The sequence below is a fragment of the Deltaproteobacteria bacterium genome, assembly GCA_029858205.1.
Classification (GTDB): domain Bacteria; phylum Desulfobacterota; class GWC2-55-46; order GWC2-55-46; family DRQE01; genus JAOUFM01.
Map to the genome: position 1 here is coordinate 1 of JAOUFM010000009.1, position 57671 is coordinate 57671.

Below are 57671 nucleotides of genomic sequence, written 5' to 3' on the forward strand. Positions count from 1 at the left end.
CGAGTTCTTTTACCGTATAGCTCTTGCCTTGGAACTCGAGCCTTTCTCCGGCGCTTCTTTCGGATGCAAGGAGCCTTAGCTCTCCCACCGGGAACTTTCTCTCGGCAAGAATCGAGAGCATTTCCTGGCCAACAACGCCGGTAGCGCCAACGACTGCCACGTTATATGTTTTCTTCTTTCCCACTGATGTTGCCTCTCCCTGTGAATTAGTATATGTTGCCGGAAAAAACCGTTACAATATAATAGGATACACTTAGAAGAGGTAGGTTTTCAACTGATTTTTATTATAAATAGCAGGATACGGGAAACGGCAGCCACCACATCACTTCCAATCACGCAACGCTTCGTACATAACATAGCATAACGGAGCAGCTACCAACAGCCCCCACACCAGTGTCTGCCAGGGAAAAAAATCATACCCCTGGATATAAACGAAATGAAGCATGGGTTCTGTCATCCAGATAGCGGCGATGACACAAAACAACAGAACCACGGCAGCTGTTTTAATGATTTTCTTCATACAGGTAAAACAGGCCGACACTGAGCTTACGGGCCCAACAAGCCGCCTGCTGCCTTATTTTACCGGCCCGGAAGAGACAGGCTTAACCTTGCCCGACATGGCGTCTTTTAGAAAGTTAACCATGTCGCCGTTATTTTTTCTTCTTTTAGCGATGTCCAATGGTGTTTCGCCGTACTTGTTTTTTGCATTCACATCCGCACCATTTACTATCAGTAATTTGACAATATTTTTACGCCCCTCATTAGCAGCAACATGCAGCGGTGTTCTGCCGAACAGCATAACAGCATTTACATCTGCACCTCTACTTATCAGCAATTCAACAACGTCTTTATGCCCCTCTTTAGCAGCAGCATGCACCGGGGTTTCGCCAAAAATTCCCCTGCCGTTTACATCAGCGCCCTTACTTAATAATAATCCGGCAACTTCTTTATGCCCCCCTGCGGCAGCATAATGCAACGGCATACGGCTGTTCTCATCCTTTGCATTCACATCCGCACCAGCCTTTAAAAGCGCCTCGACCTTTGCCTTGTCTCCAGCCCTGGCAGCGTCATGAATCTCGCCGGCAAATGACTCCCGTGCCGTCAGGGCAAGAACAACGACAGCAGCAAGCATTATACCAATGAAGTGTTTTTTCATAACGGGTTCCTCCGTAACACAGTAAAAAAACCGCAAGTCTGTCCCGTACTTGATACGGGGCGGGAATGATAGACAAGAGAGACGAGATTGCTTCGGCCTGCGGGCTCGCAATGACAGATTCCACAACCACCACACAAGCCGCCAGGAAAGTTTTACCTAAACATAAACCCGCGGGCCTGTCCTGAACTTGATTCAGGATTGGCCGTTGGGCGAGGCGCGCGGGGATATTTTCATACCTATATAGGCCGCCAGGAAAGTTTTACCTAAACATAAACCCGCAAGTTGGCAGTTAGGCGAGGCGCGCGGGGATTTTCGACCGCAGGCGTATCACGTCAGATACGTCGAGGATCGAAAATTCACGCGCAACGAAGCATCACGGCCAAATCGCGGGTTTCATCAAATCTACTTCTTCGTTACCTTCGCGTCCTCGATGATAACGGCATAAAAATACCCGCCGCCAAAGTCCTTATCAGCCGCAAGCGTGCCTGTCACTGTTACAGTGTCGCCTGTATTCACATTCTCTGCGCCGTCGGTCGTGGCGGTCAGGTCGTTCGTACCCGGCTTGCCGGTGCCGTCCTGCACGTGCACCCACGTCTTGCCCATTATGCCGCGGCTTATCTTCGCAACCTTGCCCGTTACCGTAACAGTAGTCTTATTTAGCTTTGCCTTGTTGGCATAGGCCTCTTCTACCGTAATGCCCTTTTTCGAAGGCTTTGCCGCTGCCTTATCCGAAGTGGCCGCCGGTTTGGCAGCCGCAGGCTTTGTCTCCGCCGCCTTTTCCCCTGCAACAGAAACTCCGGTTACCGCAAACACAAACGCTGCTATGACCGCAAAAAACATGGATACTCTCATCTTTGTTGTTCCTCCTGTAGTAAAGTGTGGGACGGTTAAGCGTAACATACGGGCAAAACATAGTCCATATTTATCAAATAGCAGGCCGCAAGGCGGCACTCTGCGCCCCACTAAAGGTCACAGGGCGTTACGGCAATATATTCGCGGCGCGCCTTTTCAAGCGGAAGCTCGGCGGCCTCAAAATCAAAACGCTCAGGCTCGTTTACCCAAGGCGCGTCGTAATCATCATACTGTATGTAATTTCTGCTCTCACTTATGCTAAAGGCCTTCACGAGCTCAAGCGCCTTGGAATCCACAATCTTATAGGTGAGATACACTCTCCTGTGCGTCTCGGTCATACGCCTACCTTTCAAGGCACCATCTTCTTCAATGAACGTGCCATTAAGAGTAAAGTCGGAATAGACAACCTTGAGCATACCGTCTTCATAGGTGACATAGTAGCCATCGTTCCATATATCACTCCACCCGGCATGCCCGCTTGCGCTGCACCGCCAAAAAAGTATCATATCAGGACTGCCCTTTACAAACACCTTATGCCCATACACCGTGTGGCTGCCGTTCCCGCCACTTATGCTGTTCCAGGTAACAAAAATAATATCGGGGTTGCCGTGCAACAAATAAGCTTTAGAATCCATCACTCCGTAATACATATTGTCGCCCTCAGGGCCTTTCTCGTCATAATACTGCCTGCCTATCTCGACCTTATCCCCGCCCTTGAGCGTTATGCCTGCGATGTAACTCTCACCTTCCTGCATATCCCCTTCCTTACGCCACTTTCTATACCACATATCGAACTTAAGCTCCGATGAAGGCTCTTCTGCATAAGAACCTCTCCATGGACGATAATGCTCGAAAGAAAATTCGAACTGCTTATTCTTGCCATCGGACCAGAGCCCCTTCATTATGCGTCCGTCCCATATCCCTTCAAATGTCCCGGAGTACTTACCGCCGGGTTTGCCGAACTCCTTGATGCGCACAAGGCCTTCCCTATCCACAGTGCCGCGCACGGGTATTTCCTTGCCAACGCTGGTATAATAATAAACACCGGTGAGATCGCTACCGTTAATTCCAAGTTTCATACGTATATCGTACTTACCGTCTATCTTGCCGGAAAACAAATGCCTATTTTCATCTATATCCAGGTACTCAGGATACTTGGCATAAAAGGCCCTGCTTTTCCTGCTCACTTCAAGATAAGAGGTGTCATAGGTCTCGAGGAGCAGCAAAACCCCTTTAAAAAGCTCGGCCTCGGTGCCGTCTATGGTGCGCCTTACCCAAAACTTGCCCTCAGGCCTCCAATCCAAAAGACTGGACAACCGTTTGTGCGCCACAAGCGGCTTATTCTGTCCCTTTAAATCGGCAAGCAGAAGCTTATAATCCGGGTTGGAGACAAGCCATTCATGGGACTCGTAATACTTGCGCACATCCTCCCTAAGATTCACATCATAATTGAACTGTGTCGCCCGCCTGAAGACTGGGTTCTTTGCCGCCGGAACGAAGTTCTTTCTAAGCCAAACGACAAAATCCTTATTATAATGGCGAAAGTCGTCTTCCGGGGCAAGTTTCATCCCATCCGGGTTCGGCTTTGGCACGAACATCGGCATACCGGCAAAATTTTCCATGTCAGGAATAAATTTCTTAAAATAACAGGACAAACCCTTTGCGCTCGCCAGATTACGAACGCCGTTAATCATGCAAACCTTATCCCCGCGCATTTCCTTCCACATCCTGACGGCGATTCCGTCCGACCCTCCGCTAAAAGTAGTGTCGGCCAGGACATATCCGGCAAAACACAGGCAAAACACGACCGTAGCGGCCAGGATATTCCAAATCATCGTTTTTCTCGTCATGATGAGAACACCTCCGTTTTGTCGTGCAACGGTAAATTCGATTTTAAAGAAGTCTTTTCTGGTGCGACGAAGGCGCGGCAGGCTTGGATGCCTCGGCGACATCGGTCTTCTCATCCGTTCCCGAAATGGGCATCTCCCCTGCCGAGGCAACCGAGGAGATAAGCTTGTCGTTCATGCGCTCGAGCCGCTTTTGCGCCTCTTCGTGCTTGCCTCTGGCATTCGATATGTGCTTACCGACTATCTCGAAGTCGTCGGCGAACTTGGCAAAGTCGTTCTTTAGGGATTCGATGTGCTGCAGTATTGCCTGCGCCCGTTTGCCGACCTCGAGCCCTCTGAGGCCAAAAAGTATGGTCTGCAGATACGCGTAGAAACTGTTTGGGGATACGGGAATGACGCGCTTACCAAAGGCGTACTGCGCAATCGAGCCCTCGCCGCTTGCCTCTTCCTTTATAATCGTCTCGTAGTAGACATTCTCGGCAGGCACGTACATGAGGGCGAAGTTAAAGGTGCCCTCATCCGGGAGGATGTAGTTTAGCGCAATCTCGTCGATGCGCTTTTTTACGTCCTTTACAAATACTTTTCGCGCGGCCTGTTTGTCCTTATCGTTCTCGGCCTCGACCATCTTCTTGAAATTTTCGAGCGGGAACTTAGAGTCAACGGACACAATGCCGCTGCTCATCTTGACTATCGCGTCAACGCGCGCGCCGGTGCGAAAGGTATGCTGCAGAGCGAAGTTCTCCTTTGGAAGTATCTGAGAGAGAAGGTCTCCGAGGAAGAACTCCCCAAGCTCTCCCCTTAGCTTCGGCGCCCGGAGAATTTCCTGCAGGCTCGCGATGTCTTTACCCACCTCGAAGACCTGTTCCGTGGCCTTACCAAGCGCGCCAAGCGATTGCTTCACTTCGCCAACAACCCTGGCTGCGTTGTCCATCCTGTCGTTTATCTGCCCTGTGGAAGATTGTATCTGCGTTGTTACCTTGGAGAGTTGGTCGTTTACCTGCGCGGTAATGCGCGAGAGCTGGTCGTTGACGAGTGTGGTCTGCTTAAAAAACGAGTCGCTAAGCTCTTTTCTTAGCGACTCGTTCTCTGCCTTTAGCGATTCAACTGCCTTTAGCGACTCTGCCGCTGTCGTGTCGTCCTTTTTCCTCAGCACCGCCACCAAAACAGCGATGACGGCCGCGAACATCAGGATAAGAAGAACGATTACGGCATTTTCCATCTAAGCCCTTCTTTCCCTAAACTCGCGAGCCTGGTGCACGAATGCCTCAAGCCTTGTCTTGGCGTTCGTGTCCTCTATGCCCTCGTAAACCATGTTCAGGTACGGGATGTTGTTGTTATCTTCCTTGACCTTCTTGAGTAACCCGTTCACTACCGTTCCGGGCATGCAGGTAAAGGGCATGACGTTCACAATACCGCTTGCGCCGTTACGGATATAGTCCATGACCTTGCCGACACTAAGTGTTGTTTCACCCTCGAACGAGTCGTGCACATACGGCGAGGCAAGCTCGAGTATCTCGCCTGTCCTCGGCTCATGGCCGTGCCTTAAATCTCCGTTAAAAGCTCCGAGGAGCTTATCCTCGAACCTGTGCTGGAAGTAATCGTTAAAGATGGTCTTAAAGTAGTTAGAGTAGCTCTTTAAGTTCCAGTTCTTTCTCTTGGAAACGAAGTTCTCGTAATATATCCACTCTGCAACCGGCGGCAGCATGACCTCGGCGCCCATGCCCTCGAGCGTGGTTATGAGGTTCTCGTTACTAAAGCGGTTGCACCTTACGTATATCTCTCCGACAACTCCGACAAGCGGCCTCTTACCTACATCGTCTGTCACCGCTATGGCGTTGAATGCGTCCTTTGCGGCCTTGAGCTCCTCTACCGGCAGCCTCTTTGCCTCTATTGCCTTGCATACCTTGTTGAGTTGTTCCCAGTAAACCTTATCGGTCTCGCCCTTATTTTTCTCGTATGGACGGACTTCCCTGAGCTTCTTCTCGAGTATGTCTATGGCAACGATACCCCACCAGCCAAGCTTGGGGAAATCGCTTGCAACAACGCCGAGTTCCTTATAGAACTTTTCATCCTGATCGGGCGCGAATATCGGCACATCCTGGTACCCGAGCTCATCGAGTATCATTCGCTGATAGCGGTTATACTGCCCGAAACGGCACGGGCCGTTCCCTGACGGCATGAAGAACGCGGTCTTGTCCGGCTCAAAGCCCTTGGCTGTGACGAACTTCACCATGTCTCCGGTTGTAAGGATTGCGGGGTAGCATTCTCTTCCGGAGGTATAGCGGCGTCCAAGCTTCAAGGACTCCTCATCCGGCATGGGCATGACGATTGCGTCTATGCCGCAGGCCCTGAATGCCGCCGCAAGCCCGTGCGCGCCGTCCGACATGTTCGGGATGTAGAGCCTTTTGCTGATACCGGTTCTCTTTACGGCATCGGCCTTGTCCTCGACCTTGCCAACTCTGTTTTTTACGTTCCTAAGGCTGTCGAGATATGCCTCGCACCTTGTGATAGCGCCCGCGTCAGCTGAGTGCTCGTCTATCTCGAGCTGCAAAAACGGCTTACCGCCGCCGGCGTCTTTATAAAAATGCGTTATGAACGAATCCGGGCCGCAGCCGAAGTTCGTTATATATACGGAGAAGAGCCTTGGGTCTTCCCTTAGAAGCTTCGCTACCGCAAGAATCCTCTGCCCGCTCTTCCAGTACATGTCCTCGGCAAGCACGTCGTCAACTGCCTCGTCAACAGGGAGCATGTCAAACGGGATAGCGAGCGTGCCCAGGTCGGCAAGGCGCTGCGGCAGCTCCAGGTTTATTCCGGGGTCAACGGTATTATATGTCCTACCGACTATTACGAGTGCCGTGTCGGTCGGATTAAGAGAAGCTATGGCCTCTTTACCGCGTTCAACCATCATGCGCCTGAACTCGGACTGCGCGGCAAATGCGGCGTCAAGGGCCGAGTCCATCTCCGAGCGCGACCTGCCAAGCTCATCGCACATCACGTGGAACTCTTTACGCAGGTTTTGCATGCTCTGGTTAAAGTGAATGACCGGCATGAGCACGGAAACGCCGTCCTTCGCAAAGTCGAATGCGGCCTTGGAGAGATACGGCATGCTCTGGACGTAGGGGCAAAGCACGGTGTGCGTCTGCCCGGGCTTTGCCGGGGCCATGTTGACGACACTTGGAAGGAATATCTTTTTTACGCCCTTACTTATAAGCTCGTGCACGTGCCCGTGAGAGACCTTTACCGGAAAACACGTCTCCGTGACAACGCGCTCGACACCTTCCTTTATGATGTCCTTGTTGGTCGGAGAAGAAAGACGCATCCTGTAGCCAAGCTCGTTAAAGAACGCCTTCCAGAACGGGTAGAACTCATACATCATGAGGATGCGCGGCACTCCGATAACAGGGGCGCTCTCGGGAAGGGTCTTCCCCTTATATGCCGAGAAGAGGAACTTCTCTCTTTCCTTGAACAGGTCCGGGAGCTTGTTCTTTCCCTGCTCCTTTCTCTGCACGTCGTACTTTTCGCACCTGCCGCCGTAATAAAGGGGATCCTCGCCCTCCATCATGACCTTTCTTACCTCGCAGATATTGGCGCAGTCGCGGCACTCGAAGCTCTCGAGCTTGTAGCTCTTCCTGCCCGAGTCAAAGCCCTTGAACTTGGTCTTCGCGTTTGCCGGAATTTCGCGAAGCGCAAGGATTGCTACCCCTATGGCGCCGGTGACGTCGTGGTGCTCGGGCACGTTTATCTTCTTACCCGTGACCTTCTCGAAGGCCGAGACAACGGCCAAGTTCGCCGCAGTGCCGCCCTGGAAAAATATCTTGTCGCCTATACGCCTATCACCTACAACCCTGTTAAGGTAGTTATGAACGATTGAATACGCAAGCCCCGCTACCAGGCCGCCCTTCTCTACACCTTTTTGCTGGTAGTGCACCATGTCGGTCTCTATAAAGACCGTGCACCTGTCTCCCATCGGCGGAGGCGTGGTGTTGGCTATGGCAAGGGAGCTGAACTCGCCCTTTATGCTGATGCCAAGCCTCTCGGCCTGTTCTTCGAGGAAGCTTCCCGTTCCTGCGGCGCAGACCTTATTCATCTCGAAGTCAACGACAACGCCGTCCTTAAGAGCTATGTACTTCGAATCCTGTCCGCCTATCTCGAATATGGTATCCACATCCGGGTCTATGGCAGCGGCTGCAATGGCCTGGGCCGTTATCTCGTTACGGATGATATCTGCGCCGACGATGTCGCCTGTAAGGTAGCGCCCGGAGCCCGTTGTGCCAACGCCTATGACGTTTACAGCGTGTCCGCATTCGTCGCCCACCTCGTTTAGGCCCTGCCTCACGGCCTCGAGCGGACGGCCAGCTGTCTTCAAATAGCGCTTGGTAATAAGTCGCATCTCTTTGTCTATAAGAATGACGTTCGTGCTCGTAGAGCCGACGTCTATGCCAAGATACGCATCCACTTTCTTGGTTGCATCGAGCCGGTACCCGGTAGAGGACACATGGAGAGAAGGATGATGCGCCGGTGTGTAGAGCTGGTCAAGGGAGCGGTCCTGCTTTCTGCCGCTCTTCATGTACTGCTTTAGCCCGTCTACGCCCTTGAACTCCCCTATGCCCTTGTTCTTCTCGATTGCGTTGAACACGGCTCCGAGCGCGCCCATGGAGGAAAAATGCTCGGGAACGATATAATCGGCGTCATCCAACTCAAGGACGTCCTTAAAGGCCTTTCTAACGCCCGGGTTTGCGGCAACGCCGCCCTGGAACGCCACGGGGCGCTTGAAGTCCTTGCCCTTGCCGATTGTAGCCTTGAAGTTTCTGGCAACTGCGTAGCAGAGGCCAGCTACTATATCGTAGTCCGGCGTTGCCTTCTGCTGAAGATGTATCATGTCGCTCTTTGCAAACACGCTGCAACGCCCCGCAACACGCGGCGGGTTCTTGCTCTTTAGCGCAAGGTGGCCGAATTCCTCTATGGTGAGGTTTAAGCGTATGGCCTGCTGGTCAAGGAAGCTACCTGTGCCTGCGGCGCAAACCGAGTTCATCTGGAAGTCCTCTATCCTTACCCTCTCGCCATCCTCTTCAAGAAGGATGAGCTTTGCGTCCTGTCCGCCCATCTCGATGACGGTCTTCACTTCCGGGTGATAGTGTTCGGTAGCCTTTGCCTGGGCAATGACCTCGTTGGTGAATACCGCGCCAAGAAACGGGGCAATGAGCTTGCCTCCGGTGCCGGTAGCTGCAACGAGCTTTATCCTGTCCATGCCGTAGTGGCGTATTATTGTTTCGAGCACATCAAGGGCGGTCTCGAGCGGCTCGCCCTGGGTGCGCGTATAGTGGTTCTCTAAAATATTTCTGTGCTCGTCCAAAACGACCGTATTGGCGCTTACCGAACCAACGTCGATTCCGACGTATACGGGATGCTGTGGCTTCAAAATAAACCTCCGCTGATGGTTTTATATGAAAAAACTCTATTTACGCTATTTCGATTTTTTTATAATAATCCCTCCCGGGGATGTTCGTGCGGGAAGGAGCGACAAAGGGCCCCATAGTTTGAATATATATTATTATTGATTTTTTCCTGATTGTCAACTGCAACACTTAAAAAGACCGACAATTCGTGGCACTATTTTTAAAATTCCCGACACCGGACAAACGTATATAAAACAAAAAACAAAGGCCCGGGGTTGCCCCCGGGCCTTTGTAAACTGCCTGATACCTTGATTATAGACCCTTGATATAGGTCGTGAGTGCGTCGAGGTCAGCGTCGTTAAGATCGAACTTCGGCATTGCCATGGAGAAGTTTGCAAACTTCTTGTCAGCGCCTGCGCGACCGTTCTTTATTACTGCCTTTACTGCTGCTGCATCGCCCTTTACAAAAGCAGTGCCCTTAAGAGCCGGGGCCATCGCACCGCCCTCGCCTGCGGCACCGTGGCACATCTTGCATTTTGCAGCATAGGTGCCTGCTCCGTCCGCCATTGCCTGTCCTGCGAACGCGAATACCATCGCGAAAGCAGCCAAAAGCATTATCTTACGCATATTATTTTTCTTCCTCCTTTTTTTGAGATAAATTATTGGTACTGCCTGCTACATTTCAAATTCTACATGCTAACGGCCTTATATGTCAAGAACTTTGTTGCCATAACTCTGTGCAAACAAAAAAACCACACAAAAACAAGGGGATAAAAAACCTCCTGAATGTGCCAGACAACATGCCTCGTGCCTGCCAAACACCCTGCCGAAAAAATACAGTATACAGAGGAAACACTCATCCAAAGCCGAAAAACCACCGAAATCCCAAACATGACCAATATCATAGTTTTAAGATTGCAAGGGTGCTATACTTTGTTATACTATAAGGATAAAATCTCTAAGGAGGAAAGAGTGTCATGATAAAGGACCAGATAGAAGAAGCCCTTAACAACATAAGGCCGGCGCTCCAGGCAGACGGCGGAGATATCGAGCTCGTTGACGTTGACGAGGAAAAAGGTATTGTACGCGTAAGGCTCCAGGGCGCTTGCTCCGGATGCCCGAGCGCGCAGGTAACGCTTGCCATGGGTGTTGAGAGGGCCATAAAGGAAAAAGTGCCGTCCATAAAAGAGGTTCTTTCGGTCTGATAAAGGCCGTTTGAAGCGTTTCGCTTTAAGGGCGGCGTAAAGCCGCCCTTAAAGCATAAATACGGACAAGCAGAAAACAAGACTCGAATGTCGTATAAGATAACCGGCGACTGCACTACATGCGGCGCATGCCTTCCCGAGTGCCCCGAGGGCGCGATAAGCGAAGGCAGCCCGTATATCATAGACCCGAAACTCTGCACCGAGTGCGGCGCCTGCGCCGCTGTCTGCCCGGCAGACGCGTGCAAGGTGGACATATAAAAAGCAAAGGAGATTAGACAAGAAATGAGCAAAGTAACCATCTGGTTCATACGCTTCGCAATGCTTTACTTCGCAGCCGCAATGGTAATCGGCATAGTAATGACGATTAGCGGCCCCGTGTACCCGCTTATGCAAATCCACACGCACCTTAACCTTCTTGGATGGATGACGATGATGATATACGGCGTCGGTTACCACATACTGCCGCGTTTTAGCGGCGCTCCTCTCTGGAGCGACAGGCTCTCTGCTGCGCAGCTCTGGCTATCGAACATCGGCATCCTCGGCATGGTGGCGGGCTGGGTAATACTTGCAAAGGGCGGCAGCTTCGTCGTACTTCACGTCTTTTCCATACTAGAAGGCGTGTCGGTAGCAATGTTCGTCGTGAATATGTTCCTTACAATCAAGCCGGCACCTGCGCCGGTGAAGAAATAAGGAGCTAAATCGTCATGATAAAGAAAACTTTTTTCACGGCAATACTAGCCACTTCGATATTCTCCTTTGGCAGCGTGGAAGCGGCTGACAACGCGGCCCTCAAAAAAGAAATGCAGCTCTTGGACGCGGCATACAAAAACCTCGTCAACGCCGTCGTGTTAAACGACGCAGCATCCATAGAAGAACCGTTCCACGAGGTGCATGCGGCAAAGGCGGCAACCGAGAAGGCTCTTGAAAACGGCGAAATAAAGCTCCCGAAGAACACATCGAAGATAAAGCTCTTCAAGGAACTGGACGAAAGTTTCCACCTCGAAATAGAGTCCCTTCTTGATGCGGCAAAGGCAAAGAACGAAATAAAGATAAGAGATTCGGCAAAGAGGCTGCTTGACGGATGCGTCAAGTGCCATTCTATATTCAGAAAATAGGCTGGCCGCTGAAAAAGCATAACTAACCAGGAGGTATCGCCATGTCCGAACAGAAAATCACAAAGCAGATGAGCATCGGCGAGGTGCTCGCAAAGTACCCGAAGACCGAGGAAGTATTCAAAAAGCATTTCGGCATGGGCTGCTTCACCTGCCCGGGCGCGAAGACCGAGGACATAGCCTTCGGCTCCACCATGCACGGCAAGGACGCAGACGAGATAGTAAAAGAACTAAACGAAGTTGCAAACGCGGGCTAAGATGATAACAAAGGACCAGACCGTAAACGACGTCATCAGGGACCACCCGAAGACCATAGGCGTGTTTACGCGTTTCAACATAGACTCATGCTGCGGCGGGGCGGTCTCCATTGAGGCCGCCGCCAAGCGCGACGGCGCGGACCTTGGCGCCCTAATGCAAGCGCTCGAAGACGCGGCAAAATAACCAACACTTACCGATTGCGTTTAACGCCGGCATAGCCCGGCGTTGGCCAAGTACTCCAAAAAACAGGCAGGAGGCTTATCGTGGCTGACACAAAAATCACACAGGGCGCAGTACTCGAGGCCCTCTCCAGGGTCATGGACCCGGAATTGAATAAAGACCTCGTCACCATGAACATGATACGCGACGTAAAGATAGACGGCGCATCGGTCTCCTTTAGCCTTGTCCTCACCACACATGCCTGTCCTCTTAAAAAGGAGCTCGAAAGCTCGGCCAGAGAGGCGGTAGAAAAAATAGCAGGCGTAAAAGAAGTGAAAATCAACGTCACTGCCAACGTGCCCGAGGCAAAGAAACTTCCGGGTAAGGAAGCAATCGATGGCGTTAAAAACACCATCGCGGTCGCAAGCGGCAAGGGAGGCGTTGGTAAGTCCACTGTGTCGGTAAACCTCGCTCTCTCGCTTGCGAAGACTGGGGCAAAGGTCGGGCTCCTCGACATCGACCTCTACGGCCCGAGCATCCCGATGATGATGGGCATACACGAGGACCTAACCACCAACGAGAATAAGCAGCTCATCCCGGTCATAAAGGAAGGGCTTAAACTCATGAGCGTCGGTTTCATGCTTGATGAAGAAACCCCTCTTATATGGAGAGGCCCTCTTGTGATGCAGCTCGTGCAGCAGTTTTTAAGAGGCGTTGAATGGGGCTCGCTCGACTACCTCGTAATCGATTTGCCGCCAGGCACCGGGGACGCGCAACTAACACTTGTCCAGACCATACCGCTAACCGGAGCGGTCATCGTAACAACGCCGCAGGACGTGGCACTTATAGACGCAAGGCGCGCAATCAAGATGTTTCAGCAGGTGAACGTGCCAATCCTTGGCATAGTGGAGAACATGTCGAGCTTTTGCTGCCCGCACTGCGGCAAGACTACCGAAATATTTAGCCACGGCGGCGGAGAGAAGACAAGTTCGAGATACGAGGTGGACTTCCTGGGAAACCTTCCCATAGACTTGAAAATCCGCGAAGGCGGTGACTCCGGAAAGCCCGTAACGATAGCGCACCCTGACTCTGCCGAGGCAAAGGCATTCGACGCAATAGCTTGCAAGGTGGCCGCAAAGATAAGTGTCGTGGATCTGCAGGAAGCTTAAGCAACGGATTAGCCGGCCTCTACAGCCGGGGCTAATCCGTAAAATACGGTTCCTCAACACCTGTTACGATAAAATTTTTATCGTAATGCACCTTTAAAATACCCCTGTACGGTATCAAACCTCCCATTACGGTAAACATCGCCGAAGAACACCCGCCCAGCCACTTGCGATACCTTTCAGTGTTACCATGCAACTCGGCAAGCTGAAAATCCGTCCTGCTTTTTGTGCCCCCGTCATACACGCTTACGGCATCACCGCCCTTTTTAAGCATGCTCATGCACCTGGCCTCGGACTTGGCGTCACTGTAAACCCATATGCCTGACAATCCCGTTGGCATGGCCTTCTCAAGAAAGACTGCCGACGACACCACCTCGTCAAGCCTGTCGCCTGTCTTTATCGAAGCCTTCAAGTCTTCGGTTCTCCACTGCGTTTTCTTGACCTGATAAGCCACCAGACCGATGCCTACCGCAACCAACAGCAACACCGACACGCCTATAACCCAGATAAACTTCAACACAATGCCCCTGGTCATACACTACTCCCTGGAAGCCACCCAAACCCACTCACCCCCTGCCGCGAAGCGTCAGGAGCATTTGCCTTATCTCTCCGATATTCGAGCCGTATAGCCGTATATCCTGGGGCACGCCGGGAATATCTGTAACAAGCCAGAGCCGTCTCGATGAACTATAGGGCCTTGTAAGCGGTTTCTCTAACATATCGTAAGGGATAAAATAGCGCTGAAAAATGGCCCTCACCTCGAGGCCGTCCTTATATAGAAGCACCCTGAAAAACGGCCATGCCTCGCCAAAAAGGAATATCTTGCCGCCGGTGTTCCAAGCCCTTACAAGCTCCCTGCCTTTTTCAAATGATGAGGGCCTATGGTTGAACACCAACTGAAGGACGAAAAAGCAGAGCAACAGAGGGCCTGCTGCAAATGCAACACCTATGACCCCGGCATCCATAAACCATGCAAAAAGGAGGCCTGCCACAAGGGCGCCAACAAGCAGCATATCGGAGGTGAGCTTCGGATTGTACGGGAACGTGCTTTCATGGTACCTGACAGTGCCGGAAGCCTGGGCATTGGCATTTGCAACTCCGAGCCTGGCCCTATCTATGTAGGCAAGCCACAGGTAATTGGACACGAGAAATGCCGTGAGAAAAACAGACAAAATGACCCAGAAAACAGGAAACGATGCGAGCATTGTGCCGAACTTTCCGAGCAGCCCGGCATAGCCGAAATAGGCAAACACTATGCAATCGGCGCATATCTCGATGACAAACAACACAACCGCTATCTCGGCCATGCGTTTGCCAAAGGAGGTCCCCTTCGAAGCGCTCCTGCCGGCCAGCAAACAGAAGCAGCCGACCATGCTCGCAACAGCGACATAACCGTAAATATACCAATACCCGAGATGCGAGCCCCCTTTCATGTAGGACGGAAAGAGATCTGCAACCACGAGCCCGAAGACAGCCACCCATATGGCGCTCATGAAGTGCTCAACGGCCAGCACGCGCACGCTGTCGCGAACGCGACTCATATCTGGCCTTGCATGATACAGCGCGCTTATCGCAGGAAAAAATTCCATTAAATAATCCAACCTACCCGGATGTTTTAATATAACCGGCTTCGAGACACTGCGTGGCGAGGAAACCCGACATGACGAGCGCCGGCCATACGCGTCCCGCGTACGCGCTTAGCATAACACTACAGAAGGACTTGGGCAAAGAAAATCCGCGACTTCAAAAAAGCGCATGCAGTATTATTTCTATGGCCGGACAGCCTCTTCCTCAAAAATAAAAGGCCGCCAAAAGGCGGCGCGCTTTTATCGTATGTATAGCACCGGACACTTTCTACTCTGTCTTTGTCACTTTTTTAAGCTCATCTGCAACAGCCCCGTGCTCCCTCATAACAGCCGCATCAAGGGCAGTGTTGCCGAACTTATCTTTGATATTGGGATCAGCGCCCTTGTCCAGAAGGAACTTCACGACCTCGACACTTCCGCTCCCCGCAGCGCTCATAAGGGGCGTCCAACCCTGGATGTCCTTTTTATTTACATCCGCGCCCTTTTCCGCAAGGTACTTGACTATATCGAGATTACCCTCGCCCGCGGCCCACATAAGCGGCGTATCACCGTAACTGTCGGTCTCGTCTATGTTTATGCCGCCCTCGACAAGAGCCTTCACCTCGCCGATATCCCCGGCCTTGGCTGCCTCGACAAGCTTGTGTACGTGCTTATCGTCGGCTGCGCCTGAAACGGAAACCGGCATCAGCGAAAAAACAGCTATAATGGCGAATGCGGCTAAAATACTTTTGGCCATGGAAGCAATCCCTCCTTTTGGGCACAGGAAATCTCCATTGATTTTACCATATTACGCCGCTATTACAAGGCCAAACTTAATAAAAACCGCATATACTTGACAACCGGGCCGCGCTGCCCTTACAATTAGAGGACAAAACACCCATGACATCGCGCGCACCATTAAAAATCAAATCGCTTTTGCTTTTAACTGCCACAGCGCTATTCTCTGCATGCATAATAGCCGTGGCGCCAGAGCCGCTTAAGGCAGAGGACACGCCGTCCAAGACCTTCACCTTCACGGTTACGAAGAAACTGCCAAGGTACACGGTTGTCGTTAAATTCAGGAGCGAGGGCCCTGCCACCCGCCCAATCCTTGCCCCTGATTCTCTCGATATATACAGGGCCGGCGCATCGAAGCCCGTGCAGAGCTACCACGAAGTAAGCCTCGATATGAGGGCCGTATCCCCGGAAACAAAGGCAGATGAGATATTTGGAACTTACGACATAAACTTCGACGGGTATAACGACCTCTATTACGCTTCGTCGTTTGGCACGCCGGAAAATAACACAGTCATATTCTGGATATTCAAGCCGCGTAAAGGCAAGTTCGTGCGCGACGAGAACTTCGAACTCACAAATTACAGCGTTGACAGAAAGCTTAGGCGCATAACCGAGACATGGCATATCGGCACTGACCCATACGCCTACCAAAAGGTTGTGAGCGAAGTTCGGGGGCGGCGCCCTATTACGCTCTTTGAGGAAACTCAGGAATGGGTGGCTGAAAAGGACAGCGGGTACTACCTAAGGATTATCAGCAGAAAAATCGGGAAAAAGCTCGTGCCGCAAAGCAGCAGAAAATTCTCGAGAATGGAACTCGAAGAAGAAAAAAGCAAACAGGTCAAATAGGCGCGCCCTACTGCCTTGCCGCGCCTATTATATCGGATAAGCGCCCGATATTCTTTAAGCGCATAAACTCCTTAATCTCGCCTAGCACCTTCTCTGCCGCGTCAGGTGTAACGAAGTTAGCGGTGCCTACCTGCACGCACGAGGCCCCTGCCATAATGAACTCAAGGGCATCGCGCCCCGTGACTATGCCGCCTATGCCGACTATCGGAAGCTTCGTAGCGGATGCTGCCTCATAGACCATCCTAACCGCAACCGGGCGAATAGCAGGCCCGGAGAGCCCGCCTACTTTATTTGCGAGCACGGGCCTTCTTTTATCAACGTCTATGACCATGCCGGTTATTGTGTTTATGAGCGATATCGAGTCCGTGCCAGCGTCCTCGACCGCCCTGACCATTGCCTTTATATCCGTCACGTTTGGCGATAGCTTGGTCATAACGTGAAGCTTTGTTTTGCTTCTCACGGCCCGCACAACGGAGGCTGCCTCATTCTGGTCTGTGCCAAACCCTATGCCGCCCTTTTTAACATTCGGGCACGATATATTTATCTCAAGCCCTGCCACACCTGAAACGCCGTCCAAGCGGCCGGCAAGCTCAGCGTACTCGTCAACGGTTTCGCCGAATATGTTGGCAAAAATAGCGGTCTTGTATTTCCTGAGCTTGGGAAGTTTTTCCCTTATGAACACATCCACGCCGACGTTTTGAAGCCCGATGGCGTTTAGCATGCCGGAAGGCGTTTCTATCGTGCGGGGCGCGGGGTTACCCTCCCTTGGCCTTAGCGAAAGACCTTTTGTAAAGATACCGCCAAGCTTCGAAAGGTTCACATACGGCGCGAACTCAAGGCCGTAGCCAAAGGTGCCGGAAGCCGTTGTCACGGGATTAGAAAGAGTAAGAGCGCCGAGCTTTACCGAGAGGTCAAGTTTGCTCATCTAAACGACCCCCAATCTATGTCATTTGCATCGAACACCGGGCCGTCGGAACAGACCATCTTATATAACGCGTTATCAGGGCTCTTCTCGTGCTTTATGGTCTTGACAGCGCACCCGAGGCACACGCCTATACCGCAGCACATCCCTGCCTCTAAAGAGACAAGGCACTTAACGCCACGCTCTTTTGCAACGGCTGAAACCGCCTTTAACATGCCCATCGGGCCACAGGCGTAGATGACAGAGCCTTCGGAAAGTTTTTTTTCAAGGAGCGCGGTTACGCGGCCTTTGGCTCCAACGCTTCCGTCCTCCGTTGAAATAAATGTCTTTGCATTAAGGCCCTTGAAGAGCGACGCAATCTTTGCATCTGCCTTTGTCCTCGCGCCAAAAAGAAAGAGCGGGGTACCGCGCTTCTTAGCTATCTCCTTGGTTAAGAGATAGAACGGCGCAGCCCCTATTCCACCTGCCACCATAACAAGCTTCGAAGGGTCTTTTACAGCTGGAAAAGGTTTGCCAAGGGGCCCCATGACATCTACACCATCGCCCTTCACCATGTCCCGCATTATGGCAGTGCCCTTGCCGACAACCTTGTATAGAAGCTCGACGACACTGCCACCCTCAGAGTCGTAAACGCTAAACGGCCGCCTTAGAAGCGGATCAAGCCCTTCTGAGACACGGAGCATCACGAACTGCCCGGGCTTTATATTCAGCTTTTTCGCGCCTTCCATGCGAAGCCTTATAAGGCGGAAATCGCCGGAGACCTGCGTATTTTTCTCAACTACCGATTTCGGCATTTCTTCTCTCTTATTCGTCGTCCGGCCTTAGCGAGAACGCGGGTTCAAGCTCTTTTTTCATCACTATCGCGTCCTCGTCGCCGTAGTAAAGTTTTCTCTCGTACTCTTTCTCGAACCCGAAGCTTTCGTAAAGCGCTATTGCCGCGCCGTTGGATCTTCTGACCTCGAGCCTCACAACTGCCGCAAAGCGCTCCTCCATGAAACCGAGTATAAAACCAAGCAGCCGTCTGGCCAGCCCCCTTCTTCGCTCGTCCTTTTCCACCGCGAAGTCGAGTATATGGGCCTCGTCGGCGACTATCCATATCACTGCGTAGGCGCAGACCTTTTCAACCCCGCCCTCGGGCGTGCACTTTACGACAAACGAATACGAAAGGGGGTTCTTTAGTTCCTTAAGGAAAAGCGCTCTTGACCACGGCCTCGCAAACGAATACGCCTCTATACGGACAACCTCGTCAATGTCGGCCGCGTCCATGGGCAGTATCTTTAGCGCCGTATCAATATGCCTTCTCGTGGCAGTCACCGCAAATTACCGGTACCGGCGTCACTTCATATTGGTAGCCATGATAATGTGCCATGGGTCCACCTTTTTCAGCGTAGATATGCTATCCACCTTCAACCCTGCCTTGGTGAGGAACTCATCCATGCAAAGATCCGACCTCCAGCCGATGCGCTTACATATCGGCCTTATAATCTTTTGCAGCCCCGCGACCATCGGGTTACGGCTCTTAAAGTGGTTCACGATAACGACCTTGCCGCCCTTTTTGCACACGCGGCGGACCTCGCTCATCATCGCTGCGGGGTCGGGGACAACACTTACGACATGGGAGATAAACACGTTATCGAAGCTGTTATCCTCGAAGCTTAGCCTCATCGCGTCCATCTCGAGAAGCGTTATATGCGAGAGCCCGAGTTCCTTGACCTTCTTCCCGGCAACACGCAGCATCTCGGAGGAAAGGTCTATGCCGACCACCTCTGAGAACGCCGGATAAAGCGGCAGCGAAAGCCCCGTGCCAACGCCCAAGTCAAGTATGCGCTCGCCTTCCTTTATATGCATTCCTGATATGGCATGGCGTATGCGCGGGTAGAAAAGGCGCTTAAAGAGCGCGTCGTAGATCTTGGAGTAAGCCGCGTAGATCTTCTTTACGGACTCCGTCTCCATTACCGGACGGTTATGCCTTACGTCGGATGTCTTTAACGAAGAAGACCTTGTCATCGTTATCCCTGAAAAAATCCTTTAGTCTTGCAGCTTCTTCGAACCCGCAGGCCTCGTAAAACTTCCTTGCGGCAGTGTAAGCATCTGTTCCGGAAGTCTCGGCAACCATCATCCGGCAGCCGTCGCTTACAAGCTTTTCCTCGACCACCTCCACAAGCCGCCTCGCGGCCCCTGTGCGCCTCGCATCCGGACTGACAAGCACCCAGTATATGTCGGCTACCCTATCGGCAAGCGATGCCGGGCCGTAACAGATAAAACCAACGGCCTTAGCGCCGATTTCCGCGACCATGTAGAAATAATCGCGTTGAGCCTTATCATTCAAATATATATCAAAAAGTTCGAGCGCACAATCCTTTTCTTCCCTGTTAAGATTGGCGCAGCCGTCTATTATGCAGGCTATGGCGCTTCTGTCGGATTTACCAGCGGCCCTGATACGGCACCCTGCGGCGCTCTCGGCGTTCATGGCTGCCTCTATGCCCCGTAGCGCGACAGCGCGGTCTTGACGATATTGTCTACCAGAGCCGGATAATCCCAGCCCTGGGCCCTTGCGGCCCTGGCAAACCCGGCATCCCTGGATATATCCGGGTTGGGGTTTACTTCGAGCACTCTTAAAAGGCCGTCGGTGCCAAGCCTCATGTCCACCCTCGCATAGTCGCGGCACATGAGCGCCTTAAAGGCCGCAAGCGCCACGGTCTCGAGCTTGCCTTTCAACTCAGCGTCCACATTGGCCGGACAAACCGGCGCGGTCCGTATATAAAGGGGGCTTGTTTCTATCCATTTGGCTTCATAAGAAATAATCTTTGGCAGCCCTGCAGGGTACCCGGTATAATCTATCTCGGAAGGCGGCAGCACCCTTGCGTTATCGCCGGGACCCATGACAGAGACGTTAAACTCCCTGCCCTCGATATATTCCTCTATAAGCGCTGCCTGGTGATGCTCCTTTATGACATGCGCTATCCTTGCCCTTAGCTCCGCTTCGTTTTTAACAACCGAGGTAACATCTATGCCAATGCTGGCGTCCTCCCTTAAAGGCTTCACTATCATCGGAAATTTCATATGCAAAGGCACGGCCTCGCCTTCGCTTGCAGCGATATAATAAGCGGCAGTCGGCACGTTCCTGCTTCTTAGTATATCCTTGGCAATCCCTTTGTTAAGGGCAACGGCAAGGGTAAACGGCGCGTTCCCGGTGTACTTAAGGTCGTAGAGCTCGTAGAGCGCTGCGATGTTCATCTCATAGCTGCTTATGCCGAAGGCAGCCTCGCATACGTTAAAGATTATATCCTGGCCAAACGACGTTATCTCCCTTACAAACACATCGAAGACATCGCGTCTTAAAGGAACGACCCTTGCATCATGCCCCTTCTCGTTTAACGAAGCGGCGATATCCCTAACACTCTCATCGATGCTCCCGAACTCGACCTCTTTTCCACCGACGGTCATCTTATCGGAGCCGTCGTCGTTGAAGGTTACGAGCACCTTTTTTCCGCTCATATGCCGTACCTCTTCCTTGCGGCGTCTACGACACCGCAAACAAGCGCCGAGAAGTCCATGCCGGAGGCCCTCGCGGCCTTTGGAAAGCACGAGTTCTGCTCAGGGTTCGGAAGGATTCCGGGAAGAGGGTTAAGCTCTATGACATTGGCAATGCCGTTTACATCGAGGCGCATGTCTATCCTGCACCAGTCCTTGACGTCAAGGGAGTTGAAGGCCCTCTTTGCCGTATCCTCTATCATCCTTTGCGTCCCGGCGTCGAGCTTTGCCGGGCATTCGAAAATCTTTAGCGGAGCCTCGGGGGTATCATATATCCACTTGGCCTCGTACGAATAAATGGGGTTTGCGCCTGCCGGAAGTGTCGAGTAGTCTATCTCAACGATTGGCAGCACCTTTAACGTATCGCCGTTGCCCATAAGAGCAACCGTGAACTCTCTACCAGGTAAAAACTCCTCCACTATCGCAGCCTGGCGGTAAAGGGCAGTTATCTCGGCTATCTTTGCCTCGAGCGCTGATTTGTCCTTTACAAGACAGTCGTTCTTGACGCCTTTGCTCGAGCCTTCGTACAGAGGCTTTGCTATCAACGGAAAATTCAAGGAAGCCGGGATATCTGACTTGGAGGAGGCTATAAAGTAGCGCGCGTTCGGCACGCCTGCGGCAGTAAGCGCCTCTTTTGCCCGCGCCTTGTTAAGACATAACCCAAGCGTAAGAGGGCCGGAGCCGGTGTACGCAATGCCAAGCATCTCGAGTATTGCCGGTATCTGGCTCTCTCTACTCTCGCCCGAGAGCCCTTCGGCCATGTTGAAGACGAGTTCGGGAGAAAAGGCCCTAAATTTTTCGTAAGCGTCTTTATCGGCCTCGATTAGCCCGACGGTGTCGTGCTTTTTAAGAAGCCCGTCCCTTACGCTTTCGATGGTAGACATGTCGTCCCATTCGGCGTAATGGTCCTCAGGAAGATTTGCCTTGTCTTCGTTGCCCTTCCTGACGTTATAGGTAAGCGCGAGTTTCATCGGAAAAGATGGTATGAGCCAAAACAAAGGCCGGAGGCCCGGCCGCACGGCGCGGCCTCCGGCAACAGATTCCCAGAGACTTCTAGAAAAGCAGCACCGCCGCCGCCAGCACCGTTGTATACGTGCCGTCGCTCTTAACTATCGCGGACTGCGTTATGTTGGTCGTGTGGACTATCTTGTCGCTTATCTTATATATTTCCTTTTTCTCGTCCCAGCCAAGGTTCTCATCGAGCTCGATGCCGAGAGTGGAGGCAAGCATCGCGGCCGCGAGGTCTTCGGCGTAATCGCCTGCTATGCTGTCGGTCTGTCCGTAGGCATGGTGCTCGCTCAAATAACCGTAGAGCTTTCTATCGGTCGGTATGGCGACCCCGACGGAAGCGGCCATGAGTCTTCTCGGCTCGTTATTGGTAAGGCGGCTAAGCACGCAAAACGTCACCTGCCCTGGAGAAAGATGCTTTATTCCCTGGCTCTTCGGAAGACGCTTGCAATTGGGGGGGAATATGCTGGATACCTGGACGAGGTTGCATTTCTCTATGCCCGCATCCCTTAGCGCGAGCTCGAATGAATGCAGCTCCTCCTTGTGGACGCCGACACCTTTGGTAAAGAACATCTTCTTTGGAACGTAGGGCATGGCAGTTACTCCTTCGTAGTGTTATTTTCCTTTTCCTCTGTCCTCGCGCCTGTTGACGTACCCCATTATCTTGTACACCAGCTTGGCTGCGAGAAAGTCGGGAGCGATAATACCCGGTATGGGACAAAGCTCCACAACGTCGAACCCTACGACCTTCTTCTTCGATATGACGGCTGAGAGCGTCTCTACCACATCGTACCAGAAGAGCCCTCCGGGCTCGGGCGTCCCCGTGGCGGCCATTATGGCCGGGTCGAAGACGTCGAGGTCTATTGTAATAAAAATCTCGTCCGTAAGTCCACTAATAATCTCATCTACGGGCATTTTTTTTCTGATGTCTCTGGCATAGAAGGTTTTCACCCTTGGGCTCTTTTTCCTCGAGTCCTTCTCTAAAAACTCTGCCTCCTCCTCACTAAGGCTCCTTATGCCTACCTGCACTATTGGGCATATCTCGGATATGCGCCTTGCGACACACGCGTGGTTGGACTTGCTGTCCTCGTAGGCATCGCGCATATCGGCGTGCGCGTCGAACTGAAGCACCGAGAGGTTCTTATACTTCTTCTTTAGCGCGGCGGCCAGCCCAAACGATATGCTGTGCTCTCCGCCAAGCATCACCGGGATGCGGCCATCTCTTATTATCTTCTCGGAGGCAATCCTTACGCGCTCGACCATCTCTTTTGGCCCGGTGGTCGTAGGAGCGAGGAACTCACGCGTCTCTATGCCGGCCTTCCATGGCTCGCACCCAAGCTCGTCGTCGTAGAGTTCCATATGCGTCGATGCCTCGATTATCGCGGAAGGGCCGTTACGCGCTCCTGCAACGTAGGACGTCGTCATATCGTAAGGCACCGAAAGAACAGCGTACCTCGGCTTCCTTACCGGGCTCTCTATGCCTCCAAAAACGTTTTTCAAAAGAGTATCCGTGCTCACCTATCCCTCCAGTATCGTCTGCTTCATGTCCCTGTATTTGTTATACACCCTTGTCTTGAACCTGTGTGGCACGTTGCCGCCGTTATTTACCCTGTAGGCCACGCGCGTAGGGCCGTTATTATAAGCGGCCATGGCCACCTCCGTGTCGTCGAATTTATCCCTTAGCAAAGACAGGTAGTAGACGCCGAGCCTTACGTTGGTATACGGATCATAGAGGGTCTTCTCGCCTTCGAAGTCTATGTCGAGCTTTGCGGCAAGGTCGCTGCCAATATCCGACCTAAGCTGCATCAGCCCGACCGCCCCTTTGGACGACCTGGACCAGTTATAATACTTACTCTCGGTCTCCATCAGCGCGAGGACCAGTATCGGGTCTAACCCGCGCTCCATGCTCTCCTCGAATATAAAGTCCGCGAGCCTCATCTCCTCGTGGAACGTAAGCCCGGTTGTGCTGTCAAGAAGCGACTTTCTTATGAACGCCTTTTCCAGATTATCATCAGGAATCCTTACGGCTCGCGACGAAGATACGGAAATAAGAATAAGCAAACATACCACGCAAAGAACGAATGTAGCTTTTCCTGCTTTCATCGTCCCCTCCCTGTTTTATGGTTGTCTTTTCCCGTCATCTTCAGCTAAGAGAACCTCCTTCTCCTTGTTTGCCTCGAAAGCCGTTAGCCGTTCAATATATTTGCTTTTTCCGTCCGTGTCAAGACGGTTTTCTCACATACGCTGCCGAGCATACACCTCGACGCACAAAACATCCTGGGCTTTCTGCCGTAACCCGGGCCCTACGCCCTCTCGCTTGGCCTTAAGTCCTTCACGTTCAAACACACACTCGAATTGCCGTTCCAGTTGTCTATGTACGGAAAAAATGCCACGTCATAGAGCCCGCCCACCGGATGCATCGTGCCCATCTTGTAGGCTATGGCGCTCTGAGTCCTGCCGCTTTGCTTTAATACGAGCTTAAGGTGCTTGTCTCTCACAAGATCCGACTGCATCACGCGCGCGCCCTCGATGCAAAAGAGCGGCCGCTCGTTGGCTCTGCCAAAAGGCGCAAGCCTCTCGAGTTCTGTTACCATCCTCGCGTTCACATCGGATAGAGGCACAACACAATCGAGCGTTACCTCGGGAGTGAGGTCGTCGTCGGTAATATGCGAGTTCATGTATTCAAGATACGAGGCCTTGAAGGCGTCGAACATCGCGGCCTCGACGGTTATGCCGGCGGCAGCCTTATGGCCGCCGTACCTTACAAGCTTATCTGCGCAGGCAGTTAGCCCGTCAAGGACATTCACGCCCTTTACGCCCCTTACCGAGCCCTTTGCGATATCTCCGTCTATGGCAGCAAGCACGGCAGGTCGCCCGAATTTTTCAACGAGCCTGGAAGCAACTATTCCAACTACACCCTGGTTCCAGCTCTTGGACGCAAGCACTATGGCCCTGTCAGCGGGATTGGGGCCCAGCATCTCGATAGCTTCGCCAAGGATTGCGGCCTCAACCGCCTGACGTTCTATGTTTATGGCATTAAGCTTTCTGGCTATTTCCGAAGCCTCGGCCTCGTCGTCGGTAATAAGCAAACGTAGCGCGGTATCGGCCCGCTCCATTCTTCCGGCTGCGTTTATGCGCGGCGCTATCTGAAATGCAACGGCCTCGGCGTTCACGCGGCCCGGCCTTAGCCCTGCGACGTCCTTAAGCGCGCGAAGCCCTGCCCTTCCGGTAGTTTCGAGTTCCTTTAAGCCGTGGCTAACTAGCACGCGGTTAACTCCGGTAAGAGAGACCATGTCCGCGATAGTGCCTATGGCAACGAGGTCGAGATAGCGCTTAAGGTTCGGCACGACTGTAAGCATGCCGCGCTCTCTAAGCCTCGTCCTTATGGCTATTGCCAGATGAAAGGCAACGCCCGCGCCGCAAAGCCCCTTGAAAGGATAGGTGCAACCCTCCTGCATGGGGTTAACGAGGTATTCGATCGCGCTTACGTCTGAGGGCACTTCGTGGTGGTCTGTGACAATGCAGTCGAGGCCAAGCGTTTTCGCAAACGCGACCTCTTTTGAATTGGAGGAGCCGCAGTCAACGGTGATGACGAGCGAGGCGCCCTTTTCCTTTAGTTCTCTTAGAGCGCCTTCATTTAGGCCGTAGCCCTCGCTCTTTCGCTCCGGGATGTAACAAAGAGGCTCTACCCCTATTTCCTTAAAGAACAATCCGAGCACAGCGGTAGCCGTTGTGCCGTCCACGTCATAGTCGCCGTAAATCGCGATGCGCTCTTTTTTGCCTACAGCCTCGGCTATGCGCGTAACAGCCTTATCCATTCCCTTTAAAAGGAACGGGTCGATGAGCGCGTTTATGTCCGGGGATAAAAAAGAAAGGGCCGTGTCTTTGTCGACAAGGCCCCTGTTTATCAAAAGTTGAGCCGTGACCGGAAGGATGTTTAATTCCCTTCCGAGCGCGTCTTGGAGTTCCTTATTGGCGGGGTTTACCCTCCAGCGCTTCTTCATCTCATATGTCTTCCCTGCTTTTATCGGGCATTTGCAATCCCGGGTGTAATTTCCCGGGCACAAAGCCGTAACTTGCGAATATCATAGCAGTAATTTCACTTGAGGTCAAGCATAAAATGTATAACTTTTTATTATCATTCAACAGGCGAAAATACGGCAAAAATATGTTACAATCATGACGTAGAAACTCTGATTATCCGAAATAACATGGAGGCGACGCTACAGTGCACAAAAGGACAAAACGCACATTCATAACAAAGACCTTCATAAAGGGCCTTACTGTCGTAGTACCCGTGTTCGTGGCGCTATACGTGCTTTTACTCGTATTCACAAAGGCCGAGCAGGTGGTAAAACAGCTAATCACAGCTGTCATACCTCCCGATTACTACATCACGGGCCTCGGTGTAGCGCTCTTTGCGCTTGCGATATTCGCAGTAGGTCTTCTGATGTATCCGTGGATTACGAAAAAGATATCAAAGCCCCTTGATTCGTTCTCGCGAAGGATCCCGCTCTTTGGCCTCGTGTACTCGCCGATAAAAGACCTGATGAACCTCCTCGGCGATGACGTGGGCACAAGCCTCGGAGACCCGGTGATGGTGGAACTCGACCACTCACAAACGAAAATGGTCGGGTTCCTCACGCGTAGCAACGCCGAAGGACTGCCCGAAGGATTCATTCCTCCAAACCACGTGGTAGTGTTCGTTCCGTGGAGCTCTCAAATCGGCGGGTTCTGCTTTGTGGTTCCAAAGGAAAGAATCAGGCCGCTCGACATCACAGCCGAAGAGGCAATACGATGGTCGTTTACAGCGGGGCTTTCGGGACCAGAGAACCACGGACCGAAGTAGCGAAGCTGGAAACCGCCGATTTGCAGGCGTCACGCCTGCCAAAAACAAAAACCCCCGCGCCTTCCGGCACGGGGGTTGGCAATCCATACGCGGCCCAAAGGCCGCGCGCAAAAACCTCTACGTATACGCCTCTTCCTTTTTCGGCTCTTCCTTCTTTATAAGGTTTTCCTTGCTGCCGCCCCAGAGTAAAAGAAGCGGGCTTGCTATGAATATAGAGGAGTACGTGCCAACTATTACTCCCGCTGCCAGAGCAAGCGAAAAGTCGTGTATGACCTCTCCGCCAAGGAAAAAGAGCGCAATAAGCACAATAAGTGTAGTGCCGGAAGTAACAATCGTGCGGCTTAGCACCTCGTTCACGCTCCTGTTGATTAGCGGCACAAGGTCATCCTTCGAGCCCTTTCTAAGGTTCTCCCTGATTCTGTCGAAGACAACGACTGTGTCGGTCAGCGAATAACCGGCTATGGTGAGGAGCGCGGTGATGACAAGAAGGTTTATCTCGTTACCGAGAATAAAGAAGAGCGCAAGCACCGCGAGCACGTCGTGGAAGGTCGCGATGATGGCGGCAACGCCGAAACGGAACTCAAAACGCCACCAGACGTATGCCAGTATGGCCAGAAGCGATATAACTATTGCCCAGAGCGCGTCCTTCTGTAGCCTTTTGCCGACTGTCGGGCCTATCTCGGTAGTGGAATCGAGTTCAAAGGGATTATCCGGAAGCGCTGTCTTTAGAGCGCCATCTATCTTCGCTGCGACACCCTCGGTCACCATGCTGCCCTTTATCCTGACGAGGAGCCGGTTGGTGCCGGAAAACTCCTGAATGTCGGCCTCGGGGAAGCCGCCCTTTTTAAGCGCGTCCCTTACCTCGTCGGCCTTGAACGGTTTCTCGAACTTGTATTGCACGGCAACTCCGCCGGAGAAGTCTATACCGAGATTGGCTTTGCCAAGCGGCACCGCCGCGGCAGCCACAAGCCCTACCACGGCAATTACGACGGATATGGCAAGAAAGACCTTTCTCTTGCCCATGAAATCGAAGTTAGCGTTTTTTATGAATTCCATCTTTCCTCCAGACTTGTTTTAGACGCCGTAGTATACGCCGCGCTAGATGCTTACCTTGTCGATCTTAAGCTTCTCTGCCTGCAAATCGAATATGAACTTAGTGCCCACGAGTGCGGTAAAGAGGTTTATAAGAATACCCAGACAAAGCGACACGGCAAAGCCCTTTATCGGGCCGCTTCCGAACTGGAAAAGTATCATGCCGGTTATGAGTGTCGTAACGTGCGAGTCAACGACCGTCCACCACGCCCTGTCGTAGCCGGCGTTGATGGCCGACCTCGGCGTTCTTCCTGCCCTAAGTTCCTCCCTTATTCTCTCGAAGATAAGGACGTTCGAGTCAACGCCCATGCCGACTGTGAGTATGATTCCGGCTATGCCGGGGAGCGTAAGTGTGGCGTTCATGGCCGCCATGGCGCCAAGCAGCATCACGACGTTCAAGAGAACGGCAAAGTCCGCTATGATGCCCGAAATCTTATAGTAGATTACCATGAATATCAGCACGAGTAGCGCGCCGACTACCATGGCCTTTATGCCTGCCTCTATCGAATCTTTACCAAGGCTCGGGCCAACGGTTACGGTCTGAAGGTACGTAACAGGCGCGGGAAGCGAGCCTGCCCTAAGCACAAGCGCCAGGTCGGAGGCTGTCTCAACGGTAAACCCGCCGGAGATGCTGGCGTTGCCGCCTGCTATTGCTTCCTTTATAACGGGCGCTGAGTACACATTGCCGTCAAGCATTATGGCGAGCCTTTTACCGACATTTCTCTCTGTTATGCGCTCAAAGGTCTTTGCCCCGCCCGCGTCAAAGGTAATGCCCACATAGGCATCGTTTAGCTGGTCAAATGCCACCCTTGCGTCCGCAACCGACTCTCCTGTAAGAAGCGTTTCCTTTCTTACAAGGTACGGGGTCTTTGTCACCTGACGGCTTCCTGCATCAAAGCTCTTTTCGTAAACAACCACCGAACCATACGGAGCGCCTACTCTCTCGGCCTCTCTTGGGTCGCGCGTCTCGTCTACAAGGCGAAACTCTAGCATCGCTGTCTTGCCTATAAGGTCCTTGGCCCTCTGTGCATCTTTGATGCCCGGAAGCTGCACAAGGATTTCATCATTGCCGTGCTTTGTAACAAGCGGCTCTGCAACGCCGAACTGGTCTATCCTGTTCCTGATGACCTCGATTGCCTGCTGGTGCGCGTTCTCCATGCGATTAGTTATCGCTTCCTCTGTCAAAGCAAATACCAACGGCACAGCCGAGGCGGAAGGGTCGACGGGCTTTGCTGGCTTTTCAGGCTCTACCCACTTAAACTCGACATAAGTATCCTTCATGAATTCCTTAATCGCGCTTTCGGCCTCACCGCCCGTATAAGCAACGACCAGAGAATTTCCATTCCTCGTAACCCCTGATACCGCCACCTTCTTGTCCTTCAACTCGTTGTCAACGGTAGAGGCAACGCGGTCGAGATAGCTCTCAACGGCCTTTTCCCTCTCGACCTTCAAAACAAGATGCATGCCGCCCTGCAAATCCAGCCCGAGCACTATCTTGGGCACATTATCGGCCCAGAATTTCGGCAGACTGCCTTTCAAAGGCGTTGAGGGCAAAAACAGTATCACGGCGAGGACGGTAAAGGACGCTACCAGTACCACCCTCCAGAAGATGCTCTTCATTGGTTTCTCCGTAGTTTTATTTCTTTAACCACAAGGCGCCTTATATTACCGGGGCCTTATCCTTGTCTATCAACATCTGCACCGCTGCCTTCGCGACCTTCATCTTCACGTTATGCGAGACCTCGAGGGTTATAACATCGTCCTCTATTGCCCAGATGCGTCCGTACACACCGCCCCTGGTGATAACGGTATCGCCCTTTAAGAGCTCTCCGAGCATTTTCTGGTGCTGCTTGGCCTGCTTGCTTTGCGGCCTGTAGATAAGAAAATAAAATATCGCCACAAAGGCTATTATCATGGGCAGCATCGCAACGATACCACCGGTCGGACTTGCCTGAGCAGCCGGCGCAGCCCCGTCGGCAAAAGCCTCTGTTGCAGCAAAAAGCGTATAAAGAACCATCACTACCTCCGTTACCTTGTTTTTTTGAATCAATCCTCTTTGCCTTCAACATCAAAGGCGCCAATCACAGATCTCTTAAATGCCGCGTACTCGCCCTTTTCTATGGCCTCACGGGCCCCCTGCATAAGGCGTATATAATAATACAAGTTGTGCACGGTATTCAACATCGAAGAAAGTATTTCGCCCGACATGTATAAATGGCGAAGGTACGCCCTCGAGTAGTTGGAGCACGTATAACAGCCGCAGCCCTCGTCAACGGGGCCCTGGTCGCGCTCATACCGACTGTTCTTTATAACCAATTTCCCTCGACTTGTAAAGAGGGTTCCGTTCCTGGCCATCCGGGTCGGCAGTACGCAGTCGAACATGTCGATACCAGCCTCTATGGCATTTAGCATGTCCTTTGGGGTCCCAACCCCCATAAGATAGCGCGCCGAGCCCACGGGAAGAAGCGGTGCAGTGTGGCGGGCTATATCATACATCGTATCCGTATCCTCGCCAACACTCAATCCGCCGATTGCGTAACCGTCGAAACCGATGTCAATAAGGGCAGCAGCGCTCTCTGCCCTTAAATCCTTATGCATCCCTCCCTGCACTATGCCAAAGAGCGCTAGTTCATGCCTTATCCGCGCCTCTTTACACCGCTTTGCCCAGCGGTGCGTAAGGTCCATTGATTTCTTTACGTACTCTCTCTCTGCCGGATAAGGCGGGCACTCATCGAAGCACATCATTATATCGGAGCCAAGGGCCTCCTGTATCTCCACCGCCTTCTCAGGCGACAGGTGTAAGAGCGCGCCGTCTATGTGAGAGCGGAACTCAACACCCTCTTCGCTTATCTTTCTAAGAGGCGCAAGGCTAAACACCTGGAACCCTCCGCTATCCGTCAGTATAGGCCCCTTCCAGTGCATGAACTTATGGAGCCCGCCCATCTCTCTGATAAGCTCGTGCCCCGGGCGAAGGTAGAGATGATACGTATTCGAGAGTATGATACTTGCGCCAATAGAGGTAAGCTCCTCGGATGTCATTGCCTTTACCGTTGCCTTTGTGCCAACGGGCATGAACACCGGAGTATCGAAACTTCCGTGAAGGGTCGTATACCTTCCAAGCCTCGCGCCGGAAAGGTCTTTTTTAATAAGCTCGAACGAAGGCCGAAAATCACTAGTGCTCATACAATGACCATGCAGTCGCCGTAGCTAAAGAAGCGGTAGCGCTCCTTCAGGGCCCCGGCGTACGCCTTCATTATGAAATCCTTCCCGGCAAAGGCCGCCACCATCATAAGTAAAGTTGACTCTGGAAGGTGAAAGTTCGTTATAAGAGCATCCACTGCCTTGAACTCAAAGCCAGGGAATATTAAAAGCGCGCTCGCGCCGGATAATGCCGGCTCATTACCGGCAAACACCGTCTCGAGTGTTCTTACGACCGTCGAGCCAACTGCCACAACGCGTCGGCCTTCCGTCTTTGCGGCCTTGATTCTGCCGTATGCCTCCGGCGTAACATTATAATACTCTCCGGGAAGGCCTTTGGAAATAGTATCTTCTCTAAACGGAAGAAACGTAAGCGGCCCTGTATGGAGCGTGACGTAAACTGTCTCAACGCCCTTTGCCCGGATTTTACCAAGCATGTCATTTGTGAAATGCAGCGACGCAGTAGGCGCGGCAACAGCGCCCTCTTCTTTGGCAAACACCGTCTGATAGCGCGCCCTGTCCTCCTCCGTATCCTCGCGCCTTATATAAGGAGGAAGCGGCACGCGGCCTATTGAATGAATTGCCGCGTGCACGTCTTCGGACTTAAGCGTAAATGCCCAGAATGCGTCGTCCTCGCGCCTTAGGGCAGTTGCGACAATAGAAGCGCCGTTTGCCTCGAACATGACCCTTGCCCCTGGCTTAAACCCCTTCGATGCCTTTGCCATGCATATCCACGTTTCCTTTGACTTACCCTCTGCCCCGAGTTTTCTTACGAGCAGGAGCTCGGCCTTTCCGCCGCCTTCTTTTTTGCCAAGAAGGCGCGCAGGCATAACACGCGTGTCGTTAAACACAAGCACATCGCCGCTTTTTAGATACTCGAGGATATCTGGAAAATTACGGTGTTCGACAAGGCCGGTCTGGCGATTTAGCGCCATGAGGCGCGAAGAATCCCTGTGCTTTGGCGGGTGCTGCGCTATGAGTTCTTCTGGAAGTTCGAACGAAAAATCCGACAATGAAGGGAACGCGGTATCGGCCATGGCAATTGCAGAGTTCAAGCTCAATAGACCTTCTTTAATCTGGTTCCCGGGTAATAATGGTCGAGTATCTTCTTATAACTGTATCCGGCATCCGCCATGCCCTTTGCGCCCCACTGGCTCATGCCAACGCCGTGGCCGGAGCCCCTGCCCTCGAACACAACGGCGTCGCCGTCAATATCGACCTCGAAGAGCGTGCTCTTTAGCTTCGAATACCCAAGCGCCTTTCTTAAGTCCTCGCCCGAGACGTAGTACGTTCTTCCCCTGTCATCGGTTACCGCAAGGACCTTTGCCCTGTCCGACCTCGTCTCTTCCTCGACCTCGATATCGCTAACCCCTTCTACACTTACGCCTATCTTGTTTAGCGCTGCGGCTATCTCGGTCTTCGACACCTTTAATTCCCATTCGTAATTGGGCGCATCCTCGTCGTACTTGCTTTTAACGGACCTTAAATAATCGTGGCTATCTCCCCAGACATCTCCCGAGTTCTCGGTCCTTCCGCCTGCGCTCGAGTGAAAAAGAGTAAGCGCCGGTCTTCCGTCGTAAAGAAGCACCTGGCCTTCGGTAAGCTTCACAGCCTTGGAAGAAGCGCTGTCTTCCTTGCCCGCGCCCGAATACACCTGGTCCATCACAGTCGAGGCGACGTCGTAGGCAGCGCCTTTTCTCTTTTCCTTCTGATAGAGCACATACGTCCTCGAGACAACGGCCTGGGCCTTGATTGCCTCTATATTCCACTTAGACGATATCTCGTTGTTGATTATGCCGACTACATAGGCCTCGACCGGCACCTCGTTTATGACGATGAGCTTGCCGTTAGTACCCTCTCTAACCTCTATTATGCCGCGGTACGGCCTGCCTTCGACCTTGAGTATGTACTTAACGGGCTTAAATCGTACGGGCAAGGCAGTCTTTTTACCGGCAATCGTAGCCTCGCCACCGGAAAATAGCTCGACAGTTACGCTTTTCCCAAGCTGCGAGTCATCGACTGTAACGGAGACAAGGGAGTCGAGCACAAGCACCCTCACCGGCTCGCCGCCGTGGCTCATTGCCACGCGAGAGCCTGCGGCGCAGCCGTAGAAGACCACAAAGGCTACAGTGAACACCGCAAACGGCAAAACGCGTTTTATCCCAAGCATATCCCTCACGACGCAAAAAACCTCGTAATAAAAAGTATGAACAGCCCAAGCGCCATGGACGCTACGCCAAGGATACGAAGGGTAGAGTCAGGGATATCCTGCACCAGGAGCGCCCACTGCTTCACCTTGGCCGGATATATGAAGTACGGTATGCCCTCTATCACGAGCACGACCCCTATGGCCAGTACAAGAGAATACACCAAGACCTCCGTATGCCTGACATGCGCTGCCAAAGGGCCGATGGCCCCGGCAGGGAAAAATCATACCATATACGGCAAAATTACGAAATAGTATCGAACGGTAAAAATTTTACTCGAAGGTCGCGAGATATGCCGCGAGCGCCTTGAACTCCGCGTCAGTGCCTGCGGAAACAGGCATTGTCATCACGGACTTGAACCTCTTGGGGTTCTTTAGGTACTCGAATACCCAGTCCGGGTTATAGCGCTTCGATGCCCCGACAAGCGACGGGCCGCTAAGCCCGCCTATCTCAGAGCCTTCCTTTATGAGAAGGTGGCAGCCGTAGCAGCCAAACTTCTTCTCGAACACGGCTCTGCCCTGACGCGAGTTCTCGGGCTTAATGGTCCCCCTTGAGACATTCGGGGCCTTAAGGGTCATCAGGTACACTGCAACGGATTTTGCGTCCTCCGCTGAAAGTGACGGATGGTTGCCCGGGTTCTTCTTCTCTAGAGAGTAATAGGCCATGGGCCTTATTGGAAGGGGCTTTGCGAGCCACTTTTCCAAAAACCCCTCCTTATACTTCGACCCAGAGTACCAGAGCTCGGGCCCCTTTGCCTTTACAAGGTCCTCTACAGTCTTTGCGGTATCCGGGCCCTTGGTTATGTGACATGAGGCGCAGCCCTTTGCCTCGAACACGCCGCGGCCGTCTGCATTGGCAGAAACTACGGCCGCAAAGACAAAGATAGCGGCGACTGTAGCAGTTAATATATATTTTTCAAAAGTTATTGCCATACGGGTTTTATACACTTTGAAGCCTTAAAAGTCAAACAAAGACAGCGTCAAACTATCTCGTACTCTTCTCTGTGGAACACGTCAACCGGCTTTACTATGACGGCCTTTTTCGTCCGCCTCTCGATATCCTCGACAACCCCGCCCTTATCGGTTAAGAGCTTGGCGATGACCGGATTGGCGTACACAGTCGCCTTCTTTTTCATGGGCAGCTCACGAAGGAGTTCCCTGTAAATCTCCATCAGCACGGTGTACTTGCCCTTTATAAGACCGTCTCCTTCGCAGTAATAGCACTTCTCGAGAACCGACTGCGTAAGGCTCTCTCTCGTTCTCTTACGCGTCATCTCGACGATGCCAAGCTCGGAGATCTTTAAAATATTCGTCCTGGCCTTATCGGCCTTCAGCGCGTCCCTGAGCTTTCTATACACCTTCTCGCGGTTTGCCGGCTTGACCATGTCTATAAAGTCTATTACGATAATGCCGCCGATGTTTCTAAGCCTAAGCTGCGCAACGACTTCGTCCACTGCCTCGAGGTTCGTTCTTATAATGGTATCCTCGGAACTTCTCTTGCCAACGAACTTTCCGGTGTTAACGTCTATTGCAGTAAGCGCCTCCATCTGGTCTATGACTATATGCCCGCCCGAGGGAAGCCATACTGTCTTACAAAGCGCCTTCTCGAGCTCGACGTCTATGCCGTAGACGTCGAACATCGGCGCATCCCCTTTGAACCTTTCAATCTTACTTCTTATCTCCGGCATGTATTCGGCTGCGAATGCGTCGGCCCTCGCGTACTCCTCGTCAGAATCTATGACAAAGCGCGAGACTTCGGGGGTAAGTATGTCGCGCATGCTTCTAAGCGTAAGGTCGAGTTCTTCGTAAAGGAGCGCCGGGGCCTTTTCGCGCTCGGATTTGCGCGCGATTGTCTCCCAGAGCTTCACAAGGAAGTTCATATCGCCCTGGATTTCGTCCTCGCCCTGGCCCTCGGCAACGGTGCGTATTATGAAGCCGTGCCCGGGTTTACGAAGCCTCGCAACTATGCCTCTTAGCCTTCGCCTTTCCTTTTCGTCGTCAAGGCGCCTTGATATGCCTATCTTGCCATACGATGGCATGAACACGAGGTAGCGTCCGGGAATGCTCACGTAAGAAGTAACGCGCGCGCCCTTGGTGCCGATAGGCTCCTTCTCGACCTGCACGAGAAGTTCCTCGCCCTCTTTTATCATGTCCTGGATCTTGTGGCTGTGGTGGTGCTGCTGCCTTCCGTGCTCGCTTTTCTTCTCGTCCTCATCGCCGTCGTCATCGGCCTGGCTGTCTAATTCCCTGGACTTCTCCATAACGTCGGCTACGTGGAGAAATACCGTTCTCTCGAGCCCTGCCTCGAGAAAGGCCGCCTCCATGCCCGGCAGCACGCGAGCCACCTTGCCCTTGTAGATATTGCCGGTAATGCCCTTATCGATATTACGCTCGATATGGTACTCGACAAGGCGGTTATCCTCGACAACCGCAAGCCGCTTCTCGAAAGGGTTCAAGTCCAGATATATTTCTTTTTTGATACTTCTGTCGGACACTTCCAAAGGCTCCCCGCGGCCAGGACGGCGCGCGCTCTCAGAGGGCGCAAAATACGCGCCTCGTCTTTCGCCGCAGCCTCAAAGGCCTGCTTAAAATACAGTTCTTGTTTTTCTGACGGGGATAAGGGATGCTTCTTTTGGAGTGATAGAGAGAACGTGCGCGAGCGCTTCATGCGGTTTAATGCCGGCTGTTTCGCGCTTAATCAAGCCGAAACCCAGTACGCCTCCCTCGAAATACACGTCTTCGAGTAGCGGCAACATGTCCACCGTCATTACCATGCCTTTTCTTTCAACCCTCGCTGCAAGCTCTGTGCCTCTCTTTTCCTTAAAAGCCCTTAAAAACCCGTCAACCCTGTCTAAATCTATAAAAAGCCCGAAAGGGGCTTTGCCTAAATCTACTGTAAAATCCTGCTTTTTAATGATAGCAGAGAGCGGCGGCAGTTGCAAGCCTATAATTTCAGAAGACAAAATCTTTATGCCTTCGGGCAGTGCTTCGTTCACCCTGAGTTTAAAAGATTCTTCGTCAAAATCGATCGAGGAAATAAGCTCCATATCAACGTACTCATCATCGCTCTCAACACCTACGGAGAGAGGTGTTGCGAAAGAAACCCTCGGGTGCGGATGAAAGCCCTTTGAATAGGCAAGAGGCGCGTCGATACGCCTTAGCGCCCTTAGAAACACGTTCATCATCTCGAGATGGCTTATCAAGCGGACATCTCCGGTCTTTGAGAACCGAAGCCTTACTCTCGTATTGGGCGCGTCCTTTGGCAATGCATGCTTCCCGCCCAATGCCTCTTCGCTTGCAGATATGGAAGCCGTAACGTTCTTTATCACTCTAAAGTCGCACACGCCGCAGTCAGAGCACCTTCCCACCTTGCAATCGGGCGTTGCCGCGGCGCTAAAGGCAGACTCGCATTCCTCTATAAGAAATTTTTTATCTATCCCTGACTTAAGATGGTCCCACGGAAGCACCTCATCCAGCGACCGTTTCCGCGTTGTATAGAAGTCGGCGTCGACATGGGCCTTGGCCATTGCATCCTTCCAGAGCTGCCAGTTGAACTCTTCAGTCCACCCGTCGAACCGCGCGCCTTTCTTGAATGCCAGGAGCACGAGCTTGGAGAGCCTTCTATCGCCTCTTGCGAACACGCCTTCGAGAATGCTCATCTCCGGTGCGTGCCACTTGAAACCGAGCTTATTTCTCTTTGCGCCCTCGCGAAGAAAATTAAGCATCTCCTTTGAATACTCAAGTGTAGCCTGCGGCTCCCACTGAAACGGGGTAAAGGGCTTTGGCACAAAGGCAGCGGCGCTGACATTCACATCCGGCAATTTTTTAAGAAACGCCCTGCCCTCCTCCATCGTCTTTCTCGAAAGCGTTATGATTGCCTCTACGTCCTTTTTGGTCTCCGTGGGCATGCCTATCATGAAGTATAGCTTAAGAGATCTCCATCCAAGCGAGAATATGTCGCGAGCCCCGGCTATAAGCGCGCTCTCCTCTATGCCCTTGTTAATGACGCTTCTTAGCCGCTCCGTGCCTGCCTCAGGCGCAAGTGTAAAGCCCGTCTTTCTTACCTTTTTTATTTCTGCCGCAAGCCTCGCATCCAGCGTGCCAACGCGCATGGACGGAAGGCTAACTGATATGCGGCTGCCTTCGAAGTTTCGCATAAGACAGCCAAGAAGCTCGTTTACTCTCGTATAATCGCCGGTAGAGAGCGAGAGAAGCGATGCCTCCTCGTAACCTGTCTTTTTAAGCGCCCTCTCTACGTAAGCAGTTATTTTTTCGATATCTCTTTCCCTCGCAGGCCTGTAGATCATGCCTGCCTGGCAAAAGCGGCACCCCCTGGTGCATCCCCTTGCTATCTCTACAGAGAGCCTATCGTGCACAGCCTGGACAAACGGCACGACCGGGGCCTCAGGGAAGGGAAGCTTATTTAAATCAGGCTCTACGCGGCGCGAAACCTCCTTATAGTCATCGTAAACAGGGGTAACAGAGCGTATGGTCGAATCGCTGTTATACTCGACCGTAAAAAACGACGGCACGTACACGCCCTTTATCGATGTCAAACGCCGAAGGGTTTCCTTTCTTCCAAGCTTCTGCTTTTTAGATTCGATAAGCGCCGTGCATATCTCCGGCACGGCAAGCTCGCCGTCGCCAATCAAAAAGCAATCGAAGAACTCCGCAACAGGCTCAGGGTTGAATGCCCCCGGGCCGCCGCCTATTACTATCGGGTCTTTATCGCTTCTCTCGGATGAAAAAAGCGGCACGCCTCCAAGCTCAAGCATATTTAGCACGTTCGTGTACGAGAGCTCGTACTGAAGAGAGATGCCAAGCACGTCGAGGCTGTTTAAGGCAATCTTGTTTTCAAGGGTAGTGAGCGCGAGGCCCCTCTCCCTTAATAGCGCCTCCGCGTCCTTCCACGGCGAGAACACGCGCTCGCAGGCAACGTCTGGCATGGCGTTCATCACGTTATAAAGTATCTGCATGCCAAGGTGGCTCATCCCGACCTCGTATGCGTCCGGGAAAGCGAGGCCGAAGGTAAGCGAGACCTTCGAGATGTCCTTTTTAACGGAATTTATCTCGGCGCCCGAGTACTTGGCGGGCTTGGATAAAAGCGTAAGGTATGTTGAATCAAGTTTGCCGGTCAAAACCAAATACTCCTAACACACGCCGCAGCGCGAGCAGCTTCCGACCTCGCATGGCTCTGTGGTTTTCTCATCGATAGAGCGCGTGTACTCGTTATAAAGATATTCCTTTGATATGCCCTGGTCTATTATATCGAAGGCAAAGACCTCGTCCTTTTGCCTCTCTCTCCATACAGAAGGTTCCACCTTTGGCATGGCCCTTGAAAACGCCGGCTTCCACCCTGACCTCGAAGCCTCGAGCACTGCCTTCGAGGCCCTTCTGTCTGCCATGGCAAGGTATGCCTGCGTAAAGGCCGCTCTCACAGGATGCGTCTTTACCTCAACTCTGCCCCTTAAGTGAGCGAGCCCGTCCTCTATGATTTTATAGCGCCGCTCTATGACGTCCTCTGACTCGAACCTGTGCCATTGAAACGGCGTGAAGGGCTTTGGCACGAACGCGCCGACACTTAGCGCAATGCTTCCCTTGAATGCAGCCGCAAGGTTCTGCGTAACCCCGACTATGGAGGAAACGTCCTCATCGGTCTCTGTCGGTAGCCCGACCATGAAGTAGAGCTTCAATTTGGAAAATCCCCTTGAAGCTGCCATTGAGGCGGCAGTAAGCAGCTGCTTATCGGTGATACATTTATTTATAACGCGCCTTAACCTGTCGGAGGCAGCCTCAGGAGCAATGGTAAGAGTCCTGTACCCTGACTTTCCGAGAAGCTCGAGGAACTCATCATCTAACATATCGGCCCTTAGAGACGAAAGCGTCATCGTAAGCCCCTTTGACGCGCCGTGGCGAAGGACTTCCTTTATGCCCGTATACTCGGACACGGCAGCGCCGACAAGCCCGATTTTCGTAGTTGTCTTTGAAGCCTCATCGATTGCCTTTATAACTGCCTCGAGGCTCCGCTCTCTTGGCGGAAGGTAGACAAACCCGGCTGCGCAGAAACGGCACCCCCTCTGGCACCCTCGCTCTACTTCTATTAGAGCTGTATCGGAGAACTCGGTATCTGGTGTAAAAACGATGGTAGACGGCACGATGTCGAGAGAATCTCCTGAGGCCCGCACCCGCCTTACAGGAAGCGGCGCGCCGTCTGCCGGCTCGATAGACTTAACGCGTACTCCGTCGTAGGTGACATTATATAAGGACGGCACGTAGATGCCCTCTGTCTTCGAGAGCGCCTTTAGCGCATCCTTCTTTGTCGCGCCTCCGTATATAACCTCGGATAACTTCCCGACAAGGCTATCCATAACGCCTTCGGCCTCGCCTATGAAAAAAAAGTCCATAAAGTCTGCTATAGGCTCGGGGTTTAGCGTCACGGCGCACCCTCCTGCCATTATAAGAGGTCCCCTGCCTTCCCTGTCCTTTGAGAACACGGGAATGGAGGCAAGAGAAAGGATGCGGGGAATGTTTATGTAATCGTCCTCAAAGGATACAGAAAAGGCTATTACGTCGAAATCCTTTAACGGCGTGGATGTCTCGAATGACTCGATGTACTTTGCCTTTGCGCGAAGCTCTGCCATGTCTGCCTTATCCGGCAAAAATACGCGCTCGGCAAGGCGGTCCTTGCCTGCGTTTAGAAGGCCGTAGAGGGACTGGAACCCGAGGTTACTCATGCCGACCGAATAGGTGTTCGGGTACACGAGACAAACGCGGAGCCTTCCGCCCGGGTCGCTCACCGTATGGCCGCGCTCCCTGGATAACCTCTCTGCCGTGCTCTTTAAAAACGGACGTGCTATTGCCGTATCCTCCAAAAGGATTGCATGGATAATGCGATATTATCACACATGAGAGTGTTGTTTACAAGGAAGAGAGCGCAAAAATCTAATGCCGCTACCCTCTTCTGTGGGCAAGGAAACCGACGTAGGCGTAATGCATCCCGCTTATTATGGTGATGGCGGTCGTAAGGTATATGATGATTGGCATGTAGGCGCTCGTTCTAACCGGCTCCCAGAGCGCGGCAACGACAGCAGACAGCTGAAATATTGTCGAGAGCTTTCCAAACACCGACGGGATAATCTCGATTTTCTTACCCGCGCTCTTTATGCCGATATACCCGGTAAGTATCATCAGATCTCTCGATATGACCAGCACGCAAAGGTAAACCGGCAAAAGCCCCTTTAAGGAGAGCATGATGAAGGCCGCTGTCATAAGGAGCTTGTCGGCTATCGGGTCCATCATGCGGCCAAACTCTGTCCTCATGTCAAAACGCCTTGCGATGTAACCATCGAGGCCGTCGCTAATCCCTGCGATAATGAAGACGATAAACGCGGCATCGTCCATGCCGTACTCAAGAAGCGCTACGAACACGGGCACAAGGAATACTCTAAAGACCGTTATGATGTTAGGTATATTCCACTTGACCGGAACCTGACGCATATGTGCCTTTCTATTTAAGCCAATCGAAGAACTTCTTTTCTCCGCCGCCGTCTGTAACAGGCGACTTTGGCATCTTCGTAAACACAGCGCTGCTTAGCATCTCGATCTTGGCTTCATACGGGGCAACACCTTTTTCCAGAATCGGTTCTTCGAGCCTGTATAACGCCTCCGAGACCTTGCCCCTTGCCCACCAGAGCCTGCCGGAAGCATCGTAGATCTCATAGACCGCCGTCATCTTTATCGCGGCCCTTGGCACAAAGACCGAGCTCTTCCACCTCGTTATCTTTATAAGGAGCACCGCGTCCACGGAAAGAAGCCCGGCAAGCTCCCCTGTCTTCATCCCGGCAACAGGTTCTTTCCCGGCATTACCAAGCGCTGCATCAACGGCATCTCCCGGCAAGACCTTATAACCGCGGGCCTTTAGCTCGTACTCCGCGTACTTGGTAAAGAGCGCGGCTATTTTCTTCTTCTCGGCATCGAACTCCTCGGACACGTCTTCCAAGTCAATTGGCAAAACGGCTACCGTCCTTACGCCCTTTGTTTCGTAATCCTTTACCGTATCGGACTTGACCATGCGCATGCAGCCCGAAAGCACGCACACAAAAAGCAGCGCAACAGATACCCTGAAAGCGGCGTTAAAAATCCTCATCCGGCGCTACCTGCCCTTTCTTTCGGACTTTATTATGACCTTGTTTTCTCCGCCAGGGATTACGGCATAATCGGAGCCCAGGTCCTTTGACATGCGCTCGTAGAATGCGCTCCCGGTCTCGGAGGTAAGCGCTGAAAGCGTTATCTTGCTTTTAGTAAACGACGAATAGGAGAGCGATACTATGTAATCGAGCTTCGATATCCTTTCTTTTAATTCCTCGAACTCTGCGTTTGCGCCAAGGCCGATTATGGTCAAAATGACCGTGCCCGATTTCTCGTCAGGCACAGCGGCAAAACGCCTGACATCCTTGGTAAGGGCCTTTAGATCCACCTTGGCCTCGATAACAACGTGCATGGCCATGACGCCGCCTTCGTTTGCGCCCTCTGCGCCGCCGGTTGTCTCATCGGGGCCGCCCTCTTCTATCTTTTTTCCGCTCTCTGCGTCCACATTCGAGCCCGCAGACTTTATAAGGGCCTCTGCCTCGGGCATATCGAAGTGCCTCATCCAGCCGATGGAGAGCACCTTGTATTCGGTGACAAAACTCTCGGCCTTGGGAACTATCTCAACGGCGAATATGTCGGACTGATTTTTATATACGCCCTCGCCGACTATCTGCTTTATGGCTGCGGCCACGGCGCTCTTATACGCGCTCTCGACCGCAAGCCTTCTCATATCAGAGGTAGAGTCGAACTTTACCGCATACCCCTCGCCCTTTACGGTTAAAAAGGCCCCGCCGCCAGGGGCTGCCGGCAAAGACGCGGCAAGAAAAAGCACGGCAAGGATAACAAACGGCATCAGCATTTTTTTTAACATCTTTAGAAATTCTCCTTTTATTTTTGGCGCTAACTGCCTTTAGCAAAGAACTCGGCTGCCATTGCATCTATCTTATCGACCGCCACGGGTTCCATCCATACGATGCCAGGTACTTTCTTAAACCACGTAAGCTGCCTCTTTGCGTAATTACGCGTGTTCTTCTTTATGAGTTCAACTGCTTCCTCGCGCGTAAGACCATCGTTTACATAAGAAGCCATTTCCTTATACCCAAGCGTCGACATGCTCTTTAGAGAAGGCGCATACCCATTATCGAGGAGCCCCCTGACCTCTTTCTCAAGACCGGATTGTATCATTTCATCGACCCTTGTCTCTATATCTTTATATAATATAGCGCGCTCCTTTACAAGACCGACGACAAGGTGCGGGTGTTTTTCCTCTTTAAACCCGTGCTCCTTCTGGAACTTCGATATCGGCCGTCCGCTAAGGAGATACACCTCCAGGGCCCTTACCACACGGCTGATGTTATTTGAATGCATGGAAGCTGCCGCAGCCGGGTCAACTGCCCTTAGCCTCTCGTATAACGCCTCTCTGCCTTTTTCCTCTGCCTCTTTTATAAGCCCTTTTCTAAGCTCTGTATCGCGCGGCGGGCCTTCGAACAGCCCGTGAAGAAGCGCACGTATGTAGAGGCCCGTGCCTCCTGTAACGATTACGCGCTTACCGCGCTTTGTTATATCGTCTATTGCCGCTTCCGCATCGCGCACATAGTTTGCCACGTTATAATCAACGTCAGGGGTAACAACGTCTATCAGGTGGCACCGTACGCCCTTTAGCTCTGCCTTCTTGGGCTTTGCAGAGCCTATGTCCATCCCCTTATAGACTTGAACGGAATCGGCAGAAATAATCTCCGCACCGAGCCTCAAGGCAAGCTCGACAGAGAGCTTTGTCTTACCAGAGGCAGTAGGGCCGGCTATGACAAGGAGTTTGGTCAGATTTACCACGAATATATTTCTTTATATGCCTTCTCGAAGTTTACCCTCAACTCCTCATCCTGAGACAATTTATGCAAGTATCCCTCAGGCTTATATACCGAATCTACAATATCATCGCACAAGGACCCGATGCTTATTCTGAAAATTTTAACACCGTCTTTTTCTGTCGTCGTCAAGTGAACGGCCCTGTTATCGTGATGATATTCCCATCCAATTTTTTTGCCATTCTCTTGATATGCCAAATTCGGCTGCGCAAGATGCACAAGCTTGTGCCTAAAAACCTTTTGCAAACGGTTGGCGACTTCTTCCGTATATTTCATTACTTCTGTCATATAAGCCCGAGACCTCAAAGTTACGCCTTTCGGATTTTTTACCGACTTTCCCAAAGTTTTGCCACACAAAGGGCATCTATTATCAACAGGTTCGTAGCCATAAAGTTCGCCCAACAAATCAATGGTTGAAAAACAATAAAGCAACGCTGGAAAAGGCGCTGGCGCATATTCGGACTGCGCAAACAGACAATGCTTTACATCCTTTGACAGGGCATCTGTTCTTTCCTTTAAAAAATTCCTGGCTCTGGTCAAAACATCATTCGTGTCCACAACAATTCTCCTTTGCCGGACTTGCGTTCGGAACCGAACATCCGGCATATAGCAAATTGTTTATAAAAATGTACCACTATCCGCAACTTTCACTACCGAGAATCCCAATCTGTCCCTTTCAAGCGGCAAGTTGACCGTCAGGCGAGGCAGCAAGGCCAAATCGCCGCTTGCCGCTCCCGTAAAAATATCCACAGCAACACCGCCGCCCTCTACTGAACCTGCTGCTGCGGCTTTGCTGCAAACTGCCTTAGAAACGCGCCGATAACCTTCGCCGCAGCCTTATCATCAAGCGCGTCGGCCAGATCCTGTGGCGTTCTGCCCTCGCTATCCTTGGCGCTTAAATCCGCGCCGGAGGCTATGAGCGCCTCGACGGCGCTTGGCTCCTCGCCTTCCTTTGCAACAGGCGCCGGGGTATTACCCTCCATATCCGCGCCCCTGTCCTCGAGAAGCCATAACATTTCCTCCCATCCCTCGGAAATAACAGTATGCAGCGCCGTACACCCGTGCTTATCTACGGCATTGACGTTTGCGCCGCTTACCACAAGAAGCTCCACCTTCTCCTTCATGCCGTCCGCATACGAATAGGCCGTATAATGAAGCGGAGTTTGTCCGTCGTTATCCACGGCATTCACGTCCGCGCCGGCCGCTACAATGGCCTCTACCATGGCTGCATCGCCAGACTCTATCGCCAGATGAAGCGGTGTGGCTCCGTCCTCGCCGGCCTTGGCATTTACCTCTGCTCCCTTGGACAAAAGAACCTCGACAACGCCGCCACCGTCGTCGGCGCGCGCTGCCACGTGAAGCGGCGTGAAGCCGTATATGTTTTTCGCGTTCACGTCGCCCCCCTTCGCGATAATGGCTTCGGCAACGTCCTTGTAATACGCCCCTGCCGTATGCATGGCCGTGTTGCCGTCCTTGTCTATTGCCTTTATGTCTGCGCCGCTTGCCAGAAGAAGCTTCACGGTCTCATGCGAGCCCTCGATAAGGAGCGGCGTTTTGCCGTCCGAAGAAGCCTTGGCGTTCACGTCAGCGCCCTTTTCAATCAGGAACTTTACGACCTCATCGTCGCCGCGGTTCATGGCGTGATGGAGCGGAGTGTACCCGTTCTTGTCTTTGGCGTTCACATCGGCGCCGAGCGCGGCAAGCGCGTATATCATGCTGGTATTGCCGCTCCTTGCCGCATCGATAAGGCCGCCCCTTAAATAAAAATAGAGGCCTATGCCTATTGCCGCTATCCAGACGCAGATGATGGTATATATGACTATCTTCTCCTTCTTATGCATCAGAGCCTCCCAAACATTTTTTCAATATCAACTCTCGTAAGCCGCTTTACAGCCGGCCTTCCGTGCGGGCATCTTCCGGCTGTTTCTACGTCCATGATATCCCTAAAGAGCATGGCTGCCTCATCAGGCCGCAGCTGCCTCGGCCCCCTGACAACGCTGTGGCAGGCTACACGCATGAGCGCCGAATCAACGGCCTCACTAACACGCGAGGCAGAGCCGAACTCAGCGATATCGGATGCAAGGTCTTTTATAAGGGCCTTATTGTCGCGGCTCCCAAGAATTTCGGGCACTGCCTTTATAAGAAATGTCTCGCCTCCAAGCGAATGAGACGGGCCAAATGGCTCTATCTCAAAGCCCATCTTCATAAGCTCGGGAAGGCTCTTTACGATAGAGTCCTTTTCCTCTGGCGTGGTCTCAACGCGCTCCGGGATGAGAAGATACTGCGATGGCGGCCTTTCTCCTGCAGCGCGGCTTTTACGAAGCTTATCGTAACGAACCCTTTCTGCGGCAGCGTGCTGGTCTATTAATATAAAGGCGTCTTCCTCCTGAAAAAGCAGGAACTCGCCAAAGAGCTGGCCTATGAACGTGGCAGGGGCAAAGGAGGTTTGCACAGGAGCAGGAGAAACAGCAGGCACAAACGAACGCGTAGCAGCTGTGCCCGGTGCAATCTTCGAACCTTGCGCATACGGCCATGCCTTTACGGTCTCGCCAAGGCGCGTCTCTGTGCGCGAAAAAGACGCTGGCGCGCTGCTTACGTGGGAAGCCGCGGCCTCACGGGAAATATTATTTTGCAGCGGCGAGGCCTCCTTTGACAAGAGCACGCTCTTTACAGCGGCCCTCACCATGTCAAAGACAAATGACGTGTTCTTGAAGCGCACCTCTATCTTAGCCGGGTGCACGTTCACGTCCACATCCTCTGGGTTGATCCTGATATCCAAAACAACAAACGGATAGCGGCCCGAAGGAAGCATCTGCATAAAACCGTCCATAACAGCCCGGTTAATGCCCTTATCGCGAACAAAGCGGCCATTGACGTAGGTATAGAGGCTATTCGCGTTAGAGAATGTCAGCTCAGGCGCTCCGACAAAACCCGCAACCGACGCCCCTGCCTCTTTGATTTCTATATCGCGCACAGGAAGGAGCGCGTCGCTGATAGAGGCGCCGAATATGTCAAAGACCCTGTCCTTAAGGCTTCCCTTCTTTACATCAAGAGAAACGCTTTTGCCGTGCACGAGCTTGATTCTAACGTCCGGCCTTGAAAGCGCAATGCGCTTTACTGTTTCGAGTATGCGGCCGAATTCCGTTGACGAGCTTCTAAGAAACTTTAGCCTTGCAGGCGTGTTCGAGAATATGTCCTCGACCTCGACACTTGTGCCGGAGGGAAGCCCCTTGTCTTTTATAGAAGGCTCTCCGCCGCCGTTTACTGTAACGCTTACGCCGGAGTCCTCGTCCGTTGACCTGGTCGAGAGCGTTACTCTCGCTACAGAGGCGATACTTGCAAGCGCTTCGCCGCGAAAGCCCATTGTGCTTATATTGAATAAATCGTCTTCCGAGTATATCTTGCTTGTTGCATGGCGCTCGAAGGCAAGAGAAGCATCCTCGCGTGAGATGCCGCTTCCGTTATCGGTTATGCGGATAAAGGTTTTACCTCCATCGCGGACTTCGATTGCAACGTCGGTCGAACCTGCGTCAAGCGAATTCTCGAGAAGCTCCTTTACAACAGAGGCCGGCCTCTCGACAACTTCGCCCGCGGCAATCTTAACGGAAAGCCGCTCATCCATCTTTTTTATGCGGTTTTTAGCCTTAATAGCCATACCCGAAAAGTATAGAACATTTGGCGTTTTTTTGAAATAGCGGGGTTAAAGAAACTTGCCAAGCGGGCAGGCAGAGCAGCGCGGGTTACGAGGGCGGCAAAAATCCTTGCCTGTCTTTACGATAAGCGCGTGGTACTCGTTGAACATCTCTGTATCGTGCTTTAAATTCTCCATAAAAAGCTTTTGCATGTCATTATACCCGGCCTTTTGGCCTACGATTTTATGGCGCATGAGCATGCGCTTTGTGTACGCATCTATGACAAAGACCGGCCGCTCTGCGGCATAAAGCAAAATCGAATCGCATGTCTCAGGGCCGATGCCGTTTATGGAAAGAAGCTCTTCCCTTAATGCGTCCGTCCTGTGGCCAAACATCTTATCAATGCTGCCGCCATAAATGTCGAAGAGATGGTTAAGGAAGTGCTTTAGCCGCGCTGCCTTGACGTTAAAGTATCCGGCTGGCCGTATATACTGGGCAAGGTCGTGAACGGCAAGGCTGTGCATCTTTTTGGGGTTCAGGGCTTTTGCCTTTTTGAGGTTTACAATCGCCTTTTCAACGTTAGTCCAGTTGGTGTTCTGGGTAAGTATCGCGCCGACAATTATTTCGAACCTCGTGTCCCCGGGCCACCAGTCTTGAGGGCCGAAGGCAGAGAACATCGCCTTATAATACGAGCGCAAAGTTTTCTCGAGGGATATTCTGACAGGTTTGGCCATATGCTGCGATAGTTAAAACGGCGATTTTAGCGCCAAAGTTGTATCTAATCATCGAAAGGCGTAATCAGGCTTACCGCCTCTTTGTTTTTCAGAAATCTGGAAAAAACCTCCATGCCGTTCGACAGCCTGTTGGATTCTAATTCAGATACATTACCTGCATGCTCAAAAGACCATCTTAAACGCCCACCGGGCGGCTCGCCTACCTCATATTCATGCTCCTCATCCTTTGCCCACTCTATGGCCTTAAGTTTTGCCTCTTCTTCGGTTTCCGCCTCTATGACAACGATTCTTTCTTCCCACAAGGGATTATCTCTGGACACAGGAGAGTACGAAGCCTTGAAAAACAAATTCACCGTATACCACATAAAACACCTCCCACATCCAGCCACGGATTTGAAAATCTTTACCAACCACAAACAAACCGAAATCCAATTTTAGCCGGGGCACGCATCGCCAAGCCGGCCTGCGGACTACTTAAATTCATTTTCCCTATATTCAAGCACAGCGGTTTCTTCCACCTCGCGCTCATCGCAATAACCAAACCCTCGTTGCTCACTATACAGTTTCACCTTAAACTTCAAATACACAGAGACCTGTCCACTATCAACCTTAGAGACCTTCAAAATTCCGTCTTCGGGATAACCAAAACAATGCCTTCCGTTAAACACGCCTCTTCCATAAAATACCAACACGCGGCGATTAGAGGCCAGGTCGACTTCACCGCCATTCTCTACCAACTCAACCGGGGCTTCTATGCTTATTTTCTCGTAGCGGTTATCATGACTGTCATAGGTCCGCATGGCATCGAGATGCCAAAGCGTCACAACAGCATCGCCGCCCCGCTTGAGAGCATGGCCATACTGCAAACCAAAAAAGAATTCTTTCTCCTCCGTCTTTTTCCAGGCACGCAGTTCATCACGGTACTTAAGATGTTTCTCTTTCTGCTCAAACTGAACCCCTGTTGCATAGTACTTAAATTCCCGTTTTCCAGGGAAAAAGATGAAGACCACAAGGACAACAGGGATAATCCATAGAAACCTATATCTATTTCTGTACAGGAAAGCCTTCATTGAAAACGCCTCCTGGCATCACACCAAAGCAACCACTCGCACCATATTCGCGTTCGCAAGTTTGCCGTCAGACGAGGAAGAGGCGGTTTTTTCGCGCAGGCGTATTTTGGTAATACGTCGAGCAAGGAAAAACCGCCTCTGACAAAGTATGGCGGCAAAATCGCGAACGCGCCCGCCTGGCAAATCACCGGCCTACATAGCCTTAAGCCTCTCGACCTCTTTGGGAGTCAAAAACCTCCACTGCCCCAAAGGCAGCAGCCCAAGCCTAAGCCCCGCAAATTCTATGCGCTTCAGCTTCTGCACCGGATGCCCGATTGCCATGCACATGCGCTTAACAAGGCGGTTACGGCCTTCGGTAACGATAATCTCTATCCAAGAGTTCTCATCTGTCTTTTTTACAAACCTTGCCTTTGCAGGAAGCGTTCTGCCGTCCTCGAGATACACGCCGCTTTCGAGCTTTCGTATGTCGTCCTGGTCAGGGACGTCTCTTACCTTTACGAGGTATTTTTTCTCAACCTTTGACGACGGGTGCATGAGCGCGTTTGAAAGCTCGCCGTCGTTTGTGAGAAGCAGCACTCCCTCTGCGTCGTAATCAAGGCGGCCTACTGGGTAGACTCTGCCCTTGACCTTTTTTATCAGGTCCATGACAAGCGGACGTTTTTCAGGGTCTGATAAAGAGCAGATGTAGCCCTTTGGTTTGTTGAGGAGCACGTAGACAGGCTTTGTTACCTTAAAGAGCCGCCTACCGTCGAGTTCGATAACATCATTTAATGGGTCGGCCTTTACGCCAAGGGTTACAACCACCTTGCCGTTTACCTTCACCCTGCCTTCCGTGATGAGCTCTTCGGCCTTACGCCTGGATGTTACGCCAGCCGAGGCAATGAGCTTTTGTAAGCGCTCGGCGCCGCCGGATGCCTGGTCTTTCGGCTTCTTTACGGCAGGCGCAGCGCTGCCTTTTCGCGGCCTTCGCTTTAGCGGCTTCGCTGCTGTTCTTCGGAAAAGCGGCCTAGGCTTTGGGGCCTCCCTCTTGTTCTGGCCCTTCTCCTGCTCCGGTTTTGCCTCCGGCCTCTGCTCCGGCTTCTCCCTCTGTCTCGATGCCCGTGGATTCTGTTTCCTCGGAGGCCTCTTCCCTAAGCTTTCTGATTTCTTCTTCTGCCATTTCATTCATTACCCCTTCGCCCTCAACGGCCTCTTCTCCGTAGGCATTTGCGTTAAATTCCTTTTCAAGCGTTTCGATGTCTTTTAGTGTCGGCAGCCCTGCAAGGTCTCTAAGATTGAAGGTCTCGAGAAACTCCTTTGTGGTGCCGTACATGACCGGACGTCCGGGCACTTCCTGCCTGCCAACTATCTTAACGAGCCGCCTTTCGAGAAGCGTTTTCAACACACCTGCCGAATCAACGCCCCTTATGGCCTCGAGCTCGGCCCTTGTGATAGGCTGCTTGTAGGCTACCATCGCAAGGGTCTCAATGCCGGCCCTGCTCATCTTCGGAGTGCCTATCTTAAAGAGCCTCTTTATCCACGGCGCGTTCGCGACCTTTGTCCTAAGCTGAAACCCTCCGGCAACTTCTTCTATATAGATGCCCTTTGCATCCGCCTCGTAATCGGTAACGAGTTCCTTTAGCGCGGCCTTTACAGCGTCTTTCTCAACACCTTCCATAACGCCCGCTATCTTGTCTAACGTGAGCGGATGGTCTGCTGCGAAAATCAGGGCCTCGATTACGGGCTTAAGCGCGTCTTTTTCCATTTCAGTGCACCTCGTTTGAGACCTCGGTAACGGCAGCTGTCTTGGGGGCGGCTGCGTAGACACGTATGATGCCGTCGTCGGTCTGGTTTATTTTTACCATCGTAAGTTTGCAGAGCTCGAGAAGCGCAAGGAAGGTGACTATGATCTCACCTCTAACGGCATCCTTGACAAAGAGCTCGCCAAATACCGCGCTCTTGTCTCTTCCAAGCACTTCCATTATGTGGTTTATCTTATCTGCTATGCGGAAACGGTCTACTGTAACGTCCACGCCGTAGGTCTTCGGGGCCCTTGCCAGTATGTCCTTAAAAGCGCTTAGAAGGTCGAACAGCGAGATATCGGTAAGGAGCGGGCCTTCTTCTATTGTCTCCTCGAGGCCGTCAAGGGGCACGTTTGCCCCGCGCGTGAACACGTCGCGGCCAAGAAGCGGCAGGTTCATCAAATCGTCGGCAGCGTACTTGTACTGCTGGTACTCGATAAGCCTTCTTACAAGCTCCGCCCTCGGGTCAATGCCCTCGTCCTCCTCATCTGCCTCCTCGGGTATGGGCAGAAGCATCTTGCTCTTTATGTGCACAAGGGTTGCTGCCATAAGAAGGAACTCACCTGCAAGGTCCAGGTTCATGGACTTTATTATATCTATATACGAAAGGTACTGCTCCGTAATAACGGCAATCGGGATATCGTAGATATCGACCTCGTTCTTCTTTATAAGATGAAGAAGAAGGTCAAGCGGGCCTTCGAATATCTCGAGCTTTACTTTGTAGTTGGGGTTCACGTTGCGTCTCTCCCTATTTAAGCCCCATGGCTTTTCGCGCGTCGTTCATGGTAGAAGCAGCTACCTCGCGCGCTTTGTCAGCGCCTTTTTTAAGCACACCTTCGACAAAGGACGGGTCTTTCGAAAGCTCCATTCTCTTTTCGCGGATGGGGCGTATACGCTCTACAATCTTCGGTATCGCGCTCCGCTTGCACTCTATGCAGCCAATTGTTGCCCCTGTGCACCCGGCCTTCACCCATTCAAGGGTGGAAGCGTCAGAGTATATCACATGATAAGAGGTGTAGAAAGGACATTGCCCCGGAGTGCCAGGGTCTGTCTTTCTCTTCCTTGCAGTGTCGGTTACCATGGCAGAAAGCTTTTTCTCTATTACCGAGTCCTCGTCAGAGAGGTACACGGCGTTGTCGTATGACTTGCTCATCTTACGGCCGTCGGTGCCAAGGACCTTCGAGGCCTCTGTCAGTAAAGTAGCGGGTTCGGGGAATGTCTCGCCGTAGAGAAAGTTAAAGCGCCTGGTTATTTCCCTTGATAGCTCCACATGCGGCGCCTGGTCTACTCCAACAGGCACCTTGTTGGCCTTGTATACTATAATGTCGGCTGTCTGGAGTACCGGATAACCGAGGAAACCAAAGGTATGGATGTCCTTATCCTTAAGTTCGGTCATCTGTTCCTTGTAAGTTGGATTCCTCTCAAGCCACGGTATTGGCGTTATCATGGATAAAAGCACGAAAAGCTCTGCATGCTCGAGCACATCGGACTGCCTAAATATCACTGACTTCTCGGGGTCTATGCCAACGCTTATCCAATCTAGCACCATGTCAGTGACATTTGCCTTGACGGTCTTTGTATCTGCGTACCCGGTAGTAAGCGCGTGCCAGTCGGCTACAAAGAAGAAGCATTCATCCGTTGCCATGAGCTTTAGCCAGTTTTCGAGGACCCCGTGGTAATGGCCAAGGTGCAGCTTCCCCGACGGCCTCATTCCGCTAAGTACGCGAGCTTTTTTCATACTCCCCCTGTTCCGCTGTAAAGAAGATACAATGTGATTTTATAAAACGGCGCGCTTATATAAGACGTAACGCCGCTTACTACAACGGCAATGAGTATGAACATGCCGTAAGGCTCTATCCTTGAAAATGTCGAGGCCGCGCTGTAAGGCAAAAAATGCTCGAGAATTTTGCTGCCGTCGAGCGGATGAATCGGAAGCATATTAAAGACCGCGAGCGAGACATTGATAAAAACAAGCATCTGTAGCATCGATATCAGCTGAAACGACACCTCTCCGGGCATTACGCCGGTAACGCCCGGAATAAACATGACGGCCCTGAAGACAATTATGCCCACACAGGCGAGCATTATATTGGAGGCCGGGCCGGCAAGGCTAACGAGCATAAGGTCCCTCGACGGATGCCCCATAAGACGCGGATTCACGGGCACGGGCTTTGCCCAGCCTATGAAGCCCGAGAAAAATATCATTAAGGTCCCTATCGGATCCAGATGCTTTATCGGGTTTAACGTCACGCGCCCGAGCATCGCTGCCGTAGGGTCGCCAAAACGCATGGCAGTATACGCGTGCGCAGCCTCGTGCACGGTTAAAGAGATGAGGATTGGCGGTACGCTAAGCAGTAATTGCTCCAGATTTATATTAAACATCTCCTGAGTTTAACAGATAACTTTTCCGCCAGTCAACGTAAATCTAAGATGCGGCGGAGCAAAGACGCGAAAAAACCGCGCATGGCAAAAAATACCGAAAATTCAAAAATATCTTGACTATTTCGACGATTAAGTGATAGATATATAAGATACCGAATATTCAAAAAACTTCGTAAAACCACAGGGTTCAGGGAAAATGCCGAAAAAGATACTCTTAGCCGACGATTCAATTACAATACAGAAAGTCATATCCCTCACTCTCGCCAGCGAAGACATGCAGATTACGATAGTAGGCGACGGCAACTCTGCCGTGCAATCTGCAAAGGAATCGAGGCCGGACTTAATCCTTGCCGACGTTGCCATGCCAGGAAAGACCGGGTACGAAGTCTGCGAGGCAGTGAAGGCAGACCCTGCTCTTGCAGGAGTTCCGGTGATGCTCATATCCGGAACGTTTGAGCCGCTAGACCCTGCGGCAGCTGAAAGAGTTAAGGCCGACGACCACATAGTAAAGCCGTTTGAATCCGAAGACCTTATAAAGAAAATCAAAGCGCTTCTTGCAAAGGCAGGCGGAGCACCTGCAGCAGCGGCACCTGCGCCTGCGCCAAAACAAGCGGCAGCACCGCCACCGCCGCCGCCACCTGCTCCGAAACCTGCGGCAGCGCCGCCACCTGCGCCACCACCTGCTCCGAAACCTGCGGCAGCGCCGCCACCTGCGCCGCCACCTGCGCCGCCGCCTGCTCCAAAACCGGCACCGGCTGCGCCTGCAGCAGAGGTATGGGAAGCAAGCGATTTTCTAGGCGCTCCTGAGGAACCGGCAGCCAAGGCAGCTCCTTCGCAAGACGTTGCAGACGAATTCGGATTTCTGGATGCGCCGCCGCCTCCGCCGCCTGCTCCAAAACCAGCGGCAAAACCGGCAGCGCCGAAACCGGCTGGTGATGACTTTTTCGATCTAAGCCTTGATGAAGCGCCAAAGGCAGCTCCTAAACCTGCGGCAGCACCACCACCGGCACCGAAACCCGCGACAGCGCCGCCGCCAAGACCTGCCGCGCCTGCGCAGGCATACGCTCCGGCCTCTGGAGAAGGACTTGCCGGGCTCTCGAAGGAAGAGCTTACGGAGATGGTCCGCAAGATGGCAAGAGAGATTATCGAGGAAGTTGCCTGGGAAGTTGTGCCTGACATGGCCGAGGACATGATTAAAAAGGAATTCCTCGAAAAACTCAAGAAGGCGATGAGCAGGCCGGAATAACGACGGCTAACGCACGAGCAAACGGGGGACAACGCCGGGGCAAAACCAGGCGTTTCCCCTTTTCACTTTAAAGGGCATCACATGGACAAAAAAGAACTCGAAAAAGTATACGAACCAAAAAGCGTCGAAAGCAGATGGAGCGAGCTCTGGGCGAAGAAGGAGACATTTCGCGCGCCGGAATTCTCGTCAAAGGATACCTTCTCCATGGTAATCCCTCCGCCAAACATCACCGGCTCTTTGCACATGGGGCACGCGCTAAACAACACGCTCCAGGACATACTGGCGCGCCACATGAGGCTTACGGGCAAGGACGTGCTCTGGGTGCCGGGAACCGACCACGCCGGAATAGCCACGCAAAACGTGGTTGAGAAAAAGCTCCACGCAGAGGGCACGGACCGCCACAAGATGGGCAGGGAAAAGTTCATCGAGCGGGTCTGGAAGTGGAAGGAAGAAAGCGGCGGCACGATAGTCGGCCAGCTAAAGCGCCTTGGCGCGTCCTGCGACTGGTCGAGAGAAGCCTTCACCATGAACGAGGGCTTAAGTAAAGCCGTTCAAAAGGTATTTGTTGACCTGTTTAACGAAGGGCTCATCTACAGAGACGAACGCCTCATAAACTGGTGCCCGAGATGCCACACCGCTCTATCGGATATAGAAGTCGAGCACGAGGAAAGTGCGGGAAAGCTCTATCACATACGTTACCATTTATCCGATGACGAGACGAAGTTCCTAACCGTTGCGACCACCAGGCCAGAGACCATGCTTGGCGACACGGCAGTTGCCATAAACCCCGACGACGACCGCCACAAGGAATTCGCCGGAAAAACGCTTAACCTCCCCCTCACCTCGCGAAAGATCCCGATTGTCGAGGATAAGATGGTCGATACCGAGTTCGGCACGGGTGCCGTGAAGATAACCCCTGCGCACGACTTTAACGACTTCGAGGCAGGCGTAAGACACAATCTAAAAAGAATCTCCATCTTCGACGAGAACGCGCACGTAAAGGACTTGGTCCCGGACGTTAACAAGGACGTGCTCGAAGAGGTAAAGAATCTTCACGCGCACAAGGCAAGAGAAAAGGTCATACACATATTAAAGGAACAAGGCTTCATCACAAAGACAGAGGATCACGACCACGCGGTCGGCAAATGCTACAGGTGTAAGACCGTAATCGAGCCCTATCTTTCGCCGCAGTGGTATGTGAAGACAAAGCCCCTTGCAGAGGAAGCAATAAAAGCCGTTCAAACAGGGGCTACACGCATCATCCCCAAGACTTGGGAAAATACCTATTTCGAGTGGATGAGAAATATAAAAGACTGGTGCGTGTCGAGACAAATTTGGTGGGGGCACAGGATACCTGCCTATTACTGTGACGACTGCAATAAAGGCAAATGGGCGGAGATAAAGGGCGAGAAAAAATTCTTTGCCAACGCAAAGGTCAATGTACGCGCAGACGAGATAACCAAATGCCCTGACTGCGGCTCGAAAAACATAACACGCGAAACCGACGTGCTCGATACCTGGTTCTCGAGCGCGCTCTGGCCGTTCTCAACTCTTGGGTGGCCGGAAAAGACCAAAGAGCTCGAGCACTACTACCCGACATCGACGCTCGTCACCGGCTTTGACATCATATTTTTCTGGGTCGCAAGGATGATGATGATGGGCCTTAAGTTCATGGGCAAGGTGCCGTTTAAGGACGTCTACATCCACGCCCTTGTCAGAGACGCAGAAGGCCAGAAGATGAGCAAGAGTAAGGGTAACGTAATAGACCCGCTTACCATCATGGATAAATACGGCACCGACGCGCTAAGATTTACGCTCACGGCAATGGCAGCGCAGGGGCGCGACGTAAAGCTCTCGGAGGAAAGAATCGAGGGCTACAGGAACTTCTGCAACAAGATATGGAACCTCGCGAGGTTCACCCTCATGAACGTCGAGAGCGCGGGAGAACTGCCAAAGAACTTAAACACTGCCGATAAGTGGATACTCTCGAAGCTCTTTGAGGCAACAAAGGCAACTGCCACGCATATCGAGCGTTACGAGTTCGATGCTGCGGCACGAAGCACGTACGCGTTTACGTGGCACGAGATCTGCGACTGGTATGTCGAGCTAATAAAACAAGACCTTCGCGGCGATAACGGCGAAGAAAGAAAACGAGATTCAGCGCTCGTGCTCCTTCACACGCTAAAAGGCACGCTAAAGATGCTAAACCCGTTCATGCCGTTTATTACCGAAGAAATATACTCATACCTTCCGGGTGTCGCCTCCTCCATAACCGAAGAAGGATATTCGAAGGCACCGGGCTTTTCTTATGGCGAGGATGTCCAATCGGTCGAATGCGCGATCCGTACGATTACGGCAATAAGGAACGTTAGAACTGAACTTAACCTTCCGTTATCTGCAGAGCTTACTCCGGTTGCGATTACTGCCGACGACGCGTCGCACAGGGCGTTGTCTTCTCTATCTGCCTACATAACAAAGCTTGCGAGGTTAAAAAGCTTCGGCATCGTAAAAGGCGGCGCAAAGCCCGAGAAGTCAGCTGTCGCAATAGTCGAGGGCGTTACAATGGGCGAAAGAATCGAGGTCCACGTGCCGGTTGCAGGTCTGATAGACGCGGCATCCGAGATAAAAAGGCTTTCAAAAGAACTCGAAAAAACAGAAAAGGAACTCGGCGGCCTTACCTCCAAGCTCTCTAACGAGGAGTTCGTAAAAAAGGCGCCCGAAGAGGTGGTTCGAAAGGACAAGGCCCGGGTAGATACCCTTAACGAGAAAAAGGCCGCCATCAAGGCCGCAATCGAAAGAGTAAGGAGCCTCGAGTGATGGCAAAAGCCGGGGCAAAAAAACAAGGGGCAAGGCAGGGCTTCGACTACGTGGGCATGCTCGTAAAAGCCGCTCTTGCAGAAGACATCGGCTCCGGCGACATAACCACAAAGGCCGCAATAGACAATGGGGCAAAGGGCCGGGCCGCCGTACGGGCAAAAGAGCAGCTAACCCTTGCCGGAATAAGCGTCGCTGTGCTCGTGTTCAAGACGTTCGATAAATCGCTAAAATGCAAAACACTCGTTAACGACGGCAAAGAGGTGAAAAAAGGCGCCTCGCTCATGGAGGTCTCCGGAAGCCTCTCGTCCATACTCACGGCAGAGCGTGTGGCGCTTAACTTTCTTCAGCGCCTCTCAGGCATCGCCACCCTCACATCGGAGTACGTAAAACTCGCAAAAGGCGCTGGCGTTAAAATTCTCGACACGCGAAAAACGACCCCGTGCTTACGGATGCTCGAAAAATACGCGGTAAAGACCGGCGGCGGCTCCAACCACCGCTTCGGGCTCTTCGACGCAGCGCTTATAAAGGACAACCACATAGCTGCGGCAGGCTCGATAAAAAAGGCGGTGGAGCGCGTAAGAAGGAGCATCCCTCACGGCACTCCGCTCGAGGTCGAGACGGAAACATTAAAGGAAGTAAAAGAAGCGCTCGACGCCGGAGCAGACATCATCATGCTCGACAACATGAGTGTGGCCGAGATGAAAAAGGCCGTAAGGCTCGTCTCCGGCCGCGCCTTTACAGAGGCCTCAGGCGGCATAACGCTTAAAAATATCGCGCAAATCGCAAAGACCGGCGTTGACTGCATATCTATCGGCGCGCTCACTCACTCGGCACCCTCGGTCGACATAAGCCTCGACGTGCTATGAAAACACAGACAGACGGCATAG

General features: G+C 52.3%; 60 protein-coding genes and 1 pseudogene (1 of these 61 running past the window's edge). 13 read left to right on the forward strand and 48 right to left on the reverse strand.

Annotated elements, in window-relative coordinates; all coding sequences use genetic code 11:
- The 8 genes from OEV59_07630 to OEV59_07665 form a co-directional block, all read right to left on the reverse strand.
- Window positions 1-184, reverse strand: a 184-nt coding sequence (locus OEV59_07630) for an aspartate-semialdehyde dehydrogenase (GenBank protein ID MDH4227597.1), incomplete at its 3' end; no start/stop codon positions are given.
- Window positions 185-322: 138 nt separating this feature from the next.
- Complete coding sequence (locus tag OEV59_07635; protein ID MDH4227598.1) at window positions 323-520, reverse strand: hypothetical protein; 198 nt, start codon at window positions 518-520, stop codon at window positions 323-325.
- A 54-nt stretch (window positions 521-574) separates the two neighbouring features.
- On the reverse strand, window positions 575-1156 hold the full coding sequence (locus OEV59_07640) for an ankyrin repeat domain-containing protein (GenBank protein MDH4227599.1): 582 nt from the start codon (window positions 1154-1156) through the stop codon (window positions 575-577).
- A gap of 402 nt (window positions 1157-1558) precedes the next feature.
- Entirely contained in the window at window positions 1559-2008 is a 450-nt protein-coding gene (locus OEV59_07645; protein MDH4227600.1) for a hypothetical protein, read from the reverse strand.
- 110 nt (window positions 2009-2118) lie between these two features.
- Window positions 2119-3858 carry a hypothetical protein gene (locus tag OEV59_07650; protein ID MDH4227601.1) on the reverse strand — a complete coding sequence of 580 codons (1740 nt, stop codon included), beginning with the start codon at window positions 3856-3858 and terminating at the stop codon, window positions 2119-2121.
- A gap of 43 nt (window positions 3859-3901) precedes the next feature.
- Window positions 3902-5074, reverse strand: a complete 1173-nt coding sequence (locus OEV59_07655) for a DNA recombination protein RmuC (GenBank protein MDH4227602.1) — start codon at window positions 5072-5074, stop codon at window positions 3902-3904.
- Complete coding sequence (locus OEV59_07660; GenBank protein ID MDH4227603.1) at window positions 5075-9274, reverse strand: acyl-CoA dehydratase activase; 4200 nt, start codon at window positions 9272-9274, stop codon at window positions 5075-5077. It abuts the gene before it with no gap.
- Window positions 9275-9563: 289 nt separating this feature from the next.
- Window positions 9564-9878 carry a cytochrome c gene (locus OEV59_07665; GenBank protein MDH4227604.1) on the reverse strand — a complete coding sequence of 105 codons (315 nt, stop codon included), beginning with the start codon at window positions 9876-9878 and terminating at the stop codon, window positions 9564-9566.
- A 353-nt stretch (window positions 9879-10231) separates the two neighbouring features.
- On the opposite strand from OEV59_07665, the gene OEV59_07670 reads away from it, so the two are divergent.
- The 7 genes from OEV59_07670 (at window position 10232) to apbC (ending at window position 13154) form a co-directional block, all read left to right on the forward strand.
- Complete coding sequence (locus tag OEV59_07670) at window positions 10232-10456, forward strand: NifU family protein (GenBank protein MDH4227605.1); 225 nt, start codon at window positions 10232-10234, stop codon at window positions 10454-10456.
- A gap of 87 nt (window positions 10457-10543) precedes the next feature.
- A complete protein-coding gene (locus OEV59_07675; protein ID MDH4227606.1) occupies window positions 10544-10714 on the forward strand; it encodes a 4Fe-4S binding protein in 171 nt (56 codons plus the stop codon).
- A gap of 24 nt (window positions 10715-10738) precedes the next feature.
- Window positions 10739-11146 carry a cbb3-type cytochrome c oxidase subunit I gene (locus OEV59_07680; GenBank protein MDH4227607.1) on the forward strand — a complete coding sequence of 136 codons (408 nt, stop codon included), beginning with the start codon at window positions 10739-10741 and terminating at the stop codon, window positions 11144-11146.
- 14 nt (window positions 11147-11160) lie between these two features.
- Window positions 11161-11571 (forward strand): hypothetical protein, encoded by a 411-nt coding sequence (locus tag OEV59_07685; GenBank protein MDH4227608.1) that lies wholly within the window; start codon window positions 11161-11163, stop codon window positions 11569-11571.
- Between the two features lie 41 nt (window positions 11572-11612).
- Window positions 11613-11825, forward strand: a complete 213-nt coding sequence (locus tag OEV59_07690; protein MDH4227609.1) for a DUF1858 domain-containing protein — start codon at window positions 11613-11615, stop codon at window positions 11823-11825.
- Window position 11826: 1 nt separating this feature from the next.
- The gene (locus OEV59_07695) at window positions 11827-12009 is read left to right on the forward strand and encodes a DUF542 domain-containing protein (protein MDH4227610.1); all 183 of its coding nucleotides are present in this window, start codon (window positions 11827-11829) and stop codon (window positions 12007-12009) included.
- Window positions 12010-12089: 80 nt separating this feature from the next.
- A complete protein-coding gene (gene apbC / locus OEV59_07700) occupies window positions 12090-13154 on the forward strand; it encodes an iron-sulfur cluster carrier protein ApbC (protein MDH4227611.1) in 1065 nt (354 codons plus the stop codon).
- 31 nt (window positions 13155-13185) lie between these two features.
- Here the strand turns inward: apbC and OEV59_07705 are convergent, their stop codons facing one another.
- The 3 genes from OEV59_07705 to OEV59_07715 form a co-directional block, all read right to left on the reverse strand.
- Complete coding sequence (locus tag OEV59_07705; protein MDH4227612.1) at window positions 13186-13686, reverse strand: hypothetical protein; 501 nt, start codon at window positions 13684-13686, stop codon at window positions 13186-13188.
- 31 nt (window positions 13687-13717) lie between these two features.
- Window positions 13718-14692, reverse strand: coding sequence for a hypothetical protein (locus OEV59_07710; GenBank protein ID MDH4227613.1), 975 nt, complete (start codon window positions 14690-14692; stop codon window positions 13718-13720).
- Window positions 14693-15005: 313 nt separating this feature from the next.
- Window positions 15006-15473: an ankyrin repeat domain-containing protein gene (locus OEV59_07715; protein ID MDH4227614.1), complete on the reverse strand. Its 468-nt coding sequence runs from the start codon at window positions 15471-15473 to the stop codon at window positions 15006-15008.
- A 143-nt stretch (window positions 15474-15616) separates the two neighbouring features.
- On the opposite strand from OEV59_07715, the gene OEV59_07720 reads away from it, so the two are divergent.
- Window positions 15617-16360 carry a hypothetical protein gene (locus OEV59_07720; protein ID MDH4227615.1) on the forward strand — a complete coding sequence of 248 codons (744 nt, stop codon included), beginning with the start codon at window positions 15617-15619 and terminating at the stop codon, window positions 16358-16360.
- A 7-nt stretch (window positions 16361-16367) separates the two neighbouring features.
- On the opposite strand, the gene OEV59_07725 is transcribed toward OEV59_07720, so the two are convergent.
- From OEV59_07725 to recJ, 11 genes are all read right to left on the reverse strand, one after another.
- Window positions 16368-17285, reverse strand: a complete 918-nt coding sequence (locus OEV59_07725) for a dihydroorotate dehydrogenase (GenBank protein MDH4227616.1) — start codon at window positions 17283-17285, stop codon at window positions 16368-16370.
- Entirely contained in the window at window positions 17282-18076 is a 795-nt protein-coding gene (locus tag OEV59_07730) for a dihydroorotate dehydrogenase electron transfer subunit (protein ID MDH4227617.1), read from the reverse strand. The genes OEV59_07725 and OEV59_07730 overlap by 4 nt, the downstream gene beginning before the upstream one ends.
- A 10-nt stretch (window positions 18077-18086) precedes the next feature.
- Window positions 18087-18596, reverse strand: coding sequence for a ribosomal protein S18-alanine N-acetyltransferase (gene rimI, locus OEV59_07735; protein MDH4227618.1), 510 nt, complete (start codon window positions 18594-18596; stop codon window positions 18087-18089).
- A 21-nt stretch (window positions 18597-18617) separates the two neighbouring features.
- Window positions 18618-19289, reverse strand: coding sequence for a methyltransferase domain-containing protein (locus tag OEV59_07740; GenBank protein ID MDH4227619.1), 672 nt, complete (start codon window positions 19287-19289; stop codon window positions 18618-18620).
- Window positions 19246-19752 carry a GNAT family N-acetyltransferase gene (locus OEV59_07745; protein ID MDH4227620.1) on the reverse strand — a complete coding sequence of 169 codons (507 nt, stop codon included), beginning with the start codon at window positions 19750-19752 and terminating at the stop codon, window positions 19246-19248. The genes OEV59_07740 and OEV59_07745 overlap by 44 nt, the downstream gene beginning before the upstream one ends.
- A gap of 8 nt (window positions 19753-19760) precedes the next feature.
- Entirely contained in the window at window positions 19761-20780 is a 1020-nt protein-coding gene (locus OEV59_07750) for an ATP-grasp domain-containing protein (protein ID MDH4227621.1), read from the reverse strand.
- A complete protein-coding gene (locus OEV59_07755) occupies window positions 20777-21787 on the reverse strand; it encodes a D-alanine--D-alanine ligase (protein ID MDH4227622.1) in 1011 nt (336 codons plus the stop codon). The genes OEV59_07750 and OEV59_07755 overlap by 4 nt, the downstream gene beginning before the upstream one ends.
- Before the next feature lie 82 nt (window positions 21788-21869).
- The gene (locus OEV59_07760) at window positions 21870-22418 is read right to left on the reverse strand and encodes an arginine decarboxylase, pyruvoyl-dependent (GenBank protein ID MDH4227623.1); all 549 of its coding nucleotides are present in this window, start codon (window positions 22416-22418) and stop codon (window positions 21870-21872) included.
- Between the two features lie 21 nt (window positions 22419-22439).
- On the reverse strand, window positions 22440-23342 hold the full coding sequence (gene speB / locus OEV59_07765; protein MDH4227624.1) for an agmatinase: 903 nt from the start codon (window positions 23340-23342) through the stop codon (window positions 22440-22442).
- Entirely contained in the window at window positions 23343-23927 is a 585-nt protein-coding gene (locus OEV59_07770; GenBank protein ID MDH4227625.1) for a lytic transglycosylase domain-containing protein, read from the reverse strand.
- A 200-nt stretch (window positions 23928-24127) separates the two neighbouring features.
- Window positions 24128-25828 carry a single-stranded-DNA-specific exonuclease RecJ gene (recJ, locus tag OEV59_07775; protein MDH4227626.1) on the reverse strand — a complete coding sequence of 567 codons (1701 nt, stop codon included), beginning with the start codon at window positions 25826-25828 and terminating at the stop codon, window positions 24128-24130.
- Window positions 25829-26052: 224 nt separating this feature from the next.
- Here recJ and OEV59_07780 point away from each other — a divergent pair, with 224 nt between their 5' ends.
- A complete protein-coding gene (locus OEV59_07780) occupies window positions 26053-26673 on the forward strand; it encodes a DUF502 domain-containing protein (GenBank protein MDH4227627.1) in 621 nt (206 codons plus the stop codon).
- A 117-nt stretch (window positions 26674-26790) separates the two neighbouring features.
- Here OEV59_07780 and secF read toward each other — a convergent pair whose 3' ends face one another.
- The 26 genes and pseudogenes from secF to OEV59_07910 form a co-directional block, all read right to left on the reverse strand.
- Window positions 26791-27729, reverse strand: a complete 939-nt coding sequence (gene secF, locus OEV59_07785; protein ID MDH4227628.1) for a protein translocase subunit SecF — start codon at window positions 27727-27729, stop codon at window positions 26791-26793.
- A gap of 42 nt (window positions 27730-27771) precedes the next feature.
- On the reverse strand, window positions 27772-29385 hold the full coding sequence (secD, locus tag OEV59_07790) for a protein translocase subunit SecD (protein ID MDH4227629.1): 1614 nt from the start codon (window positions 29383-29385) through the stop codon (window positions 27772-27774).
- Between the two features lie 40 nt (window positions 29386-29425).
- Complete coding sequence (gene yajC / locus OEV59_07795) at window positions 29426-29815, reverse strand: preprotein translocase subunit YajC (GenBank protein MDH4227630.1); 390 nt, start codon at window positions 29813-29815, stop codon at window positions 29426-29428.
- A complete protein-coding gene (gene tgt / locus OEV59_07800; protein MDH4227631.1) occupies window positions 29812-30948 on the reverse strand; it encodes a tRNA guanosine(34) transglycosylase Tgt in 1137 nt (378 codons plus the stop codon). The genes yajC and tgt overlap by 4 nt, the downstream gene beginning before the upstream one ends.
- Window positions 30945-32000, reverse strand: coding sequence for a tRNA preQ1(34) S-adenosylmethionine ribosyltransferase-isomerase QueA (gene queA / locus OEV59_07805; GenBank protein MDH4227632.1), 1056 nt, complete (start codon window positions 31998-32000; stop codon window positions 30945-30947). The genes tgt and queA overlap by 4 nt, the downstream gene beginning before the upstream one ends.
- Before the next feature lie 20 nt (window positions 32001-32020).
- Window positions 32021-33133: a SpoIID/LytB domain-containing protein gene (locus tag OEV59_07810; GenBank protein ID MDH4227633.1), complete on the reverse strand. Its 1113-nt coding sequence runs from the start codon at window positions 33131-33133 to the stop codon at window positions 32021-32023.
- Window positions 33134-33138: 5 nt separating this feature from the next.
- Window positions 33139-33333: a DUF2065 domain-containing protein gene (locus OEV59_07815; GenBank protein MDH4227634.1), complete on the reverse strand. Its 195-nt coding sequence runs from the start codon at window positions 33331-33333 to the stop codon at window positions 33139-33141.
- Window positions 33334-33442: 109 nt separating this feature from the next.
- Window positions 33443-34102, reverse strand: a complete 660-nt coding sequence (locus OEV59_07820) for a cytochrome c (GenBank protein ID MDH4227635.1) — start codon at window positions 34100-34102, stop codon at window positions 33443-33445.
- A gap of 47 nt (window positions 34103-34149) precedes the next feature.
- Complete coding sequence (locus OEV59_07825; protein ID MDH4227636.1) at window positions 34150-35664, reverse strand: Rne/Rng family ribonuclease; 1515 nt, start codon at window positions 35662-35664, stop codon at window positions 34150-34152.
- Window positions 35665-35754: 90 nt separating this feature from the next.
- Complete coding sequence (locus tag OEV59_07830) at window positions 35755-38307, reverse strand: TIGR03960 family B12-binding radical SAM protein (GenBank protein ID MDH4227637.1); 2553 nt, start codon at window positions 38305-38307, stop codon at window positions 35755-35757.
- A gap of 12 nt (window positions 38308-38319) precedes the next feature.
- A complete protein-coding gene (locus OEV59_07835; protein ID MDH4227638.1) occupies window positions 38320-40041 on the reverse strand; it encodes a radical SAM protein in 1722 nt (573 codons plus the stop codon).
- Window positions 40042-40120: 79 nt separating this feature from the next.
- Complete coding sequence (pgsA, locus tag OEV59_07840) at window positions 40121-40666, reverse strand: CDP-diacylglycerol--glycerol-3-phosphate 3-phosphatidyltransferase (protein ID MDH4227639.1); 546 nt, start codon at window positions 40664-40666, stop codon at window positions 40121-40123.
- 10 nt (window positions 40667-40676) lie between these two features.
- A complete protein-coding gene (locus OEV59_07845) occupies window positions 40677-41315 on the reverse strand; it encodes a hypothetical protein (GenBank protein ID MDH4227640.1) in 639 nt (212 codons plus the stop codon).
- 6 nt (window positions 41316-41321) lie between these two features.
- Entirely contained in the window at window positions 41322-42128 is an 807-nt protein-coding gene (locus tag OEV59_07850; protein ID MDH4227641.1) for a hypothetical protein, read from the reverse strand.
- A 29-nt stretch (window positions 42129-42157) separates the two neighbouring features.
- Complete coding sequence (gene miaA, locus OEV59_07855) at window positions 42158-43087, reverse strand: tRNA (adenosine(37)-N6)-dimethylallyltransferase MiaA (GenBank protein MDH4227642.1); 930 nt, start codon at window positions 43085-43087, stop codon at window positions 42158-42160.
- On the reverse strand, window positions 43081-43680 hold the full coding sequence (locus OEV59_07860) for a hypothetical protein (protein ID MDH4227643.1): 600 nt from the start codon (window positions 43678-43680) through the stop codon (window positions 43081-43083). Before OEV59_07860 ends, miaA begins: the two co-directional genes overlap by 7 nt.
- Window positions 43681-43889: 209 nt before the next feature.
- Window positions 43890-44963 (reverse strand): ankyrin repeat domain-containing protein, encoded by a 1074-nt coding sequence (locus OEV59_07865; GenBank protein ID MDH4227644.1) that lies wholly within the window; start codon window positions 44961-44963, stop codon window positions 43890-43892.
- A complete protein-coding gene (gene mutL, locus OEV59_07870) occupies window positions 44963-46777 on the reverse strand; it encodes a DNA mismatch repair endonuclease MutL (GenBank protein ID MDH4227645.1) in 1815 nt (604 codons plus the stop codon). Before mutL ends, OEV59_07865 begins: the two co-directional genes overlap by 1 nt.
- 45 nt (window positions 46778-46822) lie before the next feature.
- Window positions 46823-47488 carry an endonuclease III domain-containing protein gene (locus OEV59_07875; GenBank protein ID MDH4227646.1) on the reverse strand — a complete coding sequence of 222 codons (666 nt, stop codon included), beginning with the start codon at window positions 47486-47488 and terminating at the stop codon, window positions 46823-46825.
- Between the two features lie 44 nt (window positions 47489-47532).
- Window positions 47533-47853: a DUF4288 domain-containing protein gene (locus OEV59_07880; GenBank protein ID MDH4227647.1), complete on the reverse strand. Its 321-nt coding sequence runs from the start codon at window positions 47851-47853 to the stop codon at window positions 47533-47535.
- 105 nt (window positions 47854-47958) lie between these two features.
- Entirely contained in the window at window positions 47959-48558 is a 600-nt protein-coding gene (locus OEV59_07885) for a hypothetical protein (GenBank protein ID MDH4227648.1), read from the reverse strand.
- Window positions 48559-48750: 192 nt separating this feature from the next.
- Window positions 48751-49458, reverse strand: a pseudogene (locus OEV59_07890) (rRNA pseudouridine synthase).
- Between the two features lie 106 nt (window positions 49459-49564).
- Window positions 49565-50302 carry an SMC-Scp complex subunit ScpB gene (gene scpB, locus OEV59_07895; protein MDH4227649.1) on the reverse strand — a complete coding sequence of 246 codons (738 nt, stop codon included), beginning with the start codon at window positions 50300-50302 and terminating at the stop codon, window positions 49565-49567.
- A gap of 1 nt (window position 50303) precedes the next feature.
- The gene (locus tag OEV59_07900) at window positions 50304-51074 is read right to left on the reverse strand and encodes a segregation/condensation protein A (protein ID MDH4227650.1); all 771 of its coding nucleotides are present in this window, start codon (window positions 51072-51074) and stop codon (window positions 50304-50306) included.
- Window positions 51075-51087: 13 nt separating this feature from the next.
- Entirely contained in the window at window positions 51088-52077 is a 990-nt protein-coding gene (gene trpS, locus OEV59_07905) for a tryptophan--tRNA ligase (protein ID MDH4227651.1), read from the reverse strand.
- Entirely contained in the window at window positions 52074-52721 is a 648-nt protein-coding gene (locus tag OEV59_07910; protein MDH4227652.1) for a site-2 protease family protein, read from the reverse strand. Before OEV59_07910 ends, trpS begins: the two co-directional genes overlap by 4 nt.
- Before the next feature lie 196 nt (window positions 52722-52917).
- Here OEV59_07910 and OEV59_07915 point away from each other — a divergent pair, with 196 nt between their 5' ends.
- From OEV59_07915 to OEV59_07930, 4 genes are all read left to right on the forward strand, one after another.
- Entirely contained in the window at window positions 52918-53967 is a 1050-nt protein-coding gene (locus tag OEV59_07915; protein MDH4227653.1) for a response regulator, read from the forward strand.
- Between the two features lie 81 nt (window positions 53968-54048).
- Window positions 54049-56784 (forward strand): valine--tRNA ligase, encoded by a 2736-nt coding sequence (locus OEV59_07920; GenBank protein ID MDH4227654.1) that lies wholly within the window; start codon window positions 54049-54051, stop codon window positions 56782-56784.
- On the forward strand, window positions 56784-57650 hold the full coding sequence (gene nadC / locus OEV59_07925; protein MDH4227655.1) for a carboxylating nicotinate-nucleotide diphosphorylase: 867 nt from the start codon (window positions 56784-56786) through the stop codon (window positions 57648-57650). Before OEV59_07920 ends, nadC begins: the two co-directional genes overlap by 1 nt.
- On the forward strand, window positions 57647-57671 hold the start of the coding sequence (locus tag OEV59_07930) for a biotin--[acetyl-CoA-carboxylase] ligase (protein ID MDH4227656.1). The gene runs 962 nt beyond the window's last position; the window shows 25 of its 987 coding nt (coding positions 1-25); the start codon lies at window positions 57647-57649; its stop codon lies beyond the right edge, outside the window. The genes nadC and OEV59_07930 overlap by 4 nt, the downstream gene beginning before the upstream one ends.

Excerpts from the sequence above, each read along its gene's own strand:
- OEV59_07725 (MDH4227616.1), bottom strand. The coding sequence starts at position 17,285 with ATGAGCAAACTTGACCTCTCGGTAAAGCTCGGCGCTCTTACTCTTTCT.
- OEV59_07910 (MDH4227652.1), bottom strand. The coding sequence starts at position 52,721 with ATGTTTAATATAAATCTGGAGCAATTACTGCTTAGCGTACCGCCAATC.
- OEV59_07640 (MDH4227599.1), bottom strand. The coding sequence starts at position 1,156 with ATGAAAAAACACTTCATTGGTATAATGCTTGCTGCTGTCGTTGTTCTT.
- secD (MDH4227629.1), bottom strand. The coding sequence starts at position 29,385 with ATGAAGAGCATCTTCTGGAGGGTGGTACTGGTAGCGTCCTTTACCGTC.
- secF (MDH4227628.1), bottom strand. The coding sequence starts at position 27,729 with ATGGAATTCATAAAAAACGCTAACTTCGATTTCATGGGCAAGAGAAAG.
- scpB (MDH4227649.1), bottom strand. The coding sequence starts at position 50,302 with ATGGAAAAAGACGCGCTTAAGCCCGTAATCGAGGCCCTGATTTTCGCA.
- OEV59_07685 (MDH4227608.1), top strand. The coding sequence starts at position 11,161 with ATGATAAAGAAAACTTTTTTCACGGCAATACTAGCCACTTCGATATTC.
- OEV59_07645 (MDH4227600.1), bottom strand. The coding sequence starts at position 2,008 with ATGAGAGTATCCATGTTTTTTGCGGTCATAGCAGCGTTTGTGTTTGCG.
- OEV59_07820 (MDH4227635.1), bottom strand. The coding sequence starts at position 34,102 with ATGGCAATAACTTTTGAAAAATATATATTAACTGCTACAGTCGCCGCT.
- OEV59_07885 (MDH4227648.1), bottom strand. The coding sequence starts at position 48,558 with ATGAAGGCTTTCCTGTACAGAAATAGATATAGGTTTCTATGGATTATC.
- OEV59_07655 (MDH4227602.1), bottom strand. The coding sequence starts at position 5,074 with ATGGAAAATGCCGTAATCGTTCTTCTTATCCTGATGTTCGCGGCCGTC.
- pgsA (MDH4227639.1), bottom strand. The coding sequence starts at position 40,666 with ATGCGTCAGGTTCCGGTCAAGTGGAATATACCTAACATCATAACGGTC.
- OEV59_07635 (MDH4227598.1), bottom strand. The coding sequence starts at position 520 with ATGAAGAAAATCATTAAAACAGCTGCCGTGGTTCTGTTGTTTTGTGTC.
- OEV59_07665 (MDH4227604.1), bottom strand. The coding sequence starts at position 9,878 with ATGCGTAAGATAATGCTTTTGGCTGCTTTCGCGATGGTATTCGCGTTC.
- OEV59_07715 (MDH4227614.1), bottom strand. The coding sequence starts at position 15,473 with ATGGCCAAAAGTATTTTAGCCGCATTCGCCATTATAGCTGTTTTTTCG.
- queA (MDH4227632.1), bottom strand. The coding sequence starts at position 32,000 with ATGGCCGATACCGCGTTCCCTTCATTGTCGGATTTTTCGTTCGAACTT.
- OEV59_07760 (MDH4227623.1), bottom strand. The coding sequence starts at position 22,418 with ATGCCCTACGTTCCAAAGAAGATGTTCTTTACCAAAGGTGTCGGCGTC.
- OEV59_07770 (MDH4227625.1), bottom strand. The coding sequence starts at position 23,927 with ATGAAAGCAGGAAAAGCTACATTCGTTCTTTGCGTGGTATGTTTGCTT.
- recJ (MDH4227626.1), bottom strand. The coding sequence starts at position 25,828 with ATGAAGAAGCGCTGGAGGGTAAACCCCGCCAATAAGGAACTCCAAGAC.
- OEV59_07845 (MDH4227640.1), bottom strand. The coding sequence starts at position 41,315 with ATGAGGATTTTTAACGCCGCTTTCAGGGTATCTGTTGCGCTGCTTTTT.
- OEV59_07730 (MDH4227617.1), bottom strand. The coding sequence starts at position 18,076 with ATGCCGAAATCGGTAGTTGAGAAAAATACGCAGGTCTCCGGCGATTTC.
- mutL (MDH4227645.1), bottom strand. The coding sequence starts at position 46,777 with ATGGCTATTAAGGCTAAAAACCGCATAAAAAAGATGGATGAGCGGCTT.
- OEV59_07810 (MDH4227633.1), bottom strand. The coding sequence starts at position 33,133 with ATGCTTGGGATAAAACGCGTTTTGCCGTTTGCGGTGTTCACTGTAGCC.
- OEV59_07875 (MDH4227646.1), bottom strand. The coding sequence starts at position 47,488 with ATGGCCAAACCTGTCAGAATATCCCTCGAGAAAACTTTGCGCTCGTAT.
- nadC (MDH4227655.1), top strand. The coding sequence starts at position 56,784 with ATGGCAAAAGCCGGGGCAAAAAAACAAGGGGCAAGGCAGGGCTTCGAC.
- OEV59_07695 (MDH4227610.1), top strand. The coding sequence starts at position 11,827 with ATGATAACAAAGGACCAGACCGTAAACGACGTCATCAGGGACCACCCG.
- OEV59_07745 (MDH4227620.1), bottom strand. The coding sequence starts at position 19,752 with ATGAACGCCGAGAGCGCCGCAGGGTGCCGTATCAGGGCCGCTGGTAAA.
- OEV59_07675 (MDH4227606.1), top strand. The coding sequence starts at position 10,544 with ATGTCGTATAAGATAACCGGCGACTGCACTACATGCGGCGCATGCCTT.
- trpS (MDH4227651.1), bottom strand. The coding sequence starts at position 52,077 with ATGAAAAAAGCTCGCGTACTTAGCGGAATGAGGCCGTCGGGGAAGCTG.
- OEV59_07720 (MDH4227615.1), top strand. The coding sequence starts at position 15,617 with ATGACATCGCGCGCACCATTAAAAATCAAATCGCTTTTGCTTTTAACT.
- OEV59_07880 (MDH4227647.1), bottom strand. The coding sequence starts at position 47,853 with ATGTGGTATACGGTGAATTTGTTTTTCAAGGCTTCGTACTCTCCTGTG.
- OEV59_07920 (MDH4227654.1), top strand. The coding sequence starts at position 54,049 with ATGGACAAAAAAGAACTCGAAAAAGTATACGAACCAAAAAGCGTCGAA.
- tgt (MDH4227631.1), bottom strand. The coding sequence starts at position 30,948 with ATGAGCACTAGTGATTTTCGGCCTTCGTTCGAGCTTATTAAAAAAGAC.
- OEV59_07690 (MDH4227609.1), top strand. The coding sequence starts at position 11,613 with ATGTCCGAACAGAAAATCACAAAGCAGATGAGCATCGGCGAGGTGCTC.
- OEV59_07710 (MDH4227613.1), bottom strand. The coding sequence starts at position 14,692 with ATGAGTCGCGTTCGCGACAGCGTGCGCGTGCTGGCCGTTGAGCACTTC.
- OEV59_07750 (MDH4227621.1), bottom strand. The coding sequence starts at position 20,780 with ATGAGCGGAAAAAAGGTGCTCGTAACCTTCAACGACGACGGCTCCGAT.
- OEV59_07680 (MDH4227607.1), top strand. The coding sequence starts at position 10,739 with ATGAGCAAAGTAACCATCTGGTTCATACGCTTCGCAATGCTTTACTTC.
- OEV59_07915 (MDH4227653.1), top strand. The coding sequence starts at position 52,918 with ATGCCGAAAAAGATACTCTTAGCCGACGATTCAATTACAATACAGAAA.
- OEV59_07850 (MDH4227641.1), bottom strand. The coding sequence starts at position 42,128 with ATGTTAAAAAAAATGCTGATGCCGTTTGTTATCCTTGCCGTGCTTTTT.
- OEV59_07740 (MDH4227619.1), bottom strand. The coding sequence starts at position 19,289 with ATGACAAGGTCTTCTTCGTTAAAGACATCCGACGTAAGGCATAACCGT.
- OEV59_07650 (MDH4227601.1), bottom strand. The coding sequence starts at position 3,858 with ATGACGAGAAAAACGATGATTTGGAATATCCTGGCCGCTACGGTCGTG.
- OEV59_07865 (MDH4227644.1), bottom strand. The coding sequence starts at position 44,963 with ATGCATAAGAAGGAGAAGATAGTCATATATACCATCATCTGCGTCTGG.
- OEV59_07755 (MDH4227622.1), bottom strand. The coding sequence starts at position 21,787 with ATGAAACTCGCGCTTACCTATAACGTCAGGAAGGGCAACGAAGACAAG.
- OEV59_07705 (MDH4227612.1), bottom strand. The coding sequence starts at position 13,686 with ATGACCAGGGGCATTGTGTTGAAGTTTATCTGGGTTATAGGCGTGTCG.